Below are 40,655 nucleotides of genomic sequence, written 5' to 3'. Positions count from 1 at the left end.
CGGTTTATGCCGGCGTCACTGCCCCGGCATGGCGCCTCCTCCTCGAAGCGCCCAATAGAAGGTAGCGCGGCCAACCTTTCAGTCAGCTTTCGATGAGAAGTAGGACGGATGGAAATCGAGCATCTGCATTGCTCGAGCGCCTAGATTAGAGGCCTGCAAAGACGGCTTCTTAAGCGCGACCAGCCGCCGCAGCGTTAGCTTTCTCACCGCGCACAATCCCGTCAGCCAACTCATGCCTGAACTTCCTTCGCCCGCACCGGAAATTTTACCCGGTGCGGACGGTTACATACTCCATATGCAATCTCTTTGCGATTCCTATTTTACCGGGCTTACCTTCGAGGCAAGTGCGGCGCCGGACTTCTGGACGCTGTAGTGGACAGCAATCCGCTCGCCGACCTTGAAAGATTCGACCTCGATGTTTTCAGGCAAGTTTATCGTTGTTCCCGAGGAGAGCGTGATCTGGTCCGCTTTCGCATTGATATTGGTGACGGTTCCGGTTTCGTCACGAGCAAGCGCCATTCCCGCAACCAGGGTCGAGGTCGCAAGAACACCGATCGCCAAATATCTCTTCAGCATAATTCACTCCTTTGATTTGCAAGCGTATTTGAAGCCCGGTTGGCCATTGGCCGACATCGCCGGCCGCGCCGACGGGCTTTCCCACTCCCGCGACGCTGCCGATCGCCTTCGCTACTGGTTCTGTCTCGCAGTATGAGCAAGGCGAAGATCCCTCAACGTCTGCAGCAGGCTGCGCTGGATCAGGTCGGTAACCAGGTTCTTCAAATCGTTGTTTTGCGAGGGATCCCCCGCATTTGGCATGAAAGCGTCTGTGACGAAGCGCGTCGGTCCGCTCAGGCGCTGAAGATCGCGATGGTCCAGTGGCGCGGCCTGCCGCTCCTCGAGAAGTTTGAAGGTGTGTCCATCGTAGACCCTGACATCGTAGAGTGCGTAGACGATGTTGCGCGACCCAAGAAGCGTCCGATAGGTCAGCGCGCCGATCCCCTCGACCGTCCGTCCGCTCGGTCCGATGTTCGACCTCGCCTTGGCAATAACGATGTATGCGTCGAGAGACTGCGGCGTTACTGACCTGAGCAGCTGCTTCAGCCGATCCTCGCGCATCAGGTTCAAGGGCGTGAGCGTGGATTTTTTTTCGCCTGGAGCGTAGAAGGCAGCCTGATCGTAGCTGAGAGGCTGGACATTGAGATCTGCGCCGATAGCGGTTGTCGCCTCGGCTTCTATCATGGCGTCCAGCCCCCAGGACTCAATCGGGAACTGCCTGTTCGCTTCGTCGAAGCCATCCATACCGGCGCGCGAGAAACTGAACCGATCGCCGATCGCGGAGATTACGCCGACAGTCTTCACCCTCCCAACTTTTAGGGCACCGCTTTCGAAGTCGGCGCATGCGTTTACGAGGATGAGATTCAAGCCAAGTGCCATGACGCCGGCCAAGCGGGAGAGATTAATCCGCATCGGGTTATCTCACGTTGAGATCGAAAGCGTAGGAAAGCCCGACGCCGATGGTCAGCCGGTCGGCCGAGCCGCGCTGCTTTATGAGGGGACTGCCGGCTGCGCTTCCGAACATGTGCCCGTATTCGATGGACGAGTGGATCTCCCATCTTGAATCGATCTTGTAACTGATCTGCCCGCCAAGTCCGACGGTTTCAGTCGAGCCGTTCACGCGGTAGGTGGGCAGTCCGGAGCGGAGGGATTCGCTTGAGCTGACATCGAAGAACGGCTGTTCGGCTGCACTGCTTCGGATGGAAAAGCGCGGGCCGCCCGAGATTGTCAACCGATCCGTCAAGGGCAAGATGCCGTCTGCGGAGAACTCCCCGGTGACGCCCTTATGTCCGCCCAAGCCCTCCCGGACCTCGACACGCGCGCGGAACCAGTCCGTCGGAAAGAACTGGGCGAAGGCGCCGATTTCCACAGTCGCGCCCACGTCTCTCAGTCCCCTGAGAGCCGTGTCGGAGGAAGACGACCGGCCGGGATCATACTTCATCGCAGGACCTGCCTGAAACCTCCCGAAGTCGAACAGCGTTATGGAAGGACTGTCAAAGGGCGAGCTGAATCCGTCAGGTGATCCCGCTTTGTGGATCGAGAGAATTGGCGACGGGGCGAAAGACCAGGACTTCGCCCCTGGGAAGGTCGGCTGCATTGCCATATCCGCGCCGATCTTGATCGTCCAGCTCCCGGCAAGGGAAGGGATCATCGGAACTTCGTAGGACGGCGCCGGCAGAGTAACCTGATCGGCGGCATCCGCGTACTGGCTTTCAGCCATAAGTATTGCAATGGCAACAAGAAGCACGGACCTCAATGCTTCGAAAGCACCCGCACTCCCGAATATGACATCCTGTCGTCGAACATGTTTCATCCGTAATCGGCTCCGTCGGTGTTGACGAGGACTGATGATCTCGCCCTAAGCCGCCAGATGAGTTTCGAAGATTACACCAACATTGCATCGGCGCGCGCAATTCTCAGATCAAACAGCCGACGGGAAGAAGGCTCACGACCTGGGATTTTCTCATGGCATTTGTCGCCTGTATACGGCAGGCGCATCGACACGATGCCTCGCAATTGGCTGAAAAGACGTGCTTTTTGAGTGCCGTAGCTGGACCCTAATCAAGGTTCGGAGCAAGTTGAAGCCGATTTTCTTCCGAAGTGGCGCCGGAAGCGGCATCGATCGGCGGGAACTGGAGTCGCGCGATCCTTCCACCGTTGTATCGTGTTGCGATGGTCAGCGTTCCATTATGTGCCAGCATGATTTCTCGAACGATCGCCAGGCCCAGCCCCATGCCAGCCACATCGGTGAGCGGCGTCGTCTTGCCGGGCGTCATGGCCGCCTCTGCCGCAGCTGCGGTTCCATCGTCGCAGATGGCCACAAAACCCTGCCGGTCCAATTTTGCCACGACGCTGCTGGCATTGCGCGCGTGCACGAGGGCGTTGCCGACAAGATTTGCGATCGCACTGCGAATGGCCGCTTCCACGCCGATGATTGTAATAGGCCCGTCGATATTCGATACCATTGATAGCTCGATGCCCCGATCCAAGGCCAGCGGGCTATAGTCAGCCAAGACGTCGCGCGTAATCGCCACAAGGTCGAGACGACGACGCTCGAGTCCTGTATTTTCCAGACGCGAAAGATCAAGCATCGCCGAGACGAGCGCGGTCAGGCGTCGCGTGTCCAGGACCAGTGACGATCTGAGGCTGGCGTTCGGTACGTCTTCCATCTTTGCTCTGAGGATCGCGAGCGGCGTGCGAAGCTCGTGCGCGACGTTGTTGAGGAACCGGCGCTGCCGTCCGATGAAGGTCGCGATCTCGTCGAAGGCGCCATTCAGCGACTCGACCAGCACCCGCAGCTCGCGTGGAACCTCCTGCAACGGAATGGAACCTTTCGGAGCCGAGGGGTCGACCGCCAATGCGAGCCTGGTGACATCGGAGATGCTCCGCGCCACGTAGCGGCCGGCGAGCACGACCCCGGCAGCGACAATCAGCGCAAAGGCCGCGCCGACGGTCGCTATGATTTCCATCTCGTCGACAATGAACATTTTGATTGACAGTACTGGGCTCAGATCAGCCCCTGCGACGACGACCGACACGCGCGGCGCGCCCTCTAGGGATACATCTCTCACGCAAACTGGTGGCCCATCTTGTGCCAAGCGGAGTTCGGCTCCCGAAATCGGACCGAAATAGGGGAGTTCAATCGGCAGATTGGGTCGGTTCTTCACGGCGAATTCGAATACCGTCGCTCCGTTCGCGGCGACGAACCAGAGCGTCGGACTATGGGCCTCGACCTCCTTGAAGTCGTTTGTTGCGGCGAATCGTAACTGACGCGAGACAGGCTCTTGGCTTAACGTCTGCCTGATGACCGTCACCGCCGCTTCGCAGATGTGGTCGCCACTGGGATGGATGGCCTTCAGAGTAGCCACTAGCAAAAGAGCCGACGCGAACACCAGCGTCGCGGTCACCGACAGGGAAATCATCAGTGTTCGGGTAATAGACTTCATGATCTTTCGAGCCGCCTCAGAATGTAGCCGATCCCGCGCATGCTGCGAATCTCGACATCCGCCCCATGTTCGCTCAGCTTCCGACGCAGACGGGACATGTGCGCCTCAAGACTGTTCGATTCTATCTCGTCGTTGAATCCATAGATGGCATCAATCAGCGTCTCGCGCGTGACCACCCTGCCCTGCCTTATCAAAAGTGCTTCGAGAAGAAGCGCCTCCCGGCGCCGCAGCAGAACCTGCGCGCTAGCGATCAGGATTTGGTTGGTTCCGATATCGAGCTCGATATTGCCGAGACCGACAGACCGCAGAGCAAGGGAGCGCGGCCGCCTGAGGACCGCGCGAACACGGGCCAGCAATTCCTGCGGCTCGAACGGCTTTGTCAGATAGTCGTCCGCGCCGGCATCGAGACCATCGACGATATCATCGGTTGCATCCCGCGCCGTCAGAATGACGACCGCCGGCCGCTTCTCCTGCTTGTTCAGAAGCGCGAGCAGTTGCAAGGCATCGCCATCCGGCAGACCACGGTCAACGACAGCGAGATCATAATTGAAGTTACGGCAGGCCTCGCAGGCTTCTTCAAACGTCCCGACAATGTCGAGCACGTTGTTCCAATCGCGAAACAGGGCGGCGATGTGAAGCGCCAGCTCGCGCTCGTCTTCCACTAGGAGGGTACGCATTGATCACCGTCAGTTCTGCAGCAGGCGTGTTGGCGCATTTTCGGACTCGTCCTCATTCCGTGGCAACCTTTGAAGCGGCAGTGTGATCGCCGATTCTCGGCACAGCAAAGTCGGAAGCAGCCTTCGCTCACCATCTCTCCTACGCCATTCGACCGCAAAAGCCACCCGAGGGCCGCAGTCGAGCGCTTCGACATATCACCGGCGATCGTAAAGACCGCCGGGATGAAGCGCAGCGAAGGTAGCGTCGATGGCGGAAGCTCGCTGAACCGCGGAACCACGCGCCAGCAAAGCGACCGTCGACAGGAACTGCTGATACTCAAATTGCGATCCTTCCAAAGTTAGATTGTCATCCATAGGAAGCCGATTATTGCACCAACATTGCCCGGTTCGGCACTGGGCCTAATGCAAAGACAGCTTCTTGGTTCGGGCGCAGAACTTCGTGAAGCGGCCGGAAATCTAACTGCACCGCAATCGTGCAACGTTCGTGCAATCTTCGAGACCGATCTGCCTTAGTGCGAGTTGATCTGGCCAGTCGTCGGATCGGTGCGCATGGCTTTCTCCAGCCATCGCGTCAGACCGGAAGATCACTCCAGAGAAACAGGAACTCGAACGCAGCGATCAGTGACGTTGCCAATCGGAGGAACTGGAATGCGGCTTGTTAGGATCACGCCAAGGATCGACGCTCGCTATTGGACGGCGATACTCATCGCAAGCATGTGCGGAGCGAACCTCGGCGACATGTTTCCCGATGCTTTTCACATTCGGGGCCTTCTCGGGCTTGCGATCCTGCTATTTCTCTTTTGCCTAATCGCATCGATAGAGTCGATGACGCGCCGTGGCGGAGAGGTCTACTATTGGCTGGCATTGCTGGTCGTCCGGGCGGCCGCCACGAGCATTGCCGATCTCGCGATCGCCTCGGTTCATCTCAGCTATCTTCTCGCGCAGATCATCGCCGCGGTCCTACTGGCGATTCTCGTCTCCGCCCGCCCCCGGTTGACCAATGCGGGCGACAGAGCGCCGGCTGACGGCTACTTCTGGTTCACCATGCTGATGGCAGGCATTCTTGGAACGCTGGTCGGGGATGGTCTGGGTCACGCTTTCGTTTCGGTTGTGCTGAGCGTCCCGATTTCGGCGATGATTGCGACAGCGGTCGTGGCAACCTTTCTGACCTTCTGGCTGTCATTTTTCCCTCGGTCTGCCTCCGCATTCTGGTGCGGGATTGCTGCCGTAAGATGGTGGGGCACCAATGTCGGTGACATACTCGCGTTCGCGATCGGCCTTTCGGTAAGCTTGGTCGCGACCGGTGTCGTGCTAACCCTGATTCTCGTTATCTGGATCCCATCAAAAGAACCGGTTCGCGTGAACGTTTAGCCGTACCTACCCAATGACATCGCAATTCACAGGAACGGCGGGCGCGTCTCAACGAAGTTCGGCTGGACGTTGATCGACCGACGACCTTGACTACGATATTTGCCTTGGGATTTGGGCGTTAGCGCAGAATGCCTGCGGTCGCAATCGTTGAGACAGCGCACTGATGCCTACCGATCAATAAGCAAGCAGCCCGTATGGCCTTATCGGTGGGCTTTCAAATTACCACAGAAAACAAAGAACGCCGGCAGAAGGCTGCGATCTCGCGCTCAAACCGATCGAAGGCGTCACAGACCCACGGTTCATAAGGCTCAACGACCCAGCCGGCGCGGCGCCGGCTGCGCGATCTGACTGTCCCGAAGAGTCGCAAGTCTATAAATCGCATCGCTTTCAACCAGAACGGCGCTTGCGATCCATAACACCGCTAATCCAGCAGTTGTCCATACATAAGAAACTCGAAAACTAAAGCACTTGGCAGCTGTTGCAAAATTGACAGCCGCCCTCGACCCCAGTTTCAATGGCGAATAGTTACTGCGGTCAGACCCGCTTGTGGTGAGGTGCGCTCCGGATCAAATGCGGCATAGATGACAATTGTCGATCGTACCTTGTCGCAGTTACCGCCTGTTTTCATCCCGCGGCTTAGGCTGCAGCGGGCTGCCATGTCGAGTAACCCCGGCCGCCCGTCCTTTCCAGTATGTTTATCGTTGCCTTGCAGAGAGTACGACCTGCAAATGCGACGGCTGCTTTGAGCGATGCCCCCGCAACCAATCGAATGCCAGATAGATCACCGGGGTGGTAAACAGCGTCAGGGCTTGCGAGACGACCAGGCCACCGACGATCGCAATACCGAGGGGGACGCGCAATTCGGATCCCGGCCCGGTTCCCAATGCAAGAGGAATCGCCCCGAACAATGCAGCAAGCGTTGTCATCATGATAGGCCGGAACCGCAGCATACAGGCCTGTCTTATGGCATCTTGCGGCGCGAGCTTCTGCGTTCGTTCGGCAACAAGCGCAAAGTCGATCATCATGATCGCATTCTTCTTGACGATGCCGATCAGGAGAATGATGCCGATCATCCCCATGATGGAAAGATCGAGATTAGCCAGTTTCAGGGCCAGCAAGGCTCCAAGTCCCGCGGATGGAAGGGTGGAGATGATCGTTAGCGGATGAACCGCGCTTTCGTAGAGAACACCCAGCACAATATAGACTGCGACAATAGCGGCCAGAATGAGCCAAGGCTGGCTTCGCAGCGAATCCTGGAATGCTTGCGCCGTTCCTTGGAAGGTGCCGATGACAGTCGCCGGCATGCCCGCGCTCGCCTCCGCCGCTTTGATCGCGGTAACAGCGTCGCTTAGGGCACTGCCCGGCCTCAGGTTGAAGGAGATTGTGGTTGCTGGAATGGACCCCTGGTGGTTTATGGAAACAGGCAAAACGCCTGTCCTCAGCGATCCGAGCATGCTGAGTGGAACAAGCTTGCCTGTCGTGGAAGACTTGACATAGAGATGCGACAGAGCCTCGGGCGACAGGGCGAACTGCGGCGCAAGCTCCATCACGACATGGTATTGGCTAACCTGCGTGTACATGGTCGCGATTTGTCGCTGTCCGAAAGCGTCATAAAGCGTTTGATCGATCTGGGAAACGCTGATGCCGAGCCTAGAAGCCGTCGAGCGATCTATATCGAGCGTTAGGCTGGACGCAGCCGTCTGCTTGTCGGAAATCACATCCTGCAACTCAGGCAGGCTTTTCAGAACCTTGGTCATTGTCGCTGCCCATTTGTCGAGTTCCGCCGTATCCGGGTCTTGAAGAGTGTATTGGTACTGCGACGCAGAAGACCGCCCTCCGATCTGGACGTCCTGGCGAACTTGCAGACCTACCGTCAGTCCCTGCAGACCTGCGGTCGCGGTTCGTAGACGCGCCAGCACTGCCGAAGCCGGGCTTCGCGTACCGATCGGCTTCAGATTGATCTGAAGCTGGCCGACACTGGCGGACGGACTGGGGTTGATCCAATAGGCGACGTTGTCAACCGCGGGGTCGACCATGACGATATGCGCAAGTTCCTGCATCTTCGTCGACATGTCTGCAAAGGATATGTCCGTCGCCGCCTGCGCTTGCCCCTGAACCCATCCCGTGTCCTGTTGCGGGATGAAGCCCTTCTGTATGGAAACGTAAAGCCAGCCCGTCACTGCCATCGTAGCGACAGCAACGACAAGGACTATGATACGGCTGCGAAGAACAACATCGAGTGCTCTTCCATACCCGGCCGTGCATTTTTCGAAAAATGCCTCCGACCAGCGGAAGAACGCACCATGCGGCTTGCCATGATCATGCTTGATCAACCAGGCGCACATCATTGGGGTGACCGTCAGCGACACCAACCCCGATATCATGATCGCCACGCTGATCGTAACGGCAAACTCACGGAAAAGGCGGCCGACAATCCCGCTCATCAACAGGATAGGAATGAAAACGGCAACGAGGGAGACCGTCATCGAAACGATGGTAAAGCCCACCTCTCGCGATCCTTCGACAGCCGCTTCGAGTGCAGACTTTCCTTCCTCGACATGGCGCATCACATTCTCGATGACCACAATGGCGTCATCGACGACAAACCCGACGGCGATGGTCAACCCCATGAGGGAGAGATTATCCAGGCTGTAGCCGGCGAGATACATGACGGCAAAAGTACCGATCAGGGATAGTGGGATGGTTGCCGCCGGAATGATCGTCGCCCATAAATTTCGCAGAAAACTGAAAATCACCAGCACAACGAGGCCGATGGTAATGAGGATTGTTACCTTGACGTCATCGACCGAGGCCTGGATCATTCCCGACCTATCGGCGACAACCGATAGCTTGATGCCTGCCGGCAGCCCTGCCTCCATTTGCGGCAGCTTCGCCTTGATGCCTTCAATGGTATCAAGCACGTTTGAACCAGCCATCTTATGGACATCCAGCATTACCGACCGCGCGTCCTGCAGCCAAGCCGCCTGGTTGACGTCCTCGGGAGCCGAAACCACCGTCCCGACATCTTCGGCGCGAATGGGCGAGCCGTTCTTATAGGCAATCACCATCGAACGAAACGCCGAGACGTCCATGATCTGGTCGGTCGCATCGAGAACGACGGTCCGCCCGTTTCCGGCAAGCTGCCCCTTGGGCTGATTGACGGTCTGAAGGCCCACGGCGCTTCGAATATCCTCCAGCGTCAGCCCTCGCGCCGCCACTTTGTCCGGATCGAGCTGTATGCGGATCGCCGGCCGCTGGGGACCATGATAATCCACCAGCCCCACGCCATTCATCTGCGAAACCTGCTGTGCGATGATGTCTTCCGCATAATGATCAAGTTCAGTCGTGGGAATACGGTCCGATGTGAGCGCCAGCGTCAGGATCGTCGCTTCGGCTGGATTGCTCTTATGGAAGGTGGGAGCGGCCGGCAGATCTTTGGGCAATTGGCCGCTTGCGGCGCTGATTGCGGCCTGAACGTCCTGCGCAGCGGCATTGATATCCCTATTGAGATCGAATTGCAGCGCGATTGAAGTCCGTCCGGACGAACTTGTCGACGTCATCTGGGATACGCCCGAGATCGTCGAAAGTTGATTTTCCAGCGGTGTCGCAACCGATGTCGCCATTGTCTCGGCGCTTGCGCCGGGAAGAGAGCTTGAAATCTGGATCGTGGGAAAATCGACCTGGGGCAGCGATGCGATAGGCAACAAGCCATAGGCGATGGAGCCGACGATCAAGAGACCGGCAGCCAGGAGGCAGGTTCCGACCCTGCGTTGGATGAAGATTCGTGAGAGGCTCACCGGACCGCCTCCTCGCCGGCAACGGCCAACTTCTTGCCGTCAGGGCCTTGCGCGGAAACGACGGTTCCATCGGCAAGCCGGGACTGACCTGAGGTGACGACGATTTCACCGCTGGAGATGCCTTGCGTGACAGCGGTAAGGCCCGAGTAAGAAATACCGGTGGTCACCGAAGCGGCAGAAACCTTGTTGCCAGGCTTCATTACGAAGACATATGGACCTGTCTGCCCGTTCTGTATCGCCGATGATGGTACGACCGTCGAATTCTGATCAGTGCGCAGCGTTATGCTTGCTGTCACCAGCTCTCCGGGCCACAGCGACAGGTCGTCGTTTGCAAACACGGCCTTCAGCTTCACCATGCCGGTCGATGAATCCACCTGGCTGTCTATCGCGCTCAATTTCCCGTCGGCCAGATGCTTGGCGCCGTCGCGGCTATAGGCCGAGACGGTCAGCTGGCCCTTTGCCTGTCCTGCAACCAGATCCGGAAGATCATCCTGCGTGAGTGTGAATTCGACGGCGATGGGGCGCATCTGCGTGACGGTAGCCACACCCGTCGCATCGGTTGTGCGGAGGATGCCACCTTCCTGTTGCTGGCGCAGGCCCACCCTGCCATCGATCGGTGCGGTGATGGTTGCGAACTCCAGATTGAGTTTTGCGGTTTCAAGGGCAGCTTTTCCCGATGCCGCAGTGGCATCCATGACCTTGACTTGCGCAGCCGCCGTCTGCGCTGCCTGGGTCGTGCCGCTGCCTGTGGTGGTGAGCTTCTGTGCCCGAACCTGGTCGATCTTGGCCTGGTCAAGCTGAGCCAGTTCCTTGTCGTAGTCCGCCTGCGCCTGTGCAACGGCTGCCGCGTAGGGGCGAGGGTCGATCGTCGCAAGGACATCTCCAGCCTTGACATCTTGCCCTTCGGCGAAGGCAATATGCTGAAGCTGGCCATTGACGCGGACCTTCACATCTACGGCGGTCAACGGGGAAACCACACCCAGACCACTGCGCATGACAGGCAGATCCTTTATTGCTGTCGTTGCGGTCTGTACCGGGACCGGCGCGCGTTCGGATGCCGATGCTTTGGTTTTGCTAAGACCGGCCCCCGGCCCATAGACGAGATACCCGGCTACTGCTCCGGCTACAGCCAAAGCGCCTATCCCCAGAAGATAAAATGGCCTAGCTGAACTGTTTGACCCTGCACGGGAACGATCCACTGCAAAACTCCATAAAGCGTTAATTGCGCAGGGACACGGAGACCCGTCACGCGATGCTTAGAAATGTGACGGATCGCAAATGGCTGGTAATTCGCGCCAGGATGAAAAATTTTTTATGTTACGCCGAAGCTGCGGATTATGGCTTGATGAGATACCCGGCGCCTGGAACCGTGATAATCATGCTTGTCGTTGCGCCCATGTCGATCTTCTTGCGTAAACGGTGGACATGCGTGTCGACGATATTGCCGCGGGGATCGAAGTCGTAGTCCCACGCCGCCTCAAGCAGCATCGCACGGGTTACGACGGAACTTGCGTTGCGCATAAGAGCCTGCAGAAGGAGGAATTCCCTGAACTGCAGATCAATGATGCGTTCCTTCCTGCGCGCAATTCGTCGCCGAAGATCGAGCGACAAATCGCCGACGACCAGCGTGTTCTCGCAGCCCTCCGTTACGAAGTGCTTCGTAATGGCTTCGATGCGGGCAAGGAGTTCGGAGAAGAAGAAGGGCTTGGCGAGGTAGTCGTCGCAGCCGGCACGCAATCCCTCCACACGATCCATTGAGCTCGCCAGCGCACTCACCATGATCACCGGCACATTGACCTTCATCTCGCGAAGGCGCCTGACGAGCTCGATGCCGTCAAGCTTGGGCAGAAGCCGATCTACCACCAGGCCGTCGTAAATCAGCTCCATCGCAAGTACGAGGCCGAGTTCACCATCGCCTGCGACATCTACGACGTGCCCGGATTCGGAGAGGCCTCGCTTCAGATAGGCCGCACTTCGGTCATCATCTTCAACTACCAACAGGCGCATTCAATCCTCGTTGAAGACAGCACGTCGTTCCAGGCGCTCGCGAAGATGAAATTGATTTCATGTTCAGGCGAACGAATATTCAACATTGATTATCTAAATAATGCTCGGAAACTAGTCAGCATTCTTGGAGGAAATGTGTCGAAGATACTCGTGGTCGAGGACGACCTGGGGACGGCGTCGGAAATCGAGGCGGCACTTGTGGACCACGGCTGCACTGTTACACAGTCGGTCGACGGTCGGGATGGGTTGGTCAAGGCGATTTCCGGCACATTTGATGCCATCGTGCTCGATCGCATGCTGCCGGGCTCCCTTGATGGGCTCGGAATGCTCGCGGCCTTACGGGCAGCTTCCGTACAGACCCCGGTCTTGATTTTGAGCGCGCTTTCAGCAGTCGACGAACGGGTACGCGGTCTCAAGGCCGGTGGCGACGACTATCTAACGAAGCCGTTTGAAGCGCTCGAGCTGACGGCACGACTGGATGTCCTCATGCGCCGGCGAACCCACGCTGCTCAGGAGACCGTTCTCAAAGTTGGTGATCTCGAAATCAATCTCCTAACGCACACCGCCAGCCGGGCCGGTAACATCATCGACCTTCTGCCGCGGGAGTATCAGTTGCTGGAATATCTCGCCCGGCACTCTGGTCAGATCGTCACGCGCACCATGATGTTCGAAGAGGTGTGGCACTACCGCTATGGCGAGGCAACGAACGTGATCGACGTCCATATCAGCAAACTTCGCAAGAAGCTGGATCTGCCTGGCCTTATACCCCTGATCCGAACGCTTCGTGGCTCAGGCTATGTCCTCGATGCGGCTATTTGAACTTTTCAGGGCGAGCGGCTTTCGACTAGCGCTCGCATTCCTGCTTGTGTTCGGCGCGGCAGCAAGTGCGTTGTTTTTGTTCGTCGATTGGCAGATGCAGGCCTTCCTCGACCAGAGAAGCGACGAATGGCTGACGCGCGAAATGCAATCGCTTCAAAACTTGCCGGCGGACACGGTCGTTTCGCGCCTGTCGCTCCGTAGCAAAGATCCGACGAACAGCGAGCGTCCATTTTCTCTTTTCGACCAGAGCGGCAAGCTAATCGCAGGTGTTCCGCTCGCCTACCCGGAAAAAGCAGTCTTTGACGCTCCGTTCGATTTTGCGGACCGCAGCGCCGCAAGGAAAGACCATTACAGGGGACTGCTGCATCGCCGTGCCGATGGCGGCTCTGTGCTCGTCGCCCAAAGCCTGCATGAACAGCGCGAATTTCGCGAGCGTCTTGAAAATGCAACACTGTTCGCATCGCTAACAACAGCGATTTTGGGACTTGCCGGCGCGATCGCCGTCGGTTTCGGCGCGGTTCGTCGGCTGGACGCCATGTCTGAGGCCGCCGCGCAAATCATGAAGGGAGACCTTAAACAGCGACTACCGACAGGCCGCGCCGGCGGCGATATCGATCGTCTCGCCAAAGTGGTCAATGAAATGCTCGACGAAATCGAACGCCTGATGCAGGAGGTGAAGGGCGTTTGCGACAACATCGCCCACGACATGCGCACTCCGCTCACCCGCCTGCTGGGCAGCCTCGAGCGCGCGCGCCGGCGCGCGGCCAGTATTGATGAATATCACGGCTATATCGACGAAGCGCTCGATGAGATCCGCGGCATTCTCAAAACGTTTGGCGCGCTTCTGCGCATCTCGGAAGTGGAAGATGGCCTGCGACGATCAGGCTTCGTCAACATCGATTTGAAGGAGATCGCACGCGATGCAGTCGATTTCTTCGAGCCTGCCGCCGATGAAGCCGGTATCATTCTTTCGTGCCAATCGAGCGCCGACGAGCCAGCCATCATTTCTGGTGATCCCAACCTCATTTTCGAAGCGATAGCCAACTTGATCGACAACGCAATCAAGTTCACGCCAAAGGGCGGACTAGCGCTCGTTAAGGTCGAAGGCGATGGCCACGTTGTGTCGGTCACGGTGGAGGACACCGGCATAGGAATCCGCTCAGAAGATGCTGACGCCGTGCTGCGCCGTTTCTATCGAGCCGAGAAGAGCCGGCATGCTCCTGGCAATGGCCTCGGTCTCAGTCTCGTCTCGGCGATTGCAAGGCTGCATGGCATGCATCTTGAAATCACCTCACCAAAGATCGGTACACGCATTCGCCTTGTAACGGCTCCGGCAGCGTCAGGCGCGGGACAACGTGCGGGGAAATCATATTCACGGAAAATGTGAGGCATCTCGCCTGAAGGAATAGGCCGGCATTGTTCCCGCACTGGCCGCTCTCCTGCTCGCTCATTATTCTAATGATCTATTCCTACGCAAACCGTGCACGGTTCATTACGGTCGCCTCCGGATGGGCTTTTGCGATTTGCCGCTTAGCGTGCAATCGGCTTTCAACGATTTTCCCGACCGAATAGAGCAAGGCTGCGCCGCGCTTGTGCGAACGTCGCCGTTGCGCGCAGCCTGAGAAAACACAGCCGGGATGTTCGCGTGAGCGCACGCGCGATTTCGAGCCCGGCACGGAACGGCAAGACGCTCGCATAGCGCCATCGCGACAGATGAAAGCTTCCGCGATTGCCCTGTATCTGCGATGGCACTTCGAGATCCTGACTGATCGGTAGTGGGTAAACGAAAGCGGATTTGAGCCCGGCTAGGAATTCGAGATCGAATGCAAGATCGAAGGGAAGCCGCATCGGTAGCAATGCGTTGAGGAACCATCGCGCCGCCGCGCGGTTGATCAGATACGCGCCTGACCCCTTTTCTCTGGTGAGAGCGATCGCAAGGGAGCGGCGGCCATCCAGGGCACGGAAGGCGTATTTCCTGCCGCTGCTAACCGTCGAGAGACGTAGAATGTCCCAATCGCCTTCTGCCTGGATCGCTCCTTCCAGAATGTTGATGAGATCGAAGGGAAGGTTGAGGTCGTCTTCCAATATGAGGGCGAAGGCATTTTCCGTTTCGAGAAGCCGGCGGGCGCATTCGATATGGCTGAGATAGCAGCCGATCTCAGCGGGGTTCGGCTTCCTGCCGTGGAGAATGCGATATTGAACCTCGTCGAACTCTCTGATGGGTAAGACGATCGCCCGCCCCTCGACTGCCGCCACTCGCTCGAACGGGATGTCAAGACGATCAAGCATCTCCCGCATGTGCGACATGCGGTCGACGGCGCGGTCGAGGTTGATGAGGAAGGCTTTCAGGGATAGACGCGCAAGGTCTGTTTCGGGCATTGTCTTGGCTCTACTGGATTTTTCCATGATTGCGGTAAGCGAGAGCGTTCCGGCAGCCTCCGCGGGAACAGTGCCTCCGATGGTGAATTATCGAGTCAGCGACGACGAAGTTTCCCAATCCTGAGATACTGCCCGATCGCCTTTTATGGCATGGGGTGAATTTGCGACTGGTCGATTGCATGAAACGTGCCCGCCCTGCCAGGCCGCTTTAACGCTCTTCTCGGGCAACGGTAAGCCGCTCGCGCTGGCCGGGCTTTCCCAATTCTCCATCCTCGTTGATTCCAGCCAGTTCCTCGCCTTCGCCCCGCACGCTCATGAAGGCGACGATCGTCACGATCGCAGCAAGGAAAATTGCGCTTGTCACGATAGTTCCCAGGCCCAGGCCACCATATTGCGCTGGTTGAGACATTAGGTCGCCGAACGAAGCACCAAGAGGCCTGGTCAAAATGTAGACCAGCCAGAAGCCGAGGATTGGATCGAGACCGAGGAAGAAGTAGCCGATTGCCAGCGAGGCGATGATCATCCCAAACAAGATGCCAGTGGCTAAGTATCCGAGCGCGAATTTCTCCGCCACCAGATCGCCCGCAGCCGTGCCGAGCGCGAAGGTGAACAGGATAGCAAGCCAATAAAAGGCCTCACGCCGCCCGGTAAATATCGAGTGGATCGAAAGCGTCCCCTCTGCTTGAAACCACAGCAGGAACGTCAGCGCCAGGGCGACCGAGAACGCTATCGTCGTAGCCAGCAGCGGCACATGGAAATTGTCGACTAGGTTATCGGTTATTAGCGTGCCGACGATGCTGATCAGCACTACGGAAAGCCAATAGGCAGCGGGAACATATTTCTTCTGCGCAAACTGCCATACCAATGCAATGGCCAGAATAGCGGACGTGATCAGCGATGTTGCAGTCAGCCCCAAACCCATGCGCACGTTGAGATAATCTGCCGCCGTTTCCCCCATGGTAACGGCCATCAGCTTGATAAGCCAGAAATCGGCCGTGACGCGGGGAACACGATTATAAACGACAGCTTTAGCAATCGGTACAGACATCACGAGTCTCCTTGGACGCGCATTTCTCGCGGGGCAATTGGGCATGAGGTAACGCGATTCACCGCTGCCTATTGCGCGGGCTGGGCCGGATTGTTGAGAACCGCCATGAGAGCGGCGAGCGTTTTGTTGACTTTGTCAGCCGACGGAGAGGATTGACGCAGCGCCTTCAGCGCCGCGTCGGAGGCGGTGTCAATGTTGTTCCAGTCGTTCGGGTTTATCGGACGAATCGCGGTCTCGGCCTGGTCCCAGGCCGTCTCATAGTCGGTAATGCGCTTTGCGGCGGCCGACAGATCCCCCTTGGAAGCGAGACCCTGAACATCGGCGACGATGGCTTTGAACGATGATAGATCGCCTAGATCCGCTGATTTGGCGGGCGCATTGTTGGCGTAGAGTTCAAAACTCGTGAAGGCCGCCACCGGGGCGGCAATGAGCGCGATGACAAGAAAGATTTGTCTCATCAGTGGATTTCCCCGAATTTGGCAATGCAAGGAAGGCGTCACCCAGTGTCGCCCCTCGCCGGTTGACTGGCGCGACTGCGATGGCAGCGCGTTATGTTCGCTCTTTTGCCGGCGGCTTTCGGCTGGCCTGCTTTGACTACGCGGGTTTAATTAGCTGAGAATTAGAGCGGATGCTGACGTAGCACCCGATAGCAATCAACCGTGTGCGGCGGCCGGCGGCATTACCGGCCGCCGCAATCTTCATTTCTGCGGAATGAGATGCGAGACGACCGCCTTACCGCTTTTATCCACATAGGTAAGCTGGACCTTCTCGCCGACCCGGAGTTTGGTGTCTTCGATCCCTTCGGGTAGGGAGTAAGTCCTGCCGTCCGATAGCGTGATTGTATCTGCATTCTTGCTGATTGAAGTGATCGTGCCGGAAGTCTCGGCGGCAGATGCGGCGCCGATCGGTGCCAGCACCAGCATCGCGGCCATGATCATTTGCGGTTTCATTTGCTTATTCCTTTCAAGATCTCGGCCACCGATATCGATATTTTCCCGCAACGGCGGCACGATTGCGAGAAAACAGATCATCACTCGCCTCTGAGCTTCTCTGTGACATGTGTTTGGCTGCGTATTGCCTCGCCCGTCGAGGCCACAAGAGCGGCGGCCGCCGTCGTGACGATGAGAGCTACGAGATAGAGCCAAGGCATTGAAAGCATCTCGGGGGGTGGATCGAACACCCCTGTCAGCAGCTTGACGAGCACATAGGCGACCAGCACGCCTGCCCCGAGACCCAGGACCATGCCGCTGCCAGTAACCAATGCCGCTTCACTCCACAGGAAGGCGCCGAGCTGTCGTGGTCGGGCTCCTAGCGCCACGAGAATAGCGAAGGAGCGCTCGCGGTCGGCAAAGCCAAGGCCGAGCACCAGTCCGCCCGAAGCAGCAAGCATGACAACCGCGAAGATAAGTTCCAGCCGCGTTAGTCCGGCGAGATCAATTGCAGTGAGGCTCGACCCGATGAGGGCGACGGCATCGCCGATCTGGCTAACCTTGAGTGCGGGGATGCCTGCGGTCGCATTTCGGGCGGCCAAAGCGACGCGGGCGGGATTACCGCTTGTTCGAATGAGAACAATCTCGCTTGCCGCGGAGCCGGTTTGCTGGGCGATGTAGGCCGCGTTAGCGACCAGGAACGAATCCTTGGGTGCCGTCGGGAATTCACGCACCACGCCAATGACGCGAAAGGGCACGACGTGATATTGGTGATCGGCTGAGTTTTGCAGACGAAGGTTGATGCTGTCGCCGTGGCTGAGTTGATAGTCGTTCACGGTTTCCTGGGAAACCAGCACACCATCGGGCGTTTGCGCGAGATCGGCGAGTGTCCTTCTGGCATTGCCGTTTGCGAAATAGGCGTCGGACATGGCCGTAGCCGTCTCGATGCGTGTCGGATCGATGCCGTAGAGATCCTGAAGGTCGGTTCCGACGTATGCGTATCGGTGTTGCATCGGCTGGGCCGCCGCCACGCCCGGTAACTTGGAGAGACCGCCGAGGGCTTGCGAGGCGGGTACAGCGGATGTGCCGGTAACGGTGACGTCGGCACCGTTGGTAAGCTCAGCGTCGACTCGCGCCTGCGTTTCGTAGGTCGCGTTGAAAATCGCGGTCGACGATGCAAAGGCGAAAGCAAGCGCGGCCAAACCGATCCCACCAGTCAGTCGGCGGCCTTGTCGCCCAAAGGTCGCAGCCACTACATCCGACAAACGCCCGGCGAAAGGTCGCAAACCCTTGGCGATCACCAGTCGGCCTTGCTGCAGCCCGGCCCCGACGAGCCGCATGGCCAACAGTGCCAGCCCTGTCCAGAGCATCATGGGGGCAAGGAAGGCGGTGTAGTCGACCGCCGCGCCTGGCACGCCCTCTGGCGCGAGAACGACCTGATATCCGCCCGCTGCTGAACGCCAGTAGAATGCCGCGGCGAGCGCAAGCAGCAGCGGATCGAGATAATAGCGGGCCCAGAGCGGTATCCGGTCACTGCCGACTGCCAGCCGCGCGACGGCAACGGTCGACCTGCGAGTGTCACGCCAGGCAGGGATCACGATCGCTGCGAGCGAAAGCGCGATTCCTGCCGCCGCCACAGCGCCGAGAAAAGGAAACTCTGTGCTGCGAAAGAGTGCTACCCCGAGGATGAAATGCGCGGCGAGGCCAGCAAGGAGAATACCGAAGATCGCACCGCCGATACCCGCGACCGCCGCTTCAGCGGCAGCCAAACGAAGAACTGTATCGACCGTCGCTCCCCGCAGGCGCAGCAGCGCCTGGTCGCGACGGCGCTTGCCGCGCCCTGCTCCCGCTACGGCAATCGTCAGCAGAATGGCGAGGATTGTTCCTGGAGCACCGAGGAACAGGAACACGAGCCGCGCATAGAGGGCATCCTCGCGCACCGCTCCCAATCGAGCCGCCAGATTGTTGGCAAGCAGCGCGGTTCCAGCGACGCGAGCCTCGAAATTGTGACCTTGCTCGGTCGACCGGATGCTTGCAGCGACGGGATCGGCGGGCAGACCGCGGTGATCGAGCTTGACGTGGAACTCGGTCTTGACGGTATCGGGCCGCCTGGCACCTTGCTGCTCGAACACCTGCTGCCACTGAGTTGCCGGCAATAGCAGAACATTGTCGGGCGGGGCTTGCGGTACGGCGCCGGCCGCAACACCGATCGCCTGAAACATCGCATCGGCGTTCGGCAAATCGACGATGCCGGCAATCGTCACGCTGACATCAGGCGCTTGGTGGCGGTGGATGATGACCTGATCTCCCACCGCAACGTGTAGGTTGGCGGCAGTCTGCTGTGCTAACAGGACGCCCTCGACCGATCCAACGAGCCGTCGAACCTGTGCCGGGAATTGGTCGAAATAGCCCGGTCCAATCCCAAGCACCGTGCCGCCACCCGTGGTCTGCACGGTGCCTCCCGTATTCGCCTCAAAGCCTAGTACGTCGGCATAGTTGATCCACTGCAAGCCTGTAAGCGGCGCGGCCGAGCGGATCGCAGCCTCGACTGCGCTACGATCTGCCCCCGGCAGCGACTGGACCTGCCAATCGACGGGCACCTGGGCGACCGACCGTGCCGTCATCTCACTCGCGCTGGATTGTAGAAAGGCGCCCAGGCATGCGATGAAGGCGACTGTCAGCGCTACACCGCCGATGGTGCCGACGAGGCGGCCGGAACGGGTTCGGATAAGTCCGAGCAACCAATGCCCGTACATGTGGACCTCTCAATCATGCTCTCTATTCTGCCGTGACGCATCCGCCAGACTTGGTTCATCTTTGCCGCCACACGCTCATCATGCGTTGCGATGATGATGGCACTTCCGGTTTGCCGCCCCCAGGCAAGGAGGCGGTCAACCAGCACCGCAGCGCCGGCCTGATCGAGTTGGCCCGTCGGCTCGTCAGCAACAATCAATTCTGGATTGGTCACAATGGCTCTAGCGACGGCAATCCGGTCAGCCTGGCCGCCGGAGAGCTGCTCGGGAAGCTTCTGCGCCAGGGGCTCGACCCCAAAAGTGGCAAGCGCTGTCAGGGCGCGAGCGTGGGCTTCGGAACCGTTACAGAGAAGGATCGGCAACTCGACGTTTTCGACCGCGGTGAGTGCAGGAATTAAATTCGCCGATTGGAAGACGACGCCGATCCGCTCGGGGCGCAATGTGTCGGACTTACCAAGCCCGGGCCGTTCGAGCAGTCCCGAACTCGGCATGTCCAGTCCCGCGATCAGGTTCAAAAGCGTCGTCTTTCCGCAACCCGAAGGCCCCATGATGGCAATTGTTTCGCAGGCTCGTATCTGGAAAGAGCAACCTTGGACGGCCGCTACGACGCCTCGCTCACGCTGGAAGCTGCGCCATAGATCCGTGGCCACTGCTAAATTCTTAGCCATACACAATACCTCCATCCCGAATGTCGATTATGCGATCGGCTCGTGCGGCGAGCGCGCCGCTGTGCGTGACGATCAGGATGGAGGCACCGTTGCGGCAGGTTTCGATTAGACGATCGATGACGAGATGTTCCGTCGCTGCGTCGACCTCGGCAGTGGGTTCATCGCAGAGCAGGATCGAGGGTTTTGCCGCGAGCGCGACGGCCAGGCCAGCGCGCGCCGCCTCACCGCCTGAAAGGTGGGCAGGTAATACGTCGGCGAGGCCATCGAGGCCGAGGCTACCGACAAGATCATCGATTTCGCCGGGTCGGCCGTGGCCGGAAATCTCCATCTGCAGACGGATGTTGGCCCGCACCGTCAGATGCTCGAACAAATTGCCGGACTGCATGAGCATGCCAAAATGGCGCGCCCTAAGCCGAGCCCTCGCGGCCTCGGGGCGGCGGGTCATACGCTCGCCCAGGACAGACACCACGCCGCCGTCCGGCTCGTCGAGTCCGGCAAGACAGGCAAGCAGCGTCGATTTCCCGCTGCCCGACGGGCCTCTCAAAGCGATGAATTCTCCGGCATCGAGCGCGAGGGCAACCCCGCGCAAAGCCACGATTTCGTCGTCGCCTGCATGGTAGAAGCGATAAAGCGCGGTCGCCTCCAGTACACGCATGTACTCACCTCCACTTTAAAGAGTTGGAGATCAACTGCCACTGATCGACATTGTCGGCGCCGGCCGGTGCGGCGAGATCGAGTGTAAGCGTCTTGCCGTCCTTGAACAGAATGAAGCGCTCGTGCTCGAGCCTGGTCTGCTTGTTCGTGACCGGATTTGGTGCGGAGTTCGACAGATAGCTGATGCGAACGGCCGGTCCGGCCGCAAGCTTTACATCCTTGACTGCGGTGACTTTGACGGCGTGTCCGGCCGTCTTGAGGCCCGGGATTTCGCGGGCATTGGCTGAGGACGCTGTTGGAGCAGCACTCGCGGCGCCAAGAGTAGCATCTATTTCATCGTATTTATCGAAGAACCGAACGCCATGGTCGATCTCGGTACGTGACCATCCTTCTGGCACTTTCAGAGCATATCCGTCAGGAGAGGTGTAGGTGACGAAGACCTGATTATCCGGAATGTCACCCGGCGGGTTCGTCTCCGGCGCAACGAGTTTCTCCTGCGCTACAGCGGGAGGGACCGCACCGGATGACACTATGAGAAGCAAGGCTATTGCGGCGTATATTCGATAGCAGACAATCATGATCTAGCGCTCCTCTGCGGATTCCAGCAGGCATGTGACGCCAGCAGAATTAGGAGGATCTTAGATGATCGGCCGTAGTGCAGTCGGCCTACACCAAACTTGTCCCGGTGGACCCGTTTAGGCTACTTTGAAGCATGCGTGTTCTGGTGATCGAAGATGATGTCATGCTGGGTCGGGCCCTCGTACGAGCCCTCGACGATGCCGGCATGTCGGTAGACTGGGTGCGGGACGGGCAACTCGGGGACGAAGCTGCCGCGGTTGGCGGACATGGCCTCGTGTTGCTCGACCTCGGTTTGCCGGGCCGTTCCGGCCTTGAAATTCTTAGCTCGCTGCGGGCAGCCGGCGACAAGAGGCCAATCCTGGTGATCACCGCCCGTGACGAACTCGACGATCGCGTGACGGGGCTCGACCGCGGGGCCGACGACTATCTGGTGAAGCCGTTCGCGGTCAAAGAACTGCTCGCACGCATGCGTGCAGTCTTGCGCCGCCATGGAGGTCAGGCGGTTTCCATCCTCTACACGAGCGAAATCGAGCTCGACCTATCTAGCCATGAAGTAAAATATCGTGGGTGCGGCGAAGTGCTGCCGGCGCGCGAATTCGCGCTGCTTCAGGCATTGCTTGAGCGTCCCGGAACCATTCTTTCTCGCTCCCAGCTTGAGGAAAGGCTCTATGGCTGGGGTGAGGAGGTGGAAAGCAACGCTATCGACGTCCTCATCCATTACGTGCGACGCAAGTTCGACAAGGACATCATACGCAACGTCCGAGGGGCCGGCTGGATGGTCCCGAAGTGACAAACACCATATCGATCCGACGCACGGCTTTCTTATGGCTCGCCGGCTTGATGGCGGTCATCGGCGCCTGCGCGGCGACAACGTCTTACTTCCTCGTTCGGAACGAGGCATCCGACTTCCTTGACAATCAGCTCCGGCAGATCGCACTCTATGTCGGGGATGCGCCTTCATCACCTGCAACAGGGCCAGACAGCAGCGCGCCGCACGATCCCGAAGACGACTTCGTCATCCAGGTCTGGGATGCAGCCGGAAGGACGTTGCGACAATCGCATCCCCCCATTGGTATTCCCCGCCAATCGGCAACCGGGTTTGCCGACGCTTCGACCGGCAGTGACAATTGGCGCGTCTACACGCTCGCCACACCGGATCGAACCGTTCAGGTTTCCCAGGATATGAGCGTCCGCCAGGAGCTGGCGGCCAGTGCGGCGCTCCAGGCGGCACTTCCCATCATGGTTCTCATTCCATTGTCATTGCTGACACTGAGTTGGATCATCGATCGGATCATGGCTCGCCTAAATCGTCTGGCCGTTACGGTCGCTTCCAGAGACGCCCAAGCGAGCGACCCCGTTCCTGTCGACGATGTTCCCGCTGAAATCGTTCCCTTCGTAAGTTCGATCAATCTGTTGCTCGCGCGGCTCCGGGCAATGCTGGAGAAACAACGGCGGTTTATTTCGGACGCAGCCCACGAATTGCGTACACCGCTCTCGGCGTTGCAAATTCAAATCGACAACCTTAGGTACGACGACCGGGATGGCCGATTTTCCGAGCGTTTGACCGAGCTCGAAGCTGGAATCCGCAGGGCCACCAACCTCGTGAGCAAGCTCCTGCGCCTCGCACGCTACGACGCTTACGAGATCGCGCCCGCGCCGCAACCGATCGACCTCGTCCAGCTTGCACTTGACACCGTTGCGCGCTTGACCCCGCTCGCCGAAAGCCGGGGGGTCGACCTTGGCATTACGTGCCAGGACAAGGCCATAACGATCGGTGCGTTGGCCGATTTCGAAATCATCCTCGACAATCTTGTCGAGAACGCGGTGCGATACACGCCACCGTGCGGAACGGTCGACGTTGCGGTGGTCATCGCCGGGCAAGAAGCACGAATCGAGATCCGCGACACCGGCCCCGGCATCGCGGAGGAAGAGATGCCACGCGTCTTTGAACGGTTCTTCCGGGCAAGGCCTCAGGATAGCGAGGGGAGTGGCTTGGGGCTGGCGATCGCGAAAGCCGCGGCCGAAAGGCAAGGAGCGCGGCTAACACTCGCCGCGCGCGAGGACGGTCCTGGCCTTGTCGCGACCCTAATTGTCCGATTTGAAAGTCCGGCAGAGCGCATCGACGTTCCTCTCTAGATTATCTTAATGCTGATTGCCTCCAACGAAACCGTGATGGAGCAGTTTGCCATTCGAGGCACCCTGGAATTCTTCGGTTGGGCATCCTATGCGCGATGCTTGCGGCTGTTGCTGGCATGACCGCGACGGCCTTTATGTAGAGGGCCATAGACAGTCAGCGTTCGTCGGTTGCGGCGTTGTCGACAAGCGTCGCCGTCACTTGAGCGGCTGATGGTTCTAGCATTCGTCGCGGCGCTGAATGCGACGCTCGAGCGCGGCTTCAAACGCTCGAAACAATTTCTTCATCACTTGCTCCTTGTAAGGAAACAGCTCCGCCGAATCCATCCAGTGGATGTACATCCCCACATCCACCTCGAAGACCAATAGGCGGCCATCGGGCAATTCGGCGCAGTCGATGGCAAAATAGTCCAGTGGGAAAGACCGGCTAAGCTCGCCGAAGGCGTTCGCATGGCGGACAGCGAATTCCTCGTCGAAACTCACCATCCAGGCAGCTTCCTCAGCACGCCTGTCTTCGAAACGCGACATGCCGGCGTTCTGGTAATGCACCATCCAGTGGTCAGAGACAGCCATATGGCTTGCATAGGCATTGCCGTCAATAAAGGCGACGCGCTGCTTACGGAACTTTGCATCCTCGCTGCTGTAATCGATGAACGAGGAAATATAAAAAATCTGGTCGGGATGCGCATCCAAGAAGCTGAGCAACTGCGCGGGGTCGGTGATCTTTTCCATGCGGTGGCCGGCATGGGTATCGAGCGGGCGGACGATGAACGGGTAGGTGACAATGCTGGCGGCAGCCTCCAAGGCTAGCTTCCTGTCGGCGATATTTCGGAGATCGCCTCTGGAGATTCGGGTGATGGTTGGTGTCGCGACCGCAACTCCTTCCCGGAGCGATTCAGCAACGCCGTCGCGAGACAAAGCCATAACGAGGCGCGGCGCATTGTTCATTATTGGGCCGCGCCAGTCCCGCAACAATCTTTCGAGATTGAGCAGCACCGGCAAATTTTCGCTCGATTCAGCGACAGCAACAAAGGCGACGTCATGGTCCGGAATGTCGTCGAGATTGGCCGTTTCGGCATCGACATAGTGAAGTAGGACGGTGGCGTTTGATTCTTCAAGCAGGAGCTCGATCGGCGTGTTAGCCATGAAGTCGCCTTTTGTGACGAGGACCAGGACATTCACGCCGTTTCCATGGCCGAAAGTTACCCGATAGGTCTTCGAAAGCCGAAGCGCGGCCCTTTGAGCGATAGCAGCCTCGCTTGTTTGGCCTACCGAATTCATAATGACCGACAGGTCGAGGAAAGCTGCGGCATCGGAAGGATCGACTGTGATCCGGCTAATGAGATCGTTCCATAAGGGCATGAGGTCACGCCCCTCATAGATCGACCGGATGATTTTTGCCTTGCCAGTGATATCGAGCGGAAATACCGGTCGTAGGCCGGTCGCCGGCTCCTTCCTCATGATTTGGTCATTCGTTATAGCCCAAACGAAACAATTTACCGCACATCCAATGAAAAATCCGATGATCGCGCTGACTTCTTTTGGGAGCAGCTAATAGTCGTGGCTATCACCTTTCACTGACGTTTCCCTGAAGTCGGATCACCTCTTCAAGCTCCCAAAATCGACGCTATGCCTTGCTTCAAAGGTCCGCATTATTTTCCTAGCCGCGATGTCCATGGTCGCACAATTAGCTTCAATCGCTCTCTTGAGCTCCGCCCTTCTCGGTGCATCGAGACGGGACGGTGTTCCCCGCACTTGAAAGGAAAGAAGCGTGCTCCATACGCTGTTGGGTTTTGAGCGAGGCTTCACCGGATCCGTTGATGTGAAGGGATACGAACCGACGATGTCTTCAAAAACTGAAGAACCCTCCGATAATCAAATTGGGGTGGAGTTCGCCATCAACTAAGATCATGGACAAAAAGCAAAACGACGCCTATCTTATCGCTAGGTAATACCTAGTAATATGTGAGGCTGCCATGGCTACTTCTCTCAAGATCGATGACGAACTAAAGAACCGAGTTCAGAACCTCGCCAGCCAACGACGGCGCTCGGCTCACTGGATCATGCTCGAAGCCATTCAGCAATATGTTGAGCGTGAGGAAGCGCGGGAAAACTTCAGACAGGAGGCTTTGGCGTCCTGGGCGGCCTATCAGGAGACCGGCCGACATCTTACCGGACAGGAGGTGCGCACTTGGCTGGGCACCTGGGGCACGAATGCGGAAAAGTCGGTGCCTGAGTGCCACGAGTAATCGTTACCGAAGGCGCGGCACAGGGCTTGGAACGCTGCAGGCGATTTTTGGCGGCTAAGGCGCCGACTGCCGCAAGTCGGGCGGGCCAGGCTATCGAACGCCAGTTCCTGTTGCTGGAATCAACGCCTCTTATTGGCCGCCCGCTTCTGGACGACGCTCGATTGCGTGAACTGGTTATCCCCTTTGGTGACTCTGGCTACATCGCGCTTTACCGATACGAGCCTGATGGCGATATCGTGTTGGTCCTCGCTTTCCGGCATCAGAAAGAGGCCGGCTACTGACACCACCACCTGTATAGCGCTGCTTAGCAAGGTAGAATTCAGAACACGGCGTTACCAGGCATCTTACTGCCGCACGTGCGTTTTCAGCATCACACCATTTGTCCTGCCCGCGCCGCGACCTCGAAGGCTGACGTCAGCATCCGGAGTTCGCCATATGCTCCGATTGTCCATCCCTGTTTCAAGGCTGAAGCGACACTATTATACTCTCGCTCTTGAGGGGATCAGGACCCGCGACCTTGGTATCAAGAAAACTCCCTCTATGCGAGCTTCGTCGGCAAGCCAAAGGCTTGATCTAGCTGAAATTTTCTGCGGTTTATTGAAACTCTTTTTTCGCTAACAAGTCTTCGATCCGATTTCGTATGTCACCGTTAGATTCAATTTCCATCAGGGGATTTAGGGCAGCCAAGGCTTCCTAAGGCCAGTCTCTTCGATCCCACTTTGGCCGGGGCTAAGGGTTTCCCCAGCTCCAGCGTCAGTATCGTCGCCAGATCGTCGCGATTTTCGATCATCAGGCGGTGTGATGCCTTGAGAATGGGCGCCCGTTCCCCGGCCATCTTCTTCGCCCAAAGCTTCTTGGCAAGGTCGGCCGATCTGATCGCCTTCTCCGTCTCCACGGCGCTGAGACCGGGACTGGCATGACTGTCGGAAAAGCGAGGGATCAGCGAGCTTCATATAACGACTTTTCAGCAGAACACGTGAGCAGCACCGGGATCGAATTCGAGATGAACGCTGTCGCCGCGGCTCAACCCGGAAATCGCCTCATGCCCAAACGGAAGGCGCACCGACAGGGCTTCGCCGGCCGCCGTCTGAGTTGCCACATGCACGTTGTTGCCGAGGAAGGTGATGTCACTGACGGTAGCGCTAAGGCCTTTGCCCGCACCATTGCTGCGCCCCAGCCGAATGCGTTCAGGCCGCAGCATCAGCGCGGCCTTGCTGCCGGAAGCCGCGCGGCCATGCACGGGAATTTGCTCGAACACGGCTTTGCCACCGAGCGAGATCGTCGCCTCACCATTGCCCGACGACAACAGGACGCAGGAGATGAAATCGCTGTCGCCGATGAATTCGGCGACAAAACGGGTGCGTGGATTGGCGTAGAGTTCCGGGCCGGTTCCTATCTGGTCGATGATGCCTTTGGAGAAGACGGCGATACGATCGGACAACCGCAGGGCCTCTTCTTGGTCGTGGGTCACATAGAGGATCGTTACCTCTGTTTGCTCGTGGATCCTTTTGATCTCGTGCTGGATCTCTTCGCGCAACTTCTTGTCGAGAGCAGATAACGGCTCGTCCATCAATAGCACCGGCGGATCATAAGCGAGTGCCCTTGCAAGAGCGACGCGCTGCTGCTGGCCGCCGGACATTTGCGCGGGCTTGCGATCCTCGAAGCCTTCGAGCCGGACAAGGCGGAGCATTTCTCTGACTCGGCTGTCGACCTCTGCCTTGGATTTGCGGCGCACCTTCAACGGAAAGGCGATATTCTCTCCGACGGTCAAATGCGGAAATAGCGTATAGCGCTGGAACACCATGCCGATATTGCGCTTGTGCGATGGCGTCGACAGCAGCGTCTCGCCGTTCAGCAAGATATCGCCCTTGGTGGGGTTCTCGAAACCGGCGAGGATATAGAGCGTCGTGCTCTTGCCCGAGCCGGAGGGGCCGAGAAAGGTCAGGAACTCGCCGCGCTTGACCTCGAGATTGACGTCGTGGACCGCGACGACGGGACCATATTCCTTGCGGATACCTTTGATCTTCAGGAAGGATTCGCTCATTTTCTTAGAACCTTGCGCACGATCGCGGCCAGCGTCATCAACATGACCGTCAAAAGGATGAGAAGTGTGGAGGCAGCAGCGACGACCGGCGTCAGGTCCTGCCGGAGTGTAGCCCAGACTTTGACGGGCAGCGTCTGCAGCGTCGGGCTCGCCATGAAGATCGCAACGACCACCTCATCCCAGGACGTCAGGAACGAGAAGACGGCAGCCGAGAACAATCCGTGGCTGATGGCGGGCAGCGTGACCCTGATCTTCGCCTCGAGCGGAGACGCGCCGCAAAGCACGGCGGCATCCTCGATCGACTTGTCAAAGCCTTCGAGCGCGCCAGCGATCGACAGGATGGAAAAGGGTAGCGCCAGAACCAGATGGGAGAATACGAAGCCGACTAAGGTGCCGCCCAGCCCAATTCGCAGGAAGAAGGCGTAGAGAGCGACGGCGAAGACGACGACGGGGAGGATCATCGGCGTCAGGAACAGTGCCTTCAGCGCATCGCGAAACATGAACTTCCCGCGCACCAGGCCGAAGGAGGTCACAAGACCGAGCAGCACCGAAAGCACCGTGACGATCAAAGCGATCTTGAAGCTCGTCCAGGCCGAAGCCAGCCATTGCGGATCGGAAAGCAGTTCCGCGTACCAGCGCCAGGTCCAGCCCGGCGGCGGAAAGATCAGCCATTGCGATGAGCCGAACGACAGGGCGGCGATGAACAGGATCGGCAGAAGAAGAAAGGCCGCGGTCAGGATGGTGATGGCAAGCAGCACATATTTCCACCAGCCGAGACGATCGAAATTCAGCAACATCTCAGCGTCCCCCCGTGCTTTGAACGCCGAAGAGCCGCAGCTGGACGGCATAAAGCGTCAGGGTGACGGCCAACAGGACGAAGGCGGCCGCGCCGCCCATGCCCCAATTGACGAGCGATTGCACGAACTGGGCGATGAGTTCGGCGAGCATCATGTTCGCGGTGCCGCCAAGCAGCGACGGCGTGACGTAGTAGCCGAGCGACATGACGAACACTATCAAGGCTCCTACCATCATGCCGGGAGCGGCAAGCGGTATCAGAATGCGAGTGAGGCACTGCAGACGGCTGGCACCGCACAGCGCCGCCGCCTGCAGCACGGCCGGATCGATCTTCTTGATGACGCCGTAGAGCGGCAAGATGATGAAGGGCAGCATGATATAAGTCATGCCGATCGTCACACCGGTCAGGTTATTGACGAGGGCAAGCGGCTTGTCGATTAGGCCCATGCCGATCAGCATCTTGTTGATCAATCCCGTACGCTGCAAAAGCACCATCCAGGCATAGGTGCGCGCGAGCAGGTTCGTCCACATCGACAGCAGCAGGATCGCAAAGACGACCGAGGACCAGCGCGACGGCATGATCGCCAGCGTCCATGCCACGGGAAAACCGATCAACAGCGATAGGACGGTGACGACGCCCGACACGATGAACGTGTTGGCGAAGATCTTTAGATAGGTTTCTGAGCCCAGCAATTCGGCGTAATTGCCGAAGCCGAAAGCCGGCTCCATCACGCTGCGCAGAAGCAACGCGATGACCGGAAAGATGAAAAAGATCGCGACGAAGGCGAGGGCCGGCGCGACCTGCGCGAATCCGGTCGACCCTGCCGTCTTGCGGGCCGGTGCGGCCGCGTCCGCGACGTCTACGTATGTCGACATGGCAATCCTTTCCCACCATGGGCGCTGTTGAGCAGCGATCGCTACGCACAGGCCTGGACCTCGCATTGCCCCACCGCGGAGATTTGTCCGCGGTGGTCTGGTGATCTCCGCCGCTTACTGCGCCTGCCAGGCGTACCACTTCTTGCCGATCGCATCCCTGTTCGCGGCCCAGTAATTCATGTCGGCATTGACCTGACTGGCGGTCTGCTGGTCCGGCAAGGTCTTGGCTACTTCAGGGTCCATCAGTTTCGCCGAGCCGAGGTTTGTCGGCGCATATCCGGTGGCCCTCGCCAAATCGGCCTGCGACTGTGCCGAGGTCGCGAGCGCGATGAATTTCATCGCCGTTTCGAGGTTCGGCGCACCCTTGGGGATGACAAGGGCATCCGCTGCCGTGATGTTCTGGCTCCAGGAGAGCTCCGTCTTGACGCCGCTGTTGGCAAGCGCGGTCATGCGGCCATTCCAGAGACTGCCGAAAGGCGCTTCGGCCGAGGCCAGCAGCTGCTGCGATTGCGCGCCGCTCGACCACCAGACAATATCGGATTTGATCGTATCGAGCTTCTTGAAGGCGCGATCGAGATCGAGCGGATAGAGCTTGTCGGCGGGAACGCCATCAGCCAAGAGCGCCGCTTCGATGACGCCCGGCGCGGACCATTTGTAGAAGGTGCGCTTGCCGGGGAATTTCTTCGTGTCGAAGAGATCAGCCCAGGTCTTCGGGCAGGCGCTGACCGCATCGGCGTTGCAGCCGATGACAAAGGAATAATAGAAGCTACCGACGGAATAGTCGCTGACGAAGCGCGGATCGAGCTTGGACTTGTCGATGACGGAAAAGTCGAGCTTTTCGAGCAGACCCGCCTTGCCGGCCTGCGCGGCATAATCACCCTCGACGTCGACGACGTCCCAGCTCACCTGGCCGGCTTCGACCATTGCTTTCAGCTTGCCGTAGTCCGTTGGGCCGTCCTGCATGACGCCGATACCGGTCTTCTCAGTAAACTGGTTGGCCCAGGCAGCCTTCTGCGCATCCTGCGTCGTTCCTCCCCAGCTCGTGAACACCATGGTGTCGGCCCTGGCGGGCATGGATGCGGCCATCATTGCGGCAAAGGCCGCGAGTGCAATTCTTGCTTTCATGTTCCCTTGTCCTTGTTTTTCACTTTTTAGAGGCATGCCTTACGCACCCGCCCGTTCATCCCAATGGGGAGAAACCGGCTGGCTTCATGATCTTGTTTTCCGCTTGTTCGATCAGGTCGCGGATCTTCGGCAGGAAGGCCTGCCATTTGGGGTCGGCGGCCAGCCGCCCGCGCCGCGCCTCGCGATCGTCGAGGCTTGCATAGGCCCAGATGTGCACGATCTCGTTGATGACACCGATTTCCGAGTAGAAGTAGCCGACGAGATCGCCGAGATGGGCCTTCTGGATGGCAATCCCTTCCTCTTCCACCACCTTCAGATATTGTGGGGTCGTGCCGTTCTTCAGCCGGTAGGTGCGGATCTCGTAAAACATCGGTCTCACCTCATGACGAAGGGATCGGGAATCGGATCATCCGATGTCCGCAGCCAGATCGTCTTGGTGCGCGTATAGTCAAGCGCCGCGGCAAGACCGCCTTCCCTGCCATGGCCGGAAAGGCCAAAGCCGCCGAAGGGAGCGATAGGCGATACCGCGCGATAGGTGTTGACCCAGACGACGCCGGCGCGGATGCCCTTCATCAGGCGATGGGCGCGTGTGAGATTCTGGGTGAAGACACCGGATGCCAGGCCATAGCGGGTATCGTTTGCAAGCCTCAAGGCTTCTGCCTCGCTCTCGAACGAGACAACCGACAGAACCGGCCCGAAGAATTCCTCGGCCAATGACGGCGAGTTGACGCCATCGCAATCGAGGATCGTCGGCGGGAAGTAATAACCCACGCCGTCTGGCTTTTGGCCACCGGTGATCAGCCGAGCGCCGCTCGCAATGGATTTCTCGAGGAGAGCGGCCACATGATCCTGCTGGCGTTTCGTAGCTAGCGGGCCGACCTCGGTCGCCATGTCGAGCGGTGAACCGATTCGGATCGCCTCGGCTTTGCGCTTGAGGATCGACAGAAAGGCGTCCTTGACGCTAGCCTCGACGATAAGCCGCGAGCCGGCAACGCAGCTTTGACCAGTCGCCGCGAAAATGCCGGCGACTTGCGCATTCGCGGCGCTCTCGAGATCGGCATCGGCAAAGACGATGAAGGGTGATTTGCCGCCCAGTTCCAGCGAGGCCGAAGCAAGGTTCTCGGCCGAATTGCGGATGACATGGCGTGCCGTCTCCGGTCCGCCCGTAAAAGCTATATGCGCGACCTTGGGATGGCGACCAAGAGCCGCGCCGCAGGAAGAACCGAAACCAGTGATGATGTTGACGACGCCGGCCGGAAAGCCCGCTTCGTGGACCAGGCGCGCGAACTCCAGCAGCGACGCCGGCCCGTCTTCCGATGCCTTGACGACCATGGTACAGCCGGCGGCGAGCGCCGGGCCGATCTTGACCGCGGACAGGAAGAGCTGGCTGTTCCAGGGCACGACCATGGCAACGACGCCGATCGGCTCGCGACGCAGCCAGACATCCATGTCCGGCTTGTCGATCGGCAGATACGAGCCTTCGATCTTGTCGGCGATGCCGGCATAGTAGCGATAATAGTCGGCGACATAGGCGATCTGCGCCGAGGTCTCGCGGATGATCTTGCCGGTGTCGCGCGTTTCCAGTTCGGCAAGTTTTTGCGCATTGGCTGCGACGAGATCGGCGAGCCTGTAGAGGAGCTTGCCGCGCTGCGTCGCCGTCATCTTCGCCCAGGGACCATCGTAGAGCGCCTTCTCGGCGGCATTGACGGCGCGGTCGACATCAGCCTCGCGCGCCTCCGGCATAAGTGCCCAGACGTCGCCGGTCGCGGGATCGATACTCTGGAAGCGGGCTTCCCCATCCAGAAATTCACCGTCGATATAATATTGGAAGCGCTGCATGGCGTTCACTCCGCAAATGCCGGCATGACGTCGGCGATGAAGCGTTCGAGCGAAGCCTTCTTGCGCTCGAACGACATGCCGGTGTCGATCCAGAAGGAATATTCGTCGTAGCCCATTGCCTGATAGGTCTTCAGCCGGGCAATCACAGTCGATGCATCGCCGACGACATTGTTGCTGCGCATGACCGCATCCGACAGCATGGCATTGGCGCGAATCTCCTCTTCGGGAATATGCTCGATCAGGCCCTGATGGACCGGCGTCTCGTTCTTGAACCAAGCGAAAAAGTAATTGTAGTAGACGCTGAGCTCATGGGCCGCCCTTGCAATGTCGTCGTCGGACGAGCCGACATAGGTATGGCGCAGGAGCATGATCTTCGGCCGCTCCCTATGCGGGCTCTTGGCGCAGGCATCGTTGAACCGCCCCATCAGCGCCTCGACTTCACCGTCACCCTGCCAGAGCGGCGTCACCTGGACATTACAGCCATTGGCGACAGCGAATTCATGCGAATTCGGGTCGCGTGCCGCGACCCAGATCGGCGGATTGGGCTGCTGCAGCGGCTTCGGCGCCGAGGTGGTCGACGGGAATTTGAAGAATTCGCCCTCATGGGCGTAATCCCCCTGCCAGATGCCTTTGACGGCCGGGATCAGCTCGCGCATGCGCTGGCCAGCGCCCCAGGCGTCTAGACCCGGCAGCAACCGTTCATATTCGAAGGAATAGGCACCACGGGCAATGCCGATCTCGAGCCTGCCGTCGCAGATGATATCCGCCATGGCGGCTTCACCGGCAAGCTTGATCGGATGCCAGAAGGGCGCGATCACCGTTCCCGTGCCAAGCCTTGCCCGCGATGTCCGCCGCGCCAGGTCGGCGATCGTCACGAAAGGATTCGGCGCGATGGTAAAATCCATCCCGTGATGTTCGCCCGTCCAGATGGCGTGCATGCCGCCCCTGTCGGCGATCTCGCACAGCGCGACGAACTCCTCATAGAGGCTTTTATGCGTCTGGTTCGCGTCGAGGCGCTCCATGTGAACGAAGAGGGAGAATTTCATGCTTGCACCGCCTTTCCGGAAACCGGCCGCACCATGCCGGAGGTCTCGTCGCCAAAATAGACCCCGAAATTGCCGATCTGGCTTTCCAATGCGAAGCGAGCAACGATGTCGGCGGTCGAGCTGGTCTTGAACTGCGCCGCCTTCAGCGCGTCAGGTTTGAGGAACCTGCCCTCGCGCGGCTCGCCTTGCGAGGCAAAGGCGCGATAGACGATGTGATGCCTGCCATCGCTCTTGCCTTCATAGACCGAGTAGAGAAAGCCGACCGTGACCGAAAGACCCGTCAGCGCCTGCAGGTAGTGACCAAGGATGTCGGCGGGGCTGCCCTCCCTGCCCTCGCAATTAGGAAGAGAAAGAACATCATTGCCAAGCAGCAGGATTTCGCCATCGCGCTCGACGACCGCGCCAAGTTCGATATTGCCTTCCGCGGCCGCAGACACCGCCTTGCTGGCGAGAATCGGGGTGAAATAGCCGCCGCGGGCATAGCCGAGCCCGTTGCGGCCGCTATTGTCGAAGGAGACGATGCGCCCCATCAGGACAACATGATCGCCGGCTTCAATGACCTGTTCCATGGCACATTCGAACCAGGCCGCAACATCCGAGAGAATGGGACAGCCATCGGCTCCCGCATTCCACTCGACGGCGGCAAACCGGTCTTCGACGGGCCGTGCAAAGGTATTGGAGACGGTTTTCTGCGTTTCCGAGAGCACATTGATCGCGAAATGCCTGGCGCTCGTCATGGCCGCGAAATTGCGGGAGCTTTTGGCGAGGCAGACGAGAAGAAGCGGCGGATCGAGCGAAACCGATGTGAAGGAATTTGCGGTAAAGCCGATCGGCAGGCCGGCCTGATCGCGCGCGGTTACCACCGTGACACCGGTCGGAAATGCGCCGAAAGCGTCGCGCAGCGCCCTTGGGTCGAAATCTTGTGTCGTCATCTTGCGTCCTCCCCGCATGAAAGCCACTCGGCGAGCAGCTCATTGACGATGTCAGGTGCCGTCAGGTTCACCATATGACGGTGGCCCTCGACGATCCGCACCCAGCCTTTGGGCGCAGCCGCTGCCATCTGCTCGGCCATCAGCGGCGTCGAATTCGGATCGTCCGATCCGGTCAGAAACAAAGCAGGCACACCGACATCGGGCCAGCGTTCGGCGTAGGTCTCGTCGCCGCCGGCGAAAGCAGCATAGGCCGTGGCATATCCTTGCGGATCGACAAGGCTCAGCCAGTTGCGGGTCAGCTCCCGTGCCACCGCACTTTGAGCATCGTCGCCAAACCAGCGCAGCAGCGGACCTTCCTTGTCGACGCCGACGAGCGATATTGCAGCGGCACGCGCAAGCACGGCCGCCTTGGCCTCGGGGTCGCGCCGATAGACGCCGTTGAGATAGGCGACCCGCTTGATCCGCTCACCGAACGTGGCGGCAGCGCCTCCGGCAACGAGCGCACCCATCGAATGACCGGCGACACTGACTTCACTGAGCGCCAGTTCATCGAGGAAGCCGCCAAACCAGGCGACGAAGGCCTCCAGCTTGCTGCCGGTAGGCAATGCAGCGCTTTCGCCATGCCCCGGCATATCGAGGGCAATGACCCGATGAGTCTGTGAAAAGCCCGTGATTTGCGGCGACCAAGCTTCGAGCCGCATGCCGACGCCATGAATGAGAACCAGCGGCTCCCCCTCGCCCACTTCATGATAGGCGGTCCCGCTCGCCGTATGCTTGCGGAACAGACCTTCCGTCTTCAGATCGGCCTTGTCGTGGTCCATGGTTTCCATCGCCGGCATCCGGGCGCCCGATCCTTACACGCCGGCCGGATTGGCGACGTCTTGCCCCAGATCCTTGAGGTCCTGGTAGCGATCGCCGATGCGATGATGCGGCCTTCCGCCGACCGAGGCGCCGAGCGCGACGACGATCTCGTCAGCGGCGGGCGCATCGGGAACCGACGTCTGGATCGTGAGATAGTGCGAACGCCGCCCTTCGTCATTCTTGTCCATGAGCGGGATCATGATCGGCGCATTGGCCGGGCCGCGTGTATTGCAGAAGGCGAGATAGGACTTGGCACCGACGGCGTGGCGATAGTGATTGCCGAACCTCAGGGTGTGTATCAGCGCAGACGCATGCTCGATCTCGCCATCCAGACCGACGACGGCCGACTTTCCATAGGCTTCGACCGCTTCACCCGATCCCACAGCATCAATAATCATCTTGGTGAGCAATTCGCCAAGAAAAGGCGCAGCAGCGTGAATCTCCGGCTTCAGATCCAAGACGAAGCCGCGACCAGCCCAAGGGTTTTTGACGATCGCGCAGGCCGAGAAAAGCTTCAGCGGCGCGGCCGCCGCCCTACCCCCTTCGATAAGCGTCGTTTCGATCTGCAGGACGGTTTTTCGGATCTGAAGGCTCATGGCTCGCTCTCTATTAAGATTATGTATGATGGTATGCCATAATACATTGCTGTCAAGCGGCTTTGCACGAACGAATCCGAAAGTCGTGTCGATCTCAAAATTAAATCCGATATAACAATGGCTTGGCGACACTCAGAACAGCGCTCGCGCAGGCGCTGCCTGTTCATTACACATCACCAGATACCGATGTTCCGCTTTTGTATTAGTTATTATGGTATACCATCACCTCGAACGTGAAAATGAGTCAATCCGCGTCGACGGCCAAACGACAATTTGATGAGGTCGAATACCGCCGACGGTGCGGTACGTTTTGAGCCGAGCTTCGGGGAAACCGATCGGGTTCAAACCTGCCGCACGATGGCGCCGATCGCGTTGACGAGAACACGCGCGGCGGTCACGGCCGACAGGCCATCGATGTCGCCGGGAGGATAAAACTCCACCAAATCGAAGCCGCCGATCCTTGCCCGCCTGCCAAGGCCGGCAATCAGGTCGATGACCTCGTTATAGATGAGGCCGCCGGGTGTCCGCGCCGCAACTCCCGGCATGATGCTGGGATCGATGCTGTCACAATCCAGGGTGACGACAACACGCGCTCCCTCCGGAATATGCCGGAGAGCCGCGGCCACTCCCTCAGCATGGATCTCGCGGGCAGTCACGAAATGGCTACCGTAACGCTGCGCGGCTTCGATCTCTTCGGGCCGGGCACTTCCGACACTGCGAAGGCCAACTTGCACCATCCCGGCGACATGCGGCATTTCGCTTGCCCGCCGCATCGAGCTCGAATAGCCGTAACGCTCGCCATGCAACTCATCGCGCCAGTCGACATGGGCATCGATCTGCAGGACCCAGACCGGTCCGTGATCGGCAAAGCCTGCGATAAACGGCATGGTGACGGAACAGTCGCCGCCGAGCAGGATCGGCACAGCCTGCAATGCCAGCACCTCGCGCGTCTTAGCCTCGATCCGGGCTCGGTTTCCGGCATTGTCATGCATGGTGGTTTCGATGTCGCCCGCATCGATGCAACTGGGCGGTCTGCCATCGAACAGCGGGCCGCCAAGATCGAAATCCCAGTGATCGATCAGCGCCGCGTCCGCCTGGCTTACGGCACGGATGGTGCCGGCCGCCAGCGCATGGCCGCTGCTATCCTTGCCGGCATAGGTGCTGCCGTGACCGGCAGCGAAGATGACCGCGCGCGGTATGCGCCCCTCATCCAAACGATCTGGAAGGCCGAGAAAGGAAAGAGAGTTGGTCATTTCGCATCAGCCTCGACGATGTTTTTCCCGGAACAGGGGTAGTGGCACGAAGATCAGTCGGCCGGTTGGCGATCGGAAAGCACGGCCTGGGCGATGGCACTGGCGCTTGCGACATGTTCCATCGCCGCCCGATAGGCGCCTTCGCCGTCACCGCGCCGGATAGCATCGACGATGCGCGCCATCTGTGCTGGCCCCTGAACGTCACGATCCCTGGTCTTGATCGTCATGGAACGCAGATGATTGATGCGCACCGTCAGTAGATTGACGACGCCCCATGCCACGTGGCGGTCGACGCTGCTGAACAGCGTCTGATAGAAAGAGGATGTGTGAGCAAGCACGCCGGCCATGTCCTTGCCGCGATAGCTCTGCCTTATGTCTTCGAGCGACTTGTCCAGGGCATCGGCGATCGCGGGATTGTTTTGCTCGGCGCAAAGCCGCGCCGCCATCCCTTCCAGTGCTGCGCGGATCTCGTAGATCTGTTTGGCTTCGTCGTGATTGAGCTGGGCGACGATCGGCCCCTTGTTCGGGAGATTGGCGACAAGGCCTTCGGATTCGAGATGGCGCAGAACCTCGCGAACGATGGTGCGGCTGACACCGAGCTGGGCACAGAGATCGCGCTCCACCAGCCGATCTCCCGGCCGGAAATAACCATTGACGATCGCTTCTCGCACCTTGTCGAGGGCGAGCTCCCGCAACGTCTTCGTCGGACGCTCCACGCGAATTGCGGCGCCATGCGCATCGTCAGTCATTTTCACACCTTCGATCTTCGGGTACCATAATATGGCGTACCAAAATCATCCATTCCCGCAATGAAGTCAATGCAGCGGAGCGCCCGACAGTCAGAGCAACGCTTGTTCGTGAATGCCTAAATGCTCCTTCAGCACCTTCTTATGATCGGCACCGATTGCGAGATATCGCTGTTCTCCGGCCATTATCACGTGGTCGACGAAGCAGTGGAGGCAAACATCCGGCAATATGCGCGCAGCGGCATCCGGATTATCTTTTTGGATGTATGCGCCAATCTCAACAAGCGGTCGCAGCGCTCTCCTCGTCCAGCAAATATGCTTTTCGCTCATAATTGATGAGCAGACCTGGTGTATTTTCGGATAACTTTCGTCATTTCTTCATCGGTCACGAATTCGCCTCGCTTGGCTTCAGCCAATCCGGCTTCGACTTCAGCAATTTGCCACTCTTCGCGAGCAACATAATCCTCGATTTACTGGGCTGCCATATCAGAGCGCGAGCGATCAAGCGTCTCCGCGATCTGGTTGAGTTTACTAGCCGTCTTGTCTGAAACACGCACGGTGAATGCGGCCATAACACCCACCCTTTCCTAGCTCAGTAAGATTATCTGTGAACCGTCAAGGTTCAGCATGAACTCACATCAAAGCGCCCGAGAGGGCTTACACAAAAAACGCAAATGGCTTTGATTGGTCTTGAAGGGTTTTGAACCAGCGATCCGCGCGCTTAATGCGCTAAGCGATTGAAAACCCGATCTGTTGATTAAGCTGGAGCGTTGTGTCAAAGCTGGATAGGGCTGCGACGTGGTCAACCGGTTAGAAACGCGACAACAGGGTCTTCTTGTTCTGACGATCAGCCCCCGGTCGGACCGGCTGGGCCGGGTTGAAAGGGCGGAGCGGGGGCGGGTAATGAAGCTCCCCTTCGGCTTTAGATCCCATGAGGAGTGAACAGCGGCCGCCGCTCTGGCAGAGTGAGGTTGCATCAAAACACTCGCTCAGGAGGAGCAGTTTATGGAACCTGCATCCATTCATCCGACCGCTGTCCGCACTGATCTTGGCGCAATTTTTGTGTCATTGGAACTGAGCCGATCGACCTGGTTGATCACTTCGTTGTCGCCGGGCAGTGGCGAGAAGATGTCGAAACATGTAGTGGCCGGTGGCAATGTGGCCGAGCTGCTGGATCGATTTGAGCAGCTACAACAGAAGGCGCGGTTGAGAACAGGGAAGTTATTTCCCATCGTGACGATCCAAGAGGCAGGATTGGACGGCTTCTGGATACACCGCGTGCTGGAGGCTCACGGCATCGAGAGTTACGTCGTCGACGCAGCTTCGATCGCGACCTCCCGTCGACGTCGGCGTGCGAAGACCGACAAGATCGATGGAGAGGCTCTGACGCGCACATTGCTCGCGTTCAAGCGCGGCGAGCCACGCGTATGTGCGATGGTCAGAGCGCCAGATCCGAAGGACGAAGATCGGCGTCGGATTTGCCGGGAGCGCAAAGTTTTGATTGCCGAACGGGTCAGGCATGTCAATCGCGTGAAGGGGCTACTCTTTGCTCAAGGCGTCAGCGGCTATCAACCGCTCCGTAAGGATCGCCGTCAGCGGCTGGAGGAGCTCCAGACCGGAGATGGGCGCCAGTTACCGAAACACCTGAAGGCTCAAATCAATCGCGAACTCGACCGTCTCGAGTTGCTGCTAGAACAGATCGCGGCAGTGGAGAGCGAGCGTAATTCTCTCCTATCGACGTACGAGCAGCCAGCGGTTGAGGCAACCTCGCCCGCAGCGATGCTGCTGTCCTTAAAGGGTGTTGGCGCTGAATTTGCCGCCGTTCTTTGGACCGAAGCCCTGTCCCGGCATTTTGATAATCGGCGGCAGATTGCCGCCTATGCAGGTTTGACGCCGACCCCATGGATGAGCGGCACGATTGACCACGAACAGGGTGTCTCAAAAGCAGGGAATCCTCGGCTGCGCACCACGATGATTCAACTGTCGTGGCTGTGGCTACGCAATCAGCCAGCGTCAGCGCTCAGTCGTTGGTTTGTGGATCGGGTTCAGTTGAACGGGGGACGTTTAAAGAAAGCCGCGATAGTTGCCCTGGCGCGCAAGCTCCTTATCGCGCTGTGGAAGTTTGTTACTGCGGGTGTTGTCATCGAAGGGGCTGTCATGAAGACCGCCTAACGACCAAAAAATGGCCGAACACACAAATCTTCCAGGACTGATCACTCCTGGCGGATCCAGGTGAGCGAACCGCCTCAAAGTCGGGCTTCAAATGCCGCGCTTTAGATTGGTCCCGTTCTCCTGAGCCTTGCCGCTACGCAAGCGGGATAATGGTGCTGCCGGACAAAACGGCGACCGTATGTGAGTTTGAACCGGTGACGGAAACGTGCCGCGTCAAGCAAGGTGGCTCAGACCATGGGTTCGATACGAAATCGAAGGGGCACGCTATGAAACCATGATTGATCTTGACGGCGAAATCCTCATGTG

General features: G+C 58.8%; 39 protein-coding genes and 2 pseudogenes. 10 read left to right on the top strand and 31 right to left on the bottom strand.

All coding sequences use genetic code 11. From position 1 onward, the window contains the following. Positions 1 to 315: 315 nt before the first annotated feature. The 5 genes from ACYJRZ_RS30595 to ACYJRZ_RS30575 all read right to left on the bottom strand — a co-directional run bounded on the left by ACYJRZ_RS30595 (position 316) and on the right by ACYJRZ_RS30575 (position 4,678). A complete protein-coding gene (locus ACYJRZ_RS30595) occupies positions 316 to 576 on the bottom strand; it encodes a DUF1344 domain-containing protein (RefSeq protein WP_459465114.1) in 261 nt (86 codons plus the stop codon). Between the two features lie 111 nt (positions 577 to 687). Then, positions 688 to 1,467 (bottom strand): hypothetical protein, encoded by a 780-nt coding sequence (locus tag ACYJRZ_RS30590; protein ID WP_459465112.1) that lies wholly within the window; start codon positions 1,465 to 1,467, stop codon positions 688 to 690. 4 nt (positions 1,468 to 1,471) lie between these two features. Continuing rightward, positions 1,472 to 2,275, bottom strand: a complete 804-nt coding sequence (locus ACYJRZ_RS30585) for a MipA/OmpV family protein (RefSeq protein ID WP_459465110.1) — start codon at positions 2,273 to 2,275, stop codon at positions 1,472 to 1,474. 337 nt (positions 2,276 to 2,612) lie between these two features. Continuing rightward, the gene (locus ACYJRZ_RS30580; RefSeq protein WP_459465108.1) at positions 2,613 to 3,962 is read right to left on the bottom strand and encodes a sensor histidine kinase; all 1,350 of its coding nucleotides are present in this window, start codon (positions 3,960 to 3,962) and stop codon (positions 2,613 to 2,615) included. A gap of 35 nt (positions 3,963 to 3,997) precedes the next feature. After that, complete coding sequence (locus ACYJRZ_RS30575) at positions 3,998 to 4,678, bottom strand: response regulator (protein WP_459465106.1); 681 nt, start codon at positions 4,676 to 4,678, stop codon at positions 3,998 to 4,000. A 648-nt stretch (positions 4,679 to 5,326) separates the two neighbouring features. On the opposite strand from ACYJRZ_RS30575, the gene ACYJRZ_RS30570 reads away from it, so the two are divergent. Further along, positions 5,327 to 6,049: a hypothetical protein gene (locus ACYJRZ_RS30570; protein ID WP_459465104.1), complete on the top strand. Its 723-nt coding sequence runs from the start codon at positions 5,327 to 5,329 to the stop codon at positions 6,047 to 6,049. Positions 6,050 to 6,744: 695 nt separating this feature from the next. Here ACYJRZ_RS30570 and ACYJRZ_RS30565 read toward each other — a convergent pair. From ACYJRZ_RS30565 to ACYJRZ_RS30555, 3 genes are all read right to left on the bottom strand, one after another. Continuing rightward, a complete protein-coding gene (locus tag ACYJRZ_RS30565; RefSeq protein ID WP_459465102.1) occupies positions 6,745 to 9,846 on the bottom strand; it encodes an efflux RND transporter permease subunit in 3,102 nt (1,033 codons plus the stop codon). After that, positions 9,843 to 10,979, bottom strand: coding sequence for an efflux RND transporter periplasmic adaptor subunit (locus ACYJRZ_RS30560; protein WP_459465100.1), 1,137 nt, complete (start codon positions 10,977 to 10,979; stop codon positions 9,843 to 9,845). Before ACYJRZ_RS30560 ends, ACYJRZ_RS30565 begins: the two co-directional genes overlap by 4 nt. Before the next feature lie 202 nt (positions 10,980 to 11,181). Next, entirely contained in the window at positions 11,182 to 11,853 is a 672-nt protein-coding gene (locus ACYJRZ_RS30555) for a response regulator transcription factor (RefSeq protein WP_459465098.1), read from the bottom strand. 135 nt (positions 11,854 to 11,988) lie between these two features. Here ACYJRZ_RS30555 and ACYJRZ_RS30550 point away from each other — a divergent pair, with 135 nt between their 5' ends. Both ACYJRZ_RS30550 and ACYJRZ_RS30545 read left to right on the top strand, forming a co-directional pair. Further along, the gene (locus ACYJRZ_RS30550) at positions 11,989 to 12,672 is read left to right on the top strand and encodes a response regulator transcription factor (protein WP_459465096.1); all 684 of its coding nucleotides are present in this window, start codon (positions 11,989 to 11,991) and stop codon (positions 12,670 to 12,672) included. Continuing rightward, positions 12,659 to 14,059: a sensor histidine kinase gene (locus ACYJRZ_RS30545; protein WP_459465094.1), complete on the top strand. Its 1,401-nt coding sequence runs from the start codon at positions 12,659 to 12,661 to the stop codon at positions 14,057 to 14,059. Before ACYJRZ_RS30550 ends, ACYJRZ_RS30545 begins: the two co-directional genes overlap by 14 nt. 161 nt (positions 14,060 to 14,220) lie before the next feature. On the opposite strand, the gene ACYJRZ_RS30540 is transcribed toward ACYJRZ_RS30545, so the two are convergent. The 8 genes from ACYJRZ_RS30540 to ACYJRZ_RS30505 all read right to left on the bottom strand — a co-directional run bounded on the left by ACYJRZ_RS30540 (position 14,221) and on the right by ACYJRZ_RS30505 (position 21,681). Further along, on the bottom strand, positions 14,221 to 15,051 hold the full coding sequence (locus ACYJRZ_RS30540; protein ID WP_459465092.1) for a glycosyltransferase family 25 protein: 831 nt from the start codon (positions 15,049 to 15,051) through the stop codon (positions 14,221 to 14,223). A gap of 208 nt (positions 15,052 to 15,259) precedes the next feature. Continuing rightward, complete coding sequence (locus tag ACYJRZ_RS30535; RefSeq protein WP_459465090.1) at positions 15,260 to 16,099, bottom strand: COG4705 family protein; 840 nt, start codon at positions 16,097 to 16,099, stop codon at positions 15,260 to 15,262. Positions 16,100 to 16,167: 68 nt separating this feature from the next. Further along, positions 16,168 to 16,557, bottom strand: coding sequence for a hypothetical protein (locus tag ACYJRZ_RS30530; RefSeq protein ID WP_459465088.1), 390 nt, complete (start codon positions 16,555 to 16,557; stop codon positions 16,168 to 16,170). A gap of 240 nt (positions 16,558 to 16,797) precedes the next feature. After that, a complete protein-coding gene (locus ACYJRZ_RS30525; protein WP_459465087.1) occupies positions 16,798 to 17,049 on the bottom strand; it encodes a DUF1344 domain-containing protein in 252 nt (83 codons plus the stop codon). A gap of 80 nt (positions 17,050 to 17,129) precedes the next feature. Beyond that, the gene (locus ACYJRZ_RS30520) at positions 17,130 to 19,784 is read right to left on the bottom strand and encodes an ABC transporter permease (RefSeq protein ID WP_459465085.1); all 2,655 of its coding nucleotides are present in this window, start codon (positions 19,782 to 19,784) and stop codon (positions 17,130 to 17,132) included. Then, a complete protein-coding gene (locus ACYJRZ_RS30515) occupies positions 19,712 to 20,449 on the bottom strand; it encodes an ABC transporter ATP-binding protein (protein ID WP_459465083.1) in 738 nt (245 codons plus the stop codon). The genes ACYJRZ_RS30520 and ACYJRZ_RS30515 overlap by 73 nt, the downstream gene beginning before the upstream one ends. After that, on the bottom strand, positions 20,442 to 21,104 hold the full coding sequence (locus ACYJRZ_RS30510; RefSeq protein WP_459465081.1) for an ABC transporter ATP-binding protein: 663 nt from the start codon (positions 21,102 to 21,104) through the stop codon (positions 20,442 to 20,444). Before ACYJRZ_RS30510 ends, ACYJRZ_RS30515 begins: the two co-directional genes overlap by 8 nt. Before the next feature lie 4 nt (positions 21,105 to 21,108). Beyond that, on the bottom strand, positions 21,109 to 21,681 hold the full coding sequence (locus ACYJRZ_RS30505) for a hypothetical protein (protein WP_459465079.1): 573 nt from the start codon (positions 21,679 to 21,681) through the stop codon (positions 21,109 to 21,111). Positions 21,682 to 21,815: 134 nt separating this feature from the next. Between ACYJRZ_RS30505 and ACYJRZ_RS30500 the strand changes: the two genes are divergently transcribed. Further along, the gene (locus ACYJRZ_RS30500; protein WP_459465077.1) at positions 21,816 to 22,472 is read left to right on the top strand and encodes a response regulator; all 657 of its coding nucleotides are present in this window, start codon (positions 21,816 to 21,818) and stop codon (positions 22,470 to 22,472) included. Further along, positions 22,469 to 23,818 carry an ATP-binding protein gene (locus ACYJRZ_RS30495; protein ID WP_459465075.1) on the top strand — a complete coding sequence of 450 codons (1,350 nt, stop codon included), beginning with the start codon at positions 22,469 to 22,471 and terminating at the stop codon, positions 23,816 to 23,818. The genes ACYJRZ_RS30500 and ACYJRZ_RS30495 overlap by 4 nt, the downstream gene beginning before the upstream one ends. Before the next feature lie 216 nt (positions 23,819 to 24,034). Here ACYJRZ_RS30495 and ACYJRZ_RS30490 read toward each other — a convergent pair whose 3' ends face one another. Beyond that, on the bottom strand, positions 24,035 to 24,997 hold the full coding sequence (locus tag ACYJRZ_RS30490; protein ID WP_459465073.1) for an ATP-grasp domain-containing protein: 963 nt from the start codon (positions 24,995 to 24,997) through the stop codon (positions 24,035 to 24,037). Between the two features lie 589 nt (positions 24,998 to 25,586). Here ACYJRZ_RS30490 and ACYJRZ_RS30485 point away from each other — a divergent pair. The 3 genes from ACYJRZ_RS30485 (at position 25,587) to ACYJRZ_RS30475 (ending at position 26,345) form a co-directional block, all read left to right on the top strand. Next, positions 25,587 to 25,721, top strand: coding sequence for a hypothetical protein (locus ACYJRZ_RS30485; protein WP_459465071.1), 135 nt, complete (start codon positions 25,587 to 25,589; stop codon positions 25,719 to 25,721). 70 nt (positions 25,722 to 25,791) lie between these two features. Then, positions 25,792 to 26,064, top strand: a complete 273-nt coding sequence (locus ACYJRZ_RS30480; RefSeq protein WP_459465069.1) for a CopG family ribbon-helix-helix protein — start codon at positions 25,792 to 25,794, stop codon at positions 26,062 to 26,064. 47 nt (positions 26,065 to 26,111) lie between these two features. Next, complete coding sequence (locus tag ACYJRZ_RS30475) at positions 26,112 to 26,345, top strand: type II toxin-antitoxin system RelE/ParE family toxin (protein WP_459465067.1); 234 nt, start codon at positions 26,112 to 26,114, stop codon at positions 26,343 to 26,345. Positions 26,346 to 26,782: 437 nt separating this feature from the next. On the opposite strand, the pseudogene ACYJRZ_RS30470 reads toward ACYJRZ_RS30475, so the two are convergent. The 13 genes and pseudogenes from ACYJRZ_RS30470 to ACYJRZ_RS30410 form a co-directional block, all read right to left on the bottom strand. Further along, a pseudogene (locus tag ACYJRZ_RS30470) lies at positions 26,783 to 26,974 on the bottom strand (aldehyde dehydrogenase family protein); the annotation flags it as partial. A gap of 54 nt (positions 26,975 to 27,028) precedes the next feature. Further along, the gene (locus ACYJRZ_RS30465) at positions 27,029 to 28,108 is read right to left on the bottom strand and encodes an ABC transporter ATP-binding protein (RefSeq protein ID WP_459465065.1); all 1,080 of its coding nucleotides are present in this window, start codon (positions 28,106 to 28,108) and stop codon (positions 27,029 to 27,031) included. Further along, positions 28,105 to 28,905, bottom strand: coding sequence for an ABC transporter permease (locus ACYJRZ_RS30460; protein WP_459465063.1), 801 nt, complete (start codon positions 28,903 to 28,905; stop codon positions 28,105 to 28,107). The genes ACYJRZ_RS30465 and ACYJRZ_RS30460 overlap by 4 nt, the downstream gene beginning before the upstream one ends. A 1-nt stretch (position 28,906) precedes the next feature. Beyond that, entirely contained in the window at positions 28,907 to 29,779 is an 873-nt protein-coding gene (locus ACYJRZ_RS30455; RefSeq protein ID WP_459465061.1) for an ABC transporter permease, read from the bottom strand. 114 nt (positions 29,780 to 29,893) lie between these two features. Beyond that, positions 29,894 to 30,904, bottom strand: a complete 1,011-nt coding sequence (locus ACYJRZ_RS30450) for an ABC transporter substrate-binding protein (RefSeq protein WP_459465059.1) — start codon at positions 30,902 to 30,904, stop codon at positions 29,894 to 29,896. Positions 30,905 to 30,959: 55 nt separating this feature from the next. Next, entirely contained in the window at positions 30,960 to 31,274 is a 315-nt protein-coding gene (locus ACYJRZ_RS30445) for an NIPSNAP family protein (protein ID WP_113396227.1), read from the bottom strand. 5 nt (positions 31,275 to 31,279) lie between these two features. After that, positions 31,280 to 32,743, bottom strand: coding sequence for an aldehyde dehydrogenase (locus ACYJRZ_RS30440; protein WP_459465057.1), 1,464 nt, complete (start codon positions 32,741 to 32,743; stop codon positions 31,280 to 31,282). A 5-nt stretch (positions 32,744 to 32,748) separates the two neighbouring features. After that, positions 32,749 to 33,789: an LLM class flavin-dependent oxidoreductase gene (locus ACYJRZ_RS30435; protein ID WP_459465055.1), complete on the bottom strand. Its 1,041-nt coding sequence runs from the start codon at positions 33,787 to 33,789 to the stop codon at positions 32,749 to 32,751. Continuing rightward, on the bottom strand, positions 33,786 to 34,721 hold the full coding sequence (locus ACYJRZ_RS30430; RefSeq protein WP_459465053.1) for a flavin reductase family protein: 936 nt from the start codon (positions 34,719 to 34,721) through the stop codon (positions 33,786 to 33,788). Before ACYJRZ_RS30430 ends, ACYJRZ_RS30435 begins: the two co-directional genes overlap by 4 nt. Next, entirely contained in the window at positions 34,718 to 35,551 is an 834-nt protein-coding gene (locus ACYJRZ_RS30425) for an alpha/beta fold hydrolase (RefSeq protein WP_459465051.1), read from the bottom strand. The genes ACYJRZ_RS30430 and ACYJRZ_RS30425 overlap by 4 nt, the downstream gene beginning before the upstream one ends. A 24-nt stretch (positions 35,552 to 35,575) precedes the next feature. Continuing rightward, positions 35,576 to 36,178: an amino acid synthesis family protein gene (locus tag ACYJRZ_RS30420; RefSeq protein ID WP_459465049.1), complete on the bottom strand. Its 603-nt coding sequence runs from the start codon at positions 36,176 to 36,178 to the stop codon at positions 35,576 to 35,578. 341 nt (positions 36,179 to 36,519) lie between these two features. Continuing rightward, a complete protein-coding gene (locus ACYJRZ_RS30415; RefSeq protein ID WP_459465047.1) occupies positions 36,520 to 37,431 on the bottom strand; it encodes an agmatinase in 912 nt (303 codons plus the stop codon). Positions 37,432 to 37,484: 53 nt separating this feature from the next. Then, on the bottom strand, positions 37,485 to 38,180 hold the full coding sequence (locus tag ACYJRZ_RS30410; RefSeq protein ID WP_459465045.1) for a GntR family transcriptional regulator: 696 nt from the start codon (positions 38,178 to 38,180) through the stop codon (positions 37,485 to 37,487). A gap of 141 nt (positions 38,181 to 38,321) precedes the next feature. Between ACYJRZ_RS30410 and ACYJRZ_RS30405 the strand changes: the two genes are divergently transcribed. Further along, complete coding sequence (locus ACYJRZ_RS30405) at positions 38,322 to 38,513, top strand: hypothetical protein (protein WP_459465043.1); 192 nt, start codon at positions 38,322 to 38,324, stop codon at positions 38,511 to 38,513. Here ACYJRZ_RS30405 and ACYJRZ_RS30400 read toward each other — a convergent pair. Beyond that, a pseudogene (locus tag ACYJRZ_RS30400) lies at positions 38,504 to 38,749 on the bottom strand (CopG family ribbon-helix-helix protein). The gene ACYJRZ_RS30405 and the pseudogene ACYJRZ_RS30400 overlap by 10 nt on opposite strands. A gap of 433 nt (positions 38,750 to 39,182) precedes the next feature. Here ACYJRZ_RS30400 and ACYJRZ_RS30395 point away from each other — a divergent pair. Further along, positions 39,183 to 40,349 carry an IS110-like element ISRel9 family transposase gene (locus tag ACYJRZ_RS30395; RefSeq protein WP_459465041.1) on the top strand — a complete coding sequence of 389 codons (1,167 nt, stop codon included), beginning with the start codon at positions 39,183 to 39,185 and terminating at the stop codon, positions 40,347 to 40,349. Positions 40,350 to 40,655: the final 306 nt, after the last annotated feature.

The sequence above is a fragment of the Rhizobium sp. No.120 genome, from assembly GCF_054558365.1.
The sequence above is the reverse complement of the archived record's forward strand: the minus strand, read 5'-3'. Positions and strand labels throughout refer to the sequence as shown.

Coding starts and splice junctions, on each gene's coding strand:
- ACYJRZ_RS30420 (WP_459465049.1), bottom strand. CDS start 36,178: ATGAGCCTTCAGATCCGAAAAACCGTCCTGCAGATCGAAACGACGCTT.
- ACYJRZ_RS30525 (WP_459465087.1), bottom strand. CDS start 17,049: ATGAAACCGCAAATGATCATGGCCGCGATGCTGGTGCTGGCACCGATC.
- ACYJRZ_RS30595 (WP_459465114.1), bottom strand. CDS start 576: ATGCTGAAGAGATATTTGGCGATCGGTGTTCTTGCGACCTCGACCCTG.
- ACYJRZ_RS30535 (WP_459465090.1), bottom strand. CDS start 16,099: ATGTCTGTACCGATTGCTAAAGCTGTCGTTTATAATCGTGTTCCCCGC.
- ACYJRZ_RS30405 (WP_459465043.1), top strand. CDS start 38,322: ATGATCGGCACCGATTGCGAGATATCGCTGTTCTCCGGCCATTATCAC.
- ACYJRZ_RS30530 (WP_459465088.1), bottom strand. CDS start 16,557: ATGAGACAAATCTTTCTTGTCATCGCGCTCATTGCCGCCCCGGTGGCG.
- ACYJRZ_RS30440 (WP_459465057.1), bottom strand. CDS start 32,743: ATGCAGCGCTTCCAATATTATATCGACGGTGAATTTCTGGATGGGGAA.
- ACYJRZ_RS30555 (WP_459465098.1), bottom strand. CDS start 11,853: ATGCGCCTGTTGGTAGTTGAAGATGATGACCGAAGTGCGGCCTATCTG.
- ACYJRZ_RS30510 (WP_459465081.1), bottom strand. CDS start 21,104: ATGCGTGTACTGGAGGCGACCGCGCTTTATCGCTTCTACCATGCAGGC.
- ACYJRZ_RS30515 (WP_459465083.1), bottom strand. CDS start 20,449: ATGGCTAAGAATTTAGCAGTGGCCACGGATCTATGGCGCAGCTTCCAG.
- ACYJRZ_RS30480 (WP_459465069.1), top strand. CDS start 25,792: ATGGCTACTTCTCTCAAGATCGATGACGAACTAAAGAACCGAGTTCAG.
- ACYJRZ_RS30410 (WP_459465045.1), bottom strand. CDS start 38,180: ATGACTGACGATGCGCATGGCGCCGCAATTCGCGTGGAGCGTCCGACG.
- ACYJRZ_RS30415 (WP_459465047.1), bottom strand. CDS start 37,431: ATGACCAACTCTCTTTCCTTTCTCGGCCTTCCAGATCGTTTGGATGAG.
- ACYJRZ_RS30570 (WP_459465104.1), top strand. CDS start 5,327: ATGCGGCTTGTTAGGATCACGCCAAGGATCGACGCTCGCTATTGGACG.
- ACYJRZ_RS30445 (WP_113396227.1), bottom strand. CDS start 31,274: ATGTTTTACGAGATCCGCACCTACCGGCTGAAGAACGGCACGACCCCA.
- ACYJRZ_RS30430 (WP_459465053.1), bottom strand. CDS start 34,721: ATGACGACACAAGATTTCGACCCAAGGGCGCTGCGCGACGCTTTCGGC.
- ACYJRZ_RS30575 (WP_459465106.1), bottom strand. CDS start 4,678: ATGCGTACCCTCCTAGTGGAAGACGAGCGCGAGCTGGCGCTTCACATC.
- ACYJRZ_RS30590 (WP_459465112.1), bottom strand. CDS start 1,467: ATGCGGATTAATCTCTCCCGCTTGGCCGGCGTCATGGCACTTGGCTTG.
- ACYJRZ_RS30450 (WP_459465059.1), bottom strand. CDS start 30,904: ATGAAAGCAAGAATTGCACTCGCGGCCTTTGCCGCAATGATGGCCGCA.
- ACYJRZ_RS30540 (WP_459465092.1), bottom strand. CDS start 15,051: ATGCCCGAAACAGACCTTGCGCGTCTATCCCTGAAAGCCTTCCTCATC.
- ACYJRZ_RS30460 (WP_459465063.1), bottom strand. CDS start 28,905: ATGTTGCTGAATTTCGATCGTCTCGGCTGGTGGAAATATGTGCTGCTT.
- ACYJRZ_RS30455 (WP_459465061.1), bottom strand. CDS start 29,779: ATGTCGACATACGTAGACGTCGCGGACGCGGCCGCACCGGCCCGCAAG.
- ACYJRZ_RS30585 (WP_459465110.1), bottom strand. CDS start 2,275: ATGGCTGAAAGCCAGTACGCGGATGCCGCCGATCAGGTTACTCTGCCG.
- ACYJRZ_RS30545 (WP_459465094.1), top strand. CDS start 12,659: ATGCGGCTATTTGAACTTTTCAGGGCGAGCGGCTTTCGACTAGCGCTC.
- ACYJRZ_RS30505 (WP_459465079.1), bottom strand. CDS start 21,681: ATGATTGTCTGCTATCGAATATACGCCGCAATAGCCTTGCTTCTCATA.
- ACYJRZ_RS30465 (WP_459465065.1), bottom strand. CDS start 28,108: ATGAGCGAATCCTTCCTGAAGATCAAAGGTATCCGCAAGGAATATGGT.
- ACYJRZ_RS30520 (WP_459465085.1), bottom strand. CDS start 19,784: ATGTACGGGCATTGGTTGCTCGGACTTATCCGAACCCGTTCCGGCCGC.
- ACYJRZ_RS30395 (WP_459465041.1), top strand. CDS start 39,183: ATGGAACCTGCATCCATTCATCCGACCGCTGTCCGCACTGATCTTGGC.
- ACYJRZ_RS30500 (WP_459465077.1), top strand. CDS start 21,816: ATGCGTGTTCTGGTGATCGAAGATGATGTCATGCTGGGTCGGGCCCTC.
- ACYJRZ_RS30435 (WP_459465055.1), bottom strand. CDS start 33,789: ATGAAATTCTCCCTCTTCGTTCACATGGAGCGCCTCGACGCGAACCAG.
- ACYJRZ_RS30425 (WP_459465051.1), bottom strand. CDS start 35,551: ATGGAAACCATGGACCACGACAAGGCCGATCTGAAGACGGAAGGTCTG.